The organism is Novipirellula artificiosorum (genome assembly GCF_007860135.1).
GTDB lineage: Bacteria > Planctomycetota > Planctomycetia > Pirellulales > Pirellulaceae > Novipirellula_A > Novipirellula_A artificiosorum.
Map to the genome: position 1 here is coordinate 1 of NZ_SJPV01000001.1, position 57671 is coordinate 57671.

Consider the following 57671-nt stretch of genomic DNA (forward strand, 5'->3'; position numbering starts at 1 on the left):
TCGCAGCACCAGCGCGAACCGCAAGGCAACAATCATTCGCAGCGGTTTGTCGAAAGACCAGAGCGAAATCTCGTCACCTACCCCGCAGATGTATTGGACACCACCCGAGATGCGCGGTACAACGAGCGCCGCGCGGGTAGGGGTTGGAGACCTAACCAATGTCAAGGAGGAGGGGAAGGAAGGTTTCAAATGCAAGCCTCAGGCGCGACCTCGCGCCCGGTGGCGTTCAGCGAGACGTATCTTTTGTTACTTCAACACCGTTCAAGGCGTGAGCAGCTTCTTGATGTGGTTCCAGGACTTCGTGTTCGCGACATTCGCTTTTTCGAGACCTCCGCGGCGCGCCTGCTTGATGCCGTACTTCATCACATCCAATCCATCGATCGAGTGCGCGTCGGTGCTGATCACAATAGGAATGCCATGGCGTTTTGCGGCCGCCAAGTGGACATCATTGAGGTCCAAACGGGCGGGGTTCGCATTCAATTCCATCATTTTCTTGTTTGCGACCACCGCTTTCATCACCGCCTCCATGTCAACCTCATAGGGTGGGCGCCGATTGATCAGGCGTCCGCTGGGGTGAGCGATGCAGTCCACGTGCGGGTTTTCTATGGCGCCGAGAATCCGCTCGGTGATCTGATCACGCGGTTGCTTTTGGCCATAGTGAACACTGGCCAAGACCCAGTCCGCCTCGGCCAAACATTCATCGGGTAAATCCATGCCGCCTTTTTCGAGAATATCGCATTCAATGCCTTTGAGAATCAAAAGTCGGCCCTCGTAGTCGCCGCGCATCGCGTCGATCGCATCCCATTGCTGTCGCAGTCGTTTTGGATCCAAGCCCGACGCCATGGAAACTCGCTTGCTGTGATCGGTGATGGCGATGTAGCGGAGCCCTCGCTCGATTGCCGCGTCGGCCATTTCGTGAAGCGTCGCCTTCCCATCGGTGGCACTTGTATGCATGTGCAAGTCGCCGAGGATGTCCGACAATTCGATGAGCTTGGGGAGCTCATTCTGCTGAGCCCACTGGAATTCGCCGCGATCTTCCCGCAATTCAGGTTCGATCCATCGCAGCCCAACGGCTTGATAAACACTCTGCTCGGTGTCGCCCGCAATTTGCAGCTCCTGCTCATTACGAAAGACACCATATTCGTTGATCTTCAGCCCCTGTTCTTTAGCGATGCGCCGCAGGTGGACATTATGTGCTTGGGAGCCAGTGAAGTACTGAAGCGCCGCGCCGAATTGGTTGGCTTCGACCAGTCGCATGTCCACTTGGAAGGCACCCGCAACTCGAATGGAAATCTTGGTTTCCCCTCGCGCGATCGTTTGTGAACGACCGGGGAACGCCTCGAAGTGATCCATCGCCGCACCGCGATCGTTGGCAACGGCAAGCAGATCCAAATCGCCAATCGATTCGCGACCGCGCCGATAACTGCCTGCCCATTGCATCTGGGTGATCGACTTGCACTGATCCATATGGGCGCCGATTTGGTGTGCCAGTTGATCGCCTTTGGCCCAATAGATTCGCTCCGCGGCTTGCTGGGCGATCGCAAGTCCGTCCAAGATGACCTGCTCCGTCTTTGCACCGAAGCCTTTGATCTTCCGCACGGTTCCTTCTTGGCACGCCCGTTTCAAATCGTCAAGTGATTCAATCTCGAGCATCTCCTTCAACTTGGCCGCCTTCTTGGCGCCGAGACCAGGAATGCGAGCCATCTGCACCACCACTTGTGGGACCGCCTTGCGAAGTTCATCGAGTTGTGCAAGGCGACCGGTGTCCAATAAAACCAGGGTCTTCTCCGCGAGCGTCTTGCCAATGCCAGGTAGATCCGCCAGCTTTCGATTGGAATCTTTGGCGATTTCTGCGATCGGCTCGTCGAGATCCCGAATCGCTTGAGCGCCACCTCGGTAGGCTCGAATGCGAAACGGATTCTCGCTGCGAAACTCCATCAATTCCGCCATTTCATCAAAGACATCCGCGATGGCAGCGTTTTCCACAGATTCGATCCCAAAAAAGGCTTCGCCGAAGCCGCTTTGGCTCCGCTTGTGTCGACGGAGGACCACTCATGACGAGGTCCCAAAAAAGTCGTTTTACACTAAAACACGTCCCGTTGCGATGAATCCGAAAACCATTCAGAATGGTTAAACATTCGGAGGGTAAGCGAATTGGTGAGCGGCCTCATTGGAACTGAGGTACCCCGCAAGGGGCTGCGAGTTCGAGTCTCGTGCCCTCCGCCTTGAAAGCCCCGCAAAGCATTGAAGGAGCGTCGTTTTCTTTGGTTTTTTACGGGGTTTTCTGTGCGCCGTGGCTACTCGCTTAGGGAATTGGCCGATGCTTCCGTGCGATCGCTCACAATTCGCTCGCCAGCACCGCGTCCAATGGTCCAGAACAGGGCCGGGCGAACGAAGAACTCCGCCAGCGTACTGGTCAACAAACCGCCGATGATGACTGTCGCGACGGGGTACAGGATTTCTTTTCCCGTTTCTCCGGCCGCCAGTGCCAGTGGAAACAATCCGATCCCGCTGGTCAGCGCCGTCATCAAAACGGGTGCCATCCGTTCTTGACCCGCTCGTTTGACCATTTCCTGCGTCCACGATTCCCCTTCGTGCTGGACCAGATGCAGGTAATGGTTCAACAGCAAGATCCCGTTGCGACTGGCGATCCCACAAAGCGAAATGAATCCAACCATCGCAGCGACGGTGAGGTTTTGTTCGGTGAGCACGAGTGCGGCCACGGCGCCAATGAACGCGGTCGGCAGCGCCACGAGGACCTGAACCGCAAAATTGATGCTGCCAAACAAGGTGTAGAGGACTAGGAACATTCCGAGCAAGGCGACGACCGACAAAAGAGCCAACCGACGCGAAGCCGATTGTTGACTTTCAAACTGTCCGCCGTACTCCAGGAAATAGCCCGGTTGCAGGGTCAAATCGGCTAACTCGGCTTTGATGTCGCTGACCACATCGACAACGCCACGCCCCGCAACATTCGCCTGCAAGACAATCCGTCGTTTCACCTGTTCGCGAGAAATAGAATTGGGACCGCTACTGTTGTAGATGTTGGCAACCGATTCAAGCGGAATCACACCGCCATCGGGCAGCGAGACAGCCAAACGTCTAAATTTTGCTTCGTCTTCGCGAAACGGCTCGTCCAGACGCACGACCAAATCAAAGGTGCGCTGCCCTTGTAGTACTTGGCTAACGACTTTCCCGTTCATGGCCGTTTCCACCAACTCCATCACGTCGGCTGGTCTTAGCCCGTACTGCACCAACGCGGAACGGTTCAATTCAACTCTCAATTGTGGAATGTTCGTCTGCTGTTCCACAATCACGTCGGTCAACCCATCGATGCCAATGATTCGAGACTGCATCTCCTCGGCTGTGTTTCGCAGCACATCCAGATTGTCTCCGTACAATTTGATGCCGATTTGGGCCTTGACTCCTGAGATCATATGGCTGATCAAATGTGCTAACGGCTGTTCGGTGCTGGAAATGACCCCTGGGATATCAGCCATCACTTCTCGAATTTCATCGATCGTCGCTTCGCGGTCGGCTCCTTCGGCAATCTCCAGAATCAGTTCGCTGACGTTCACGCCCACTGCATGTTCATCGAGTTCCGCGCGACCGGTTCGTCTTACGATCGATTGAACGTCATCGATTTCGAACAGCCGGCGTTGCACGGTCGCACCGATCCGATTGCTCGTTGCAAGAGATGTCCCCGGCGCGAGCATGGCGTTCACCTGAACCGCGCCCTCATTGAAGGGAGGCAGGAAGTCTCGCTCGAGTTGGCTGAGGCCGATCGCTGCAAATCCAACGATCACGGCGGCAACCCCCAGGACGGGAGTGGCAAAGGTCGTGCTGAGCTCGATTGCTGCCCCGAAGACGCTTTTTAATCCGTTCATCAATCGCCCTTCTTCGGCTTGCTCGCCACCGAGCCAGAATTCGAAGCCTTGAAGTAGCAACCAAACCACAGGCGTTAACAATGCGATCCAACCCACCGGATGATGCGGGGCCGAAAAGGGAAGACCGAGGAGATCCATCCCGCGCGGAATGATCCAAAGCACCGATAAAGAGGCAATGCCAAGAGCGAGAATGGGCAAGACGACTTGCCAGCCTCGCCGGCCGACCAGCAACAAGGACGCCAAGACAGGGGTGACCGTTAACGAAACCGCCAGTGACGCAAGCAGTGAAACAACGTAAGCCATCGCCAACGGGACGAATAACTTTCCTTCCATTCCTTCAAGAGCAAACAACGGAATAAAGACCAGCACCACGATGGCGGTTCCATAGACGATCGAGCTGCGGACTTCGATACTGGCGTCCAAGACCACCTTCAGCGTCGAGCGCGGAGCGTCGGCATTTCGGTTTTCTCTCAGTCGGCGGAAGATGTTCTCGACATCGACAATCGCATCATCCACCAACTCACCAATCGCAACGGCCAATCCGCCAAGGGTCATGGTATTGATCGACAGGCCAAACAAGGTAAAAACGCACGCCGTGGCGACGATCGACAACGGAATCGCGGTTAACGTGATGAAGGTGGTGCGAAAATTCAGTAAGAATAAGAACAGAATCACGAGAACCAATGCACCTCCATCCGCAAGTGCTTCGATCACGTTGTCGATGGCTCGATCGATAAACGATCGTTGCGAGTAGACCTGTTCGATACGAATGTCGTCGGGCAATGCAACCCGAAGATCCGCCAGTGCACGCACGACCGCTTCATCCACCGCTCGCGTGTCCGCTTCGGGTTGTTTGTTGATCGTCAAAATGACCGCGGGACCTCCTTCGACGTGGCCGTCGGCACCACGTACGTAAGCTGCCGAATCACCTCGTTTGACCTGTGGTGCATTCACAACACGAGCAATGTCGGCGAGCGTGATGGATCGGCCATCACGAATCGTGACCGTGACCTGCTGCAAGTCCTCAATGCTGGTTACCCGTCCGAGCCCGCGAACGAGCAACTCATTGGCACCCTGGTCATCCAAGTAACCCCCCGTCGCGTTCAGGTTCGATCTTGACACCGCTTGAAAGACGTCATCCATGGTCAGCCCGTAAGTGCGCATGGCATCGGGGTCGACCAACACTTGGAACTGCATTCGCCCACCGCCCATGGTGAACACCTGCGAGACACCGGGAATCGTCAGAAGACGCTGGCGAACCACCCAATCCGCAAGCGTTCGCATCTCCATCGGCGGCGTCTGTTCCCCGTCGCTCCACATGCCATACATCAAGATCTGGCCCATCACGGACGAAATCGGCGCCAACGTGGGATTGGTATCGGGCGGAAGCGTCTCGGCGGCCAATTGCAGGCGTTCGGCAACGATTTGGCGATCGTTGTAGATGTTGGTGTTCCAGTCAAATTCCACGTAGATCACCGAGATCCCAACGCCACTGGTGCTGCGCACCGCCATCACCCCATTGGCCCCGTTAAAGGCCGTCTCCAACGGAAACGTAATCAACGCCTCCACCTCCTCCGGTGCCATCCCGTGAGCCTCGGTGATGACCACCACGCGAGGCCGGTTCAAGTTCGGAAAGACATCGATTGGCAACCGCGCGGTCTGCCACGTACCGACGGCGAGCATGATGACGGCGGCAAACAGGATCAGCAGCCGATTGTGCAGCGAGAAGGTGATGATGCGGTCGAGCATGGTGGCATAGGAAAGGGGGAATGGGGACGTGGTTACTCATTTTCGCTAAGAGCGCAGCGCGTCGGATTGCAAAGGTGGTGAACGAGTGGTTCAAGACTTTGCCCTCGAAGGCTCTGCCTCAGTGATTGTGCCCAGCGTGCGGATCCATCCCACCGCCCGCCTGATTCTTCATCGCCATCTGCAATTGATGTGCGCCGGAAACGGCGACGGTTTGGCCTGGCCAAAGTTGCCCATCGTTTGCAATCGCTTGGTTCATCGAATCACCGGCCAGAACGTGGACCGGAATACGGTCAAAACGGTCTCCGTTTTCGACGAAGACAAATCGTTCCGCGCCCTCTTCGGCGACCGCGCCCTTGGGCACGACAATCACATCCTCCAAATTTTCCACCGGAACGCGTAGCACCATTCGTTGGCCAGGCTTGTATCGCCAACTGACGTAACGATGTTCGCCGACCTGCTCGGATCGCTCCACTTGATTGTCGAGTGAAACGAAAAACGGCAAGGCTCGCGACAACGGGTTGACTTCGTTGCCGATGTAGACGATCTGCAAATCATCGATCACGGTAGGATCCTCACCATCGGATTCCATCACCGCTTGCAATGGCAATTTAGCATTCGCTGCTCGGCTCAACGCCGCATTGTCTCGTTGGTAAGCATACCCTTCGATCAGAATCTCGCTGTAATCCGACAACTGAGCCAGTTTCATACCGGCTTCCACCGACTCGCCCCGACTGACATTCAATTGGGTTACCAGGAAATCGATATCAATGTGCTCGGGATGCATCGGTGGAGGCTGGACGAGCGAAGCGATACGAGCATTCGCTGACGCTCGCGGTGTCTCGCCGGGTCCATGCAACGCGTCGTGATGCAGCGAGCGATCGGCGTGCAACGTCGGCGCGTAAATCGTAATCTCGCGAATCAACTCACGCGTCTCCTCGATCTCCGCCACCTGGACTTCGGTCAACCCGTGCAACAACATCGCTTGCTTTGCCGCCCGAATGCTGGCCAGCAATTTGTCGCGTTCATATTCACGCGTGATCAACGTTTTTCCTGCAATTGCCCCTGAGGCCACGGATTGCAAACGCGTGATCTCGCGTTGCTCCACGTCCAATTGCCCCAGCGATGTCAGAAACTGTTCTTGCGTGTCCACCAAGTCTTGGTGTGTCAAACGCAAGGTAAACAAGGGGGCGTCACTTTGAATCAATTCGCCACGCGCGATGTAGATCGCGTTGACAACCCCCGTCAAAGGAGAGGTGATCGCGATGTGTGTTCGTCCCGGCCAATCGGTTACGGCAGCGGGCATCTCGATGTACTTCGAGAAATGCCCCACCGACACCGGTTGAACCTTGAGACCCAGATTAGCCCGAGCTTGGTCACTCAGCTCAATGGCATTTTCACTCGAATCACCTTGAATGGCATGGTCGTGCCCTGCATGGGGATCGGTGGACGTAGGCTCGTCGCCGTGGTCGTGCCCGGCATGATCATCATCGGGGTCGGTTGCGGCCGCGACAAGGCCGAGTCGCTGAGGCAAATCGGTGAAAGCCATGCCACCGACAACGACGGCGATCGATAACACAGCGAAGGTCAGTACGACGTTGCGTAGCCGCACCAGCAAGGTTGGTTGGTTGGACATGGTGGTTCGCTAACGGAAACAATGCGGATGAGGAGACAGGTAAGGTGCCCTCGTGGACTGTCAAGTTTAAAACTGCAAGTTGGGAGGTCGTGGACTTCGCCAGAAGTCTCCAAGACGATTTGAGTTACGGATTTCTGGCGAAATCCACTACTCTAAAATCGAGGACGGCATGGCCAACGAAAAGGGAATCGTCATGGCACCCGTGTAGCACACCAAGGGTGTCTTGCAGCGTGCAGAGCGCTACAAACAAGGACCGCCAGCGCCGCTTCCCAAGATTTTGGCTTTGTCGAGCTGCTACAACCGCCACGTGCAATAGAGTGCACACAAAGAAACGGGGGCACTGACGCCGGTGGCTTCACCCCTCCGCTGGCCTTTCGCGGAACGGCGATGTAAATCCTGTAAACAAACATCCGCCGTCAACGCGGCCGTCGGAATGACCACGGCCGCAGGCTTCGCATTCCACTGCGACCGAACCAAAAAGCAACGGTTCACTTGATTGTGGCAATCATTGGGCTGGCGATCACAAGGCCCTTGCTCGCAAACGCAGCATCGTGGGCCTAGCAGCCGAGGAGGATCAAACCCAACCTTGTCATCGGTTTCATGGACGTGACGACACGCGTCCAGCGAGGCTGTGTGACAGCAATCGCCGATCGTGGCATGCTCCGACGCCAAATGCGCATGCAATTCGTGCTCGCAGGCGAGGCAAAACACCATCCCACAGCCGAAAAACGAATGCAGCAACAATGCTGCGGCACAAAGGATTCTACACACGATCAACTAGGTTTCTCACATAGTGCGTCCGTATCTAACCGTATCATCGGCACGATCGTCAAACTGCACAAGTTAAATTTTGCGGAAAGTCGACCGAGTGCTCGGGCCATCTTTCGCTTCAGTCGCGCGTTCTGATTGGTAAGGGTGCCAGGGGCATCAAGAGGCCCGTGGAAGGTCGGAGTAGGTTTCAGGGACGAGAAACCAAAAGGCACGTCGTGCTTTTGTCAACACTGAGATTTAGGGTTAGCCGCAGGGAACATAGCCACGAGTCCTCCCTAATTCGCCCTATGCTGAGGACTCGTTGCCTCGTCCACCACCCTAAGATTGAATTGAGACGATGCGCTAGTTAGCCTGTGAATTTAGTGGAAAGCTGCACCAGAATGGTCCAGAATGGCGGTACGACAGCTTCCAGCGCAAGCCCCCTCATTTACCTCACCCTTGGAGTCTCACCCTCATGTCGGTCTATCGAAAAGGTATTTTCCCCCTCCTCTTAACTTGTTTGTGTCTCCTTTCCCACGGTTTTGCCGACGACGCAACGAAGAATGACTCGGAACAGGACGTTGAGATTACTGCGGTTTTCGAATCACTCGTGGCCGTCGAACTCTCAGCCGACAGCGAACAAGTCGACTCGCTTGTAATCAAGAAGATCGTGCCGCATGGAACTCGCATCCAACCCAAAGCGGCAGTCGTGTGGTTCGAAACCGAGGCCGTCGACGAGCGCATCCTGAAAGCGGAAACGGACCTATCCCTGGCGAAGCTGTCCCTCTCGGAGTCCGAATTCGCCTTCGAGCAATTCGGCAAGCAGCAGGACCTGGATCGCGAAGCTGCCCAGCGCACTCGACGCGAGGCGAAGCAGGATTTCGACAATTTTGTCGCCATCGATCGCCAACAACAAATTGAGTCGGCCGAGTACCAATTGAAGAACGCAAAAGCGTCTCTGGAATACGTCCAAGAGGAACTCCACCAACTGGAAAAAATGTACAAGGAAGATGAATTGACCGAAGAGTCCGAGGAGATCGTGTTGAAGCGAGCACGTCGAGCGGTTGAAAATGCCCAGTACAGCTTAAAGCTAACCGAGACGCGAACACGACGAAGTCTGGAACAAACCATCCCAAGTCTGCAAGCGAAAGAGGAAGCGAAACTTGAAAAAGCAGAACTCGATTACGCAAAAACGGTTCAAAATCTGAAGGACGCTCGGCAGCGTCGCAAAATCGAACAAGACCAGAAAAAGCGAGATTTCGAAAAACAACAAGCGGATCTGGTAGAACTTCGCGAAGAGCGTCGACGCTTTGTGATCACGTCGCCCATCGAAGGCATCGTCTATCACGGTAAACTGACTCGGGGCCGATTGAGCGATAAACCAAGCACATTGGATACGGGATCGAAGGCGACTGCAGAACAAGTGCTCGCCACCGTCGTGGATCCGAAGCGATTGCGAATCCGAGCGGAATTGACGGAAACACAGCTCGCATCGTTGAAAGCGGGGATCAAGGGAACCGCAACGCCGGTCGCATTTCCTGGCACGGAGCTAGCCGTAACGATCAAGTCAATCGAGTCGGTGCCTCTGGCAAGCAATAAGTTTGATTGCGTTCTGTCCATCGACCGTAGGAAGAACCCTGCGGAGATCGTGCCCGGTATGACTTGTAAAGTTAGCTTTCCCAAACCGATCGGCGAGAAAGAAAACAGAGACCAGCGCGAGGCAAAACAAAACGACACGAAGAAGAACCACGAAGACGCCCCTGAGCTCAACGCGCCAGCGGTAGATGAATCCGAAACCAAAGAGGCAAAGAAATGAGTGCCTTGAATGGGCTTCGACCGATCTTGCGATCCGTTCTCGCCGTCGCACTTTGCGTCGTCGTCGCCGATGCGCAGCAACCAAGGGGTTCCGGCGAATTGGCAGCAGAGCATCAGCGGATCCAGCCGCTCGATTTCCGCACGCCCCCCATATTGCCGGACGTTGTCGGCCCCGGCGGTGACGCCATTCAAGCTTCGATCGATCGAGGTGTCCAGTTTCTGTTGACCGATCAAAACCAGAATGGTTCTTGGGGATCGGCAACGAACACAAAGAATTTAAACATCTTTGCGCCCGTTCCCGGTGCTCACGATGCCTTTCGGACCGCGACGACGGCGTTGTGCTTGTCGGCATTGCTTGAAGTTGCCGATCCAAAGGATGCGCAGGTCAAGCGTGCCATCGGTCTTGGCGAGGCTTGGATGTTGCAACATTTGCCAGAACTGCGGCGAGCCGATGGGACGGCGATTTACAATGTTTGGGGACACGGCTATTCGATCCAGTCATTGGTCAGGTTACACCGCCATCATCGTGGTGAACCGAACAAACAAGAAAAGATCGAAACGCTGCTACGCGAGCAATTGGATCTGCTGCGGCGTTATGAATCGGTCGATGGCGGATGGGGCTACTACGATTTTCGCTATCAGACTCAGCGTCCAACCACCGATTCAATCAGCTTCGTCAACGGAGCCATCTTGGTCGCGATGTTCGAAGCCAAGGCGATTGGGATTGAACCGCCGAAGCGGTTGGTTGACCGTGCGATTGCGGCAACGTTGCGTCAGCAAAAGCCCGACTTCACCTACCTGTATGGCGAATACCTAAAAGACCGTCCGATGCGTGGCATCAACCGCCCCGGCGGCAGTCTTGGCCGATCGCAGTGCTGCAACTTGGCCCTTCGTCTTTGGGGCGACGATGAGATCACCGACAACGTGGTCAAACATTGGCTGTACCGATTGTACGAGCGCAATGGTTGGCTAAGCATCGGACGAAAACGCCCCGTGCCACACGAATCGTGGTTCCAAGTGGCCGGGTACTTCTACTACTTTGGCCACTACTACGCCGCGATGGGCATTGAGCAGTTACCCCCATCCGATCGCGAACCGTACCAGGCGATGTTGGCAGATCTGTTGGTGCCGCTGCAGGAAAAAAACGGTTGTTGGTGGGACTACCCTCTTTACGATTACCACCAACAATATGGCACCGCGATGGCGGTGATGACTCTAAAGCGTTGCTTGGATTAGTCTTTCAACGCAACGGAGTGTCGGTTTGGCCAGGACCTGGCCTCAATCCATGATCTCACCACGAACCGACTTTTGAAACCAGAAAACCGGAATTCAACCATGCGTTCAAAACCTTGCTGGAACCGTTCACACCGTCGCACGTTCGCGGTGGTGGTCGTCGCATGGGTGATGGCAGGGTCGTCCCCGGGCGACGCGCTAGCCGATTGGAAAGATGACATTGGCTACACCGCACTGCAAGCGGAATTGGGGGCGGCGACCCCCACGGGCGTCGGCGTGAATGTGTCGCAAGGTGAAGCTCGCGTCACCGATAACGGCCCCCCGACCACGATTCGCTACATGCCAAACACCGCAAGCGCTCAACTTTCGACCAAGACGTTTACCGATGGCAGCGGGATGAACGTGGGAGTCAATTCCCATGCCGATGGTGTCGCAAACTTGTTTATCGGAAATACAGCCAGCATTGCGCCGGGCGTGATCAACATCACCAATTACGATGCCAACGATTGGCTGGATGACAAACTGGGATCCGTCAGCAAGACGGAACCGGTGGCTCATCCGTTCAAAGTGCAGAACCATAGCTGGATCGCGAATGCGAAGACGCCCACTGACAAGACCGGAGTCGAGGATCTAGCCAAACGGGTCGATTATCTTGTCAATCGCGATGATGTGCTGATTATTGGCGGTTCGACGAATAGCGGCAGCATCCCGGACTTGCTCGCTCATTCGTACAACGCCATCAGCGTCGGACGAACCGATGGGGGGCATGGATCAGGACCGACGACGTTTTACGGCAGCGGCCGACCTCGGCCTGACATCGTTGCGCCTTCCGGCACGACCAGTGGCGCCACGCCGATGGTCTCTTCCACCGCCGCAATGCTTTATGAGACAGCTGCCGGCTCGAATGCCGATCATGTCGAAACGATGCGCGCGGTCCTGATGGCCGGTGCGACGAAAAACGAGTTTGCTTCTTGGGATCGAACCGCAACGCGGCCGATCGACGAAGTCTATGGTGCGGGAGAAGTCAACGCTTACAACAGCTACCAGATCCTCGCTGGAGGCGAAACCAATGGCACGCTGGTGGCACCCCTCACCGCCGCAGGTCTATTTGGCTACGATTTTGTCGAAGCCATCGATTTCAGCGGAACCATGCAGTACCGCTTTGACGTCGACCCAGGCTTCGTGATGGACGAATTGTCGATCTTCTTAAGCTGGAACATCCAGGTCACCAATGCCTCTGCCGTTTCCGGCGAGTTCATTCCGGATGCCGACCCGAGTTCTTCGGCCAGTTTATCCAATTTGGAGCTGACACTGCGAGATGCCTCCAATGCGATCATTGACCAGAGCATCAGCGGTGTCGATAACTTCGAACACATCTACTTGCAGGACCTGGCAGCCGGATCCTACACGCTGCAGGTGTCGCGTGATCAAGCGGTCGACTACGGACTGGCGTGGCGATCTTCGATTTCCGCTGTTCCCGAGCCAGCCAGCGTTCTACTACTAAGCTCTGGGTTTGCAGCTTGGGGCTTCCGGCGTAAAGCCGTCGCGATTCAGGTCACCGGCTGAGAACCTTCCACGATGCTCATCCCCTTCTGGACGGAGCCCGCTCTCAAAAAAAACGGCCCAAATCCTCGAGGGATTCGGGCCGCCATCGTCGAAAATCGCTACCTCGTGTGGGAGGCGAAGCGTACTGCGATCCGCTTTGTTACTTCGTCAGCTTATCCAATTCGCTTTCGAGATCATCTACGCGAATGTTATGTCGGACCATGCGACCCTTTTGGTCGACCAACATCGTGGTCGGCAAGGTCTGAACACCAAACGCTTTGGCCAAGTCGCTCGACTCAAGACCCCCGTCGTCAAACAGTTGAATCCAAGGGACAGAGTTTTGTTTCAAGAACTGCCCTGCCGACTCTCGCGTGGCATCAACATTCACACCGACCACTTGCAGTCCCGCCTTGGCATAACGAGCCTGCAACCCGCGAAGCAGCTTCATGTCTTGTTTACACGGTTCACACCACGTTGCCCAGTAATGAATCACCACGGGACGCCCACGGAGTTGGGACAACTTAAACGCCTTGCCTTCGATCGATAGGCCCTGCAATTCAATCACTTGTCCAACCGATTCGAGACGTCGTGCTGCACCTGCGGCCTTTTCGGCTGCTTCGGTACCTCGGAACGCAACCGCGACTTTCTTGTAGTAGCCGAGAGCCTCTTTTTCTTTGTCCTCAAACTCCTTGCTGAGGGCCAATTGCAACATCGCTTGCGCGGCTTCGGGCATCTGGGGGTGCTGGTCAACAAAGTCGGTCAGCGCTTCCAAGTACCATTCTTGGACCTTTGCAAAATCCGCATCCGGAGTTTGGCGAACGGCATACTCGGTCCCGATCAACAGATAATCGGCATAAGAACGCAACGGTTCGTTTTCCTCGCCCAGCGAACGAGCAATCGCCTTCAAACGAACGAGTCCATCCGGATAGGCACCGCTCTGCGTCGCAGCGCTGACCGTGTCGATCAGTTGGCGAGTCCAGGCGTCGCGTTCGCCGGGATCGTCCGTCGATTTGATCAGCCGAGCGACCAATTGGGCACGAGCTTCATGCAGCGAAGAAACGTCCTTCGGATCGCCTGCTTCGGCCAATTTTTGATCCACTTCTTCTAATTGCGTCACCAATTCTTGCGCCTGTGAACTGACTCCACTGCCGGCGGCTGCCGACGCACCGCCAATTCCACCCGGAGTGAAGAAGTTGCCAGCCGATTGGGCCACGGCGTCACCATCCGCTGCTGCGCTGGGCAAATCGACGATTTTCCACCGATCCCCCACCTTGATGATCGTGCCGACCAAGATTTGGCCATTCTTGCCTCCATCTTCGAACATCGCGACTGCATTTTCGTAGACGATGACGTCTTTGGTCGACCCATCGATACCGGCCGGCACAACGCCCGGGGTAGCAGCTGCGAATTGAACCCACTTCGCCGAGCGACTCACCGCTTGCTGACGCTTCGCAAAATCAGTGAACTCCGAAGCCGCTCGATCTGCCTTGGTCGCCAATCGCCGACTCGTCTCGGCGCCAAGCCCAAGTGATTTGAGATCGCTTTCGCTGACCAACAATCGTGCGAACCGAGCGGGATCTCTGTCCCGCATCGCAGAGACCACCTCTGCGGTCACTTCTTCCGCTGAGATCTGAACCCACCGGTCGATGCGGCCATCCTCGTTCTCGTCTTCGCCCCAACGAGTGCCTTCGGTTCCGAGCCATCGGTACTGGTCGGCCTTGGTGTTGAAATCCTTGTCCACATCGCGGTAAACCTCGACACCGAAATTGAAATAGCACCACAAATCGACCTTATTATCGCCGTTGGTGTCCGCGAATCGGCGCAACATCGTGCCATCCGCCGCATGAACCTCCCAGCCTGACCATTCCGGGTGATCGATATCGTTGACGGTGCACTTCGCGGCGGCAGCGGCATCGGGAATCTCGTACTCGACGTCCGTTTGGATAGGTTTCAAGCCCAATGCCGTTTCAGCCGAAGGAGTCGCGGCAACCGAAAGGGACGCAAAAAAGGCAAAAATAAATGTCAGCGCGGCCGTGGGCAGCACCCGAGAGTTGCGAGGAGTGAGGAGTGCCGAAGGAGGAAGGTCCAACATGCCAGTCAATTCCAATTGTGGGGATTCGGGGGGGATTGAGGACAGCGATCCAGAGGATTCGCGGCTCGTCAACATCGATCTTGCTTGATCTATCTCGACTTATGGGTTCGAGAGCAAGACCAGTATTGTGACCAAACCTGGGCGTCGGAGGGAATGTCGATTTTTTGCACCCTACCGAAAGAGAGGTTGTGCGGGTTCGCATCACCCTCCACAAGGGTGGTCGTGCAGGTTTATCGCTGTTTTAGGGGTGGGTGCGCCTGCTGAACCCCTTCATCCCCAGCCCTTCTCACCCGAAAAGAGGTCGTCCAGTTTTTTAGTTTTGACTAACACAGTGTTTCGGTATCCAACCACCCCTGCCCGCGCAGAGGTCGTGCAGTTTTTAAGTTGGGACTGCTGAAGTGTTTAGGTACCCAACCACCCCTGCCCGCGCAGCGGGAGGGGTAAATCTTGTAAGTCTTTTTCAATCAACAACTAAAAAAGCGGACGACCTCAAAAGGCGGTGCGAGCTTCCATCGCATCCCTTCCGGCGCCGTCGGCCTTTCTTTTTAACCCACCCGCCAGGGTGGTTTTCGCCCTGCGCTAGCCCTTTTGCTGCTATGCAAGGGAACTTTCGGCTTCGCCGCTCATCCAACGCTTCAGCGCGACCGTGCGGACGTTAGGGCCTTCGTGAGGCAACCACCTGGGGGGTGCAGTGGGTTTTTGAAGGCAAGATTTGCCCGCATTGTCGCTACGACCATTCTGGATTACCCGTTTGGGAAAGTGACCCGAAGCATGGCTGAATTCAATCGTTTGAAGGTGGTTGTTCCGCAACTATACTCGGCGAATGTATTTCGTGCTCCCTTTACACGTGTGGTGGTCGCGAAGTTCAGCTTGTCCGTTTTTACCCAAAATGCCCGATCGAGCGAGTTCTGTTTCGAGACGGCACGTCCCCAACTCACATCCTCCTCACTGCTGCGTTGCAAGACGGAATCTTGTCCCGCGGTATCCTTTGGAAGGTTCGGTCTATGACCTCGCGTAAGCGATTCACAACGTCGACGTCGTCAACTTCATCCTCTCGCACCCCTCGTCGTCGATCCGAAACCGGGTCGAAGTCGTCACGCAAGAAGGTGCGTCGTCAGCATCTGCTCGAAACCCTCGAAGCTCGTCAATTGTTGGCTGGGCCGCAATTGATCGGTATCCAGCCGAACGAGGGCGACCTGATCGTTGACGGTTCGGTCCGTGAAAGCGCACCCCGTGTGTTGACGTTCCGGTTCGATCAGGATCAACAGATCGACGCCAACACGCTCGACGGCATCCGCATCACTCGCAGCGGGCAAGACGACGTATTCAACACCGCCGATGACGTTCGCATCACTCCGGGTTTGGTCACGTTGGGCGACCCGAACCAAAACGAAGTGGTGGTTCGATTTGCCGAATCGTTGCCGGATGACAACTATCGCATCGAAGTGTTTGGGTACGACGATGCCGGTTTGGGAGTGACGGGAATTCGCAACATCGACGGCGAATTGCTACAACCACGGACAGCTGGCCAGCGTTCCGAAGTGGTCAACTTCGATTTGCGTCTTGGCGCGTTGGTGGAAGCGGTGGTTCCGCAGCCGGTCATCCGAAAAGCCGATGGCTCGCTCGAACAAAACCGCAATGAGATTGTCGTCTACTTCAACGAAGACGAGCTGTTTGTCGAGAACGACGACACGGGACAACCGACCGATCGCTCGGCCGAGAACCCACGTTTCTATCAATTGTTGTTCACACAAGAGACGGCGCGAACAACCGACGATTTGTTGTACCATCCCGAAAAGGTCGTTTATGACCCGGCCACGCATACGGCGCGGTTATTCTTCGCGGATGATCTCAATGATTTGCCTGGTGTCCCCACAAAAGGCGGCACATGGCGATTGCGAGTGGGGTCGGCGGTCGATGATCGAATCGACTTGATCATCCAGCCAACGCGAACCGACTTAAACTCGGCGGCTGCGGGCGACACCTTGGGAACCGCGTTCGACGTGGGCACGTTCGGGTTGGATCCCGGGCTGACCAGCTTGGTGTACTCCGAATCCATCGAGGCTCAGCCCTACGCGATTGAATTGCCCGGTGGCAACGATGACCCCGGGCATCCTGAATTCGACGAAATCGCCGGATCGCTGCAGCAGCACATCAATGATGCTTTCGGCCCCGACGTGCAAGATGGCATCACCGAGATCTCGTACAACTTCAACGATATCTTCGATACGAACAACGCCGGTGCGTCGTTCTTGAATCAAATCACCGAGCGGCAAAAGACGCGTGTTCGCGAGGCGCTCGAACTTTGGGCCGCAAAGATCGGCGTCCAGTTCCGCGAAACCGTGGACGAAGGGATCACCTTTGCCTTCGGCAATCCGGCGAATTTGCAGTTCAAGTCTGGCACGACGCTTGTTTCCCAAACCGTTCTCAGTGCGCGGCTGCGGATTGATCCGACGTTTGATCAGCCCGCCATGGTCTTCAGCAATGACGCCAACTATAGCACGGCCTATGGTGAAGATTTCTTGCGCAAAGCAGCTGCCGGCATCGGGTTGATTCTTGGACTTGAAACGACGCCGGATTTACCGGCTCAAACCCTGATGAGTCTGAATAGCGGCTACTTGAATGCCAGCATCGACTCACTCGGTGACTTGGAACCGGTGTTCCCAGGCAGCTTTGATGTGTTGCATGGCCAATACGTCCATCGACCCGACAGCATCGACGTGGACTTGTATCGATTCGAAGTCGATTTCAACGACGCCGATAAAGTCGGGACGTTGACGGCCGAAACCTTTGCCGAGCGACTGGCCGATTCGAGCATGCTCGACACGACCTTGACGCTGTTCCAGGAAGTCAAGGCTTCCTTATCCACCAACTTCGGTATCGACGGGACGCTGAACGTCCGGTTCGATTCGCTGCTGGATGGTCGGCTCAGCAATTGCGAAAAGATCCACTTCGTGCAATCGGATCGTGCGGCTGGCGACACCGCCGTGAAGGTGAACCGAATGCTCGATGCGGCTGGCAACGAGCTTCCCAATGCCGTTGAACTCGACTTGCCACGCGCTGGATCGGTCTCGGCTCAAGCGATCATTGACGCGATCAATGGCGACGCGTTTGCCAGTTCGATCCTGCGTGCGACGCTGGTTGGCGGCGATGGCGCGACCGATGTTTCGGAGAACATCCTGAACTTCTCGCCGCTCGAATTGAAGGGCGGTGGGCTCTATCAACTCACTCGCAACGACGACTACTTCAGCGAAGATTCGCGGATTTCCTATTCGCTAGGCGAAGGGATCTATTACATCGGTGTCGCGGCAAGTGGCAACGATCACTACGACCCAACGATTTCCGAAAGCGGCTATGGCGGGCTGAGCCAAGGCGAATATGAACTGAACGTCAAATTCGAACCTCAAGTCGACGAACGAGATGTGATTCGTGATTTGGACAGCGAACGCGAAGGCGTGCCGGGATCGATACTTGACGGCGACGGTGACGGAATCGCCGGCGGCAACCACAATTTCTGGTTCCAAACGCGGCCATTGGATCGCACGCTCGAATTCATCGGAAACGGGGATGCGGTGACAGCAGGTCAGACGGTTCAGATCACCAGCGCGCAGGATCTACGAGAGACCCGGACCTACGAATTTGTTCCCTTTGGCGGCGCAGCCAAAGCCGGGAACACGCCGGTGTTCTTTAATACGGGCACCGCGGGTTTTCCAACGCCGGCAAGTACCTTGGTCGCCTCGCTACAAACGGCCATCAATCAGGCCGCCGATGAGACCGGTGTCATCGCGACCGCAAACGGAACCTTGTTGGTGTTGACGGGGAATCCGAGTTTGACGCTCTCTGCGAACTCGAGCGGGATCGAGGTGTTCGGCCGCAATATTTTTGTCGACAAAACGGCGGAAGTCCGCGCCGACGGCAGCTTGGACAAGCCGTTCAACAACATTGCCAATCCCAATGTTCCCAATGCGTTTGATGTTGCCTTGCCAGGCGACATCGTCCGAATTATCGGAAACGGTGGTGTGGATCGCGACCTGTCCACGGAAGCCGATAATTACAGTTACCAGATCGGTATCCCCGATGTGGGTGGCGGAATGTACGCCGATGGTCCAGCGATGGAAGTACCCAAGGGGGTCACGACCATGATCGACGCCGGAGCAGCGTTTAAGTTGCGATCGTCCTACATCGGCGTTGGCAGCAGCACCGTCCAAGTCGATCGTAGCAATGGATCGCTGCAGGTACTCGGAACGCCTCGTTTGGTGGAACTGAGCGAGACCTCGGACGTTGTCCCGGCTGGCCGCCCAACCCCAACCTTATTGGCTCAAGAAAACGTTGGGCAAGGTGGGTACGATGACGGCAGCGTGATCTTCACAAGCTTCTTTGATCGCGCCGTTGATTCGAATGCAGCCGGCGACACTCCCGCTGCGGATAAGGGCGATTGGGGCGGGATCCGATTGCGCCGAGACATCGACCAATTCGAAGGGCGAAAGCACCTCGAAGACGAGGCGATCTTCCTGAACTCGATCAACCACGCCGAGATCCGCTACGGTGGGACGCGAGATTTGTTGATTGATTCGGTCCAACAACTCGCCAACCCGATCGATATCTACGACCTTCGTCCAGCGATCTCGTTCACCGAAATCAGCAACAGTGCAGACGCTGCGATCAGCGCCTTGCCGAATAGCTTCGCCGAATCCAACTACCAAGCCCCTCGGTATCAAGCCAGCGGCGTGTTCACGCCTGACTATGACCGGGTCGGTCCCGATATTCATCACAACCAACTGTACGACAACAGCATCAATGGGCTGTTCGTGAGGGTCGTGACCACGCCGACGGAATCGCCGAAAGCATTGACCGTTGCGGGGCATTTTGACGATACCGATATCGTCCATTACATCGCCGAGAATATCATCATTCAAGGCACACCGGGCGGCTCGCTTGAAGATGGTTTTTCACCCGACATGAGCTTGGTCAACGCAGGTCAATTGACCGGTGGCTCGCTCGACCTTGGCAGCTACAACTACGTGATGACCTTTGTCGATGCAGACGGCTTTGAGTCCTTGGCGAGCACCTCCTCCTTTACCTTCGACGTCAGCGAAGATGGGTCCTCGATCAATTTGACCGGATTGCCGCAAGTGCAAGATGGTTCCGCATACCGAACGCGACGTCTCTACCGCCAAGAAACCGCTGGCGGGCCGTTCTTCCTCGTCACGGATTTGAACGGGACAGGCTCTCGCTTCATCGACCGTGGGACCAAAACCGATGGCGTGCTCGATACGAACCATGAAGGTCGTCGCGGACGTCTCGACGCCTCACTCACCGTGGACCCCGGCACCGTCGTCAAGTTGCGCGGATCACGAATCGAAGTCGGCTTCGGTGCTCAATTGCTCGCCGAAGGAACCGAGAGCCATCCGATTATTTTCACCAGCGTGTTTGATGATCGTTATGGTGCCGGCGGAACCTTTGACTCCAATAATGACGCGGACTCCGCTGGCGGTGGCGCGGATCATACCTACGGTGATTGGGGCGGATTGTACGGCAGTCCCACTTCGACCATCAGCTTGGACTACGCCACAGTGGCACATGGCGGTGGCGTGACCTTGTTGACGGGCGGGCAAACACGCGGCTTCGCGGCTCTGGAACTGCACCAAGCCAATGGTCGAATCACCCATTCGCGATTTGAAGCCAACGAGGACGGCCAAGATGGGGCAGGCCCAGTTGGACGATTCGGCTTGCTCGGCGTTACCCCGTCGACGATCTTCGTTCGCGGAGCTCAACCGATCATCGTCGGCAATGACTTTATCGACAACCGTGGATCGATCATCGATATCGATAGCGAATCGCTTACGGCGGATCGACTCATCGATGCCGGCCGTCAAACGGGCGAAAACGAGCGTTTGGCCGTACTCGATGACAACTACGGGCCGATGGTCCGTTTCAACCGCTACGAAGACAACGCAACCGAAGACAACGCCAGCTTGCGTCAAATCAGCGGCATGGAAATCCGTGGCGGGACGTTGACCACCGAATCGGTTTGGGATGATACCGATATCGTTCACGTGCTGTTCGACTCGGTCACGGTCGAAAACTTCCATTCCTCAGGCGGGCTGCGGTTGATGAGCCGCTTGGACGAGAGTTTGGTCGTCAAAATGCTTGGTGAAGCATCACCTCACAACCCCTACCAAGGCACCGGATTGACGGCGACAGGGTCGTTGTCCGACATTTCCGACCGGATTGGCGGATCGATCCACATCCTCGGTCAACCGGGGCATCCCGTGGTATTGACCAGTTTCCTTGACGACACCGCCGGTGCGGGACTTCAGCCCAACGGGGCTCCCTTCACCGATACCAATGGTGACGGCATTCGTTCTCGCCCCGAGGAAAACGATTGGCGCAGCGTGTTCATGGACCAATTCAGCAACGACCGCAACGTCAGTGCTGTTTTGGAACTCGAATTGTCGACCGAATTGGCACCCGGGCTCAATGGCGACCTGGAAACGGCTCAACATCTCGGCGATTTGGCCTCGGGGCCTTACGCCAGCGACGATGTGCGACGACTAGGTTTTGAGGTCGAAGGCTACATCGGTGGTCGCGATGACATTGATACCTATAGCTTCATTGGAACTCCGGGAACCGAGATTTGGGTCGACGTCGATCGCACAACGTACACACTGGATACCGTGATTGAAGTGCTGGATGAAACCGGGCGCGTGCTCGCTCGAAGTGACAACAGCTTTGATGAAATCAGCGGCAACTCCGATGTCTTGGTCCTCGATTCGGCGTTAGCGCAGACCACGACCTCGTTGCAAACGGGACCGGATGCGTTCACCCAATTGGGTGCCGGTGGTCTTTACGAGGACTTCGGTTCGACCAATCCGCGAGATGCGGGGATCCATTTTGCCTTGCCAGGCAGTACGGCCGATTCGACGGCTCGTAGCCCCTATTTCATTCGCATCCGCAGCAATTCGCACAATCCCGATGAAGCCAATTGTGGTTTGACCAGTGGCGGGTATCGGTTCCAATTGCGATTGCAGGAAGAACAAGAATTTGCGGGCAGCGTCGTCCGTTATGCGGATATCCGTTATGCCAACCACGGCATCCACACGCGAGGCTTGCCGAGTTCATCGCCGCTTCTGGGTGAAGCTCAAGAAAACGAAGGCGTTAGTGATGCAATTTCCAGCAACGATTCGTTGACGACGAGCATCACGGTCCCAGGAAACCGCGCTCAATATCTTGGCAACTTGCTCAACAGCGAGAACAAGGTCTTTAGTGTCGGTGGTGCTTTGTCGAGCGCTGGCGATGTGGACTTTTATCAAATTGATGTGGATCGACTGAGCGGACTTGATTCGCAGACGACGACCGTATTTGACATTGATTATGCCGACGGTTTCAACCGACCCGACACGACGCTCTATGTCTACTACGATCCCGATGGCGAGGACGGACCTATCCAACCCACGTTGGTGCTGACGGGTGACGACAGCAGCATCTTGGACGATCAATCCAGTCCACTCACAAGCATGCCGGACGATTTGCTTTCGCGCGGTTCGGTGGCAGAAGGCGATGCGTTCATTGGTCCGATTTCGCTCTCGGGTGGATCCTACTATGTCGCGGTCGTTAACGACGGTGCCATCGCCGACGCACTGCGGAATCCAACCACGCGTCGCGAACCCCTCGAATCGGTCCTACGAATTTTCGAAGACCATGTCAGCTCAATCGGTGGCAGCACCGCCTTGCCCCCGCGCGAAGGTGCATTCATTGACCAGACGACGCTAAATCCAGGTTGGTCCGTGACGACGGTTCGAGCGACCGATCCCGGGCACGGGATCAACGAGACCTTTAATGGATCTCGGACCAGTGCCCTGTTCCCACCGAGCAATCAAGCTGAGATTGAATTCAACAACGCGTTCTTAACCGCTCAGGATTTGTCGGCAGGCGATCCCGAGTGGAGTTTGGCGAACGACGCCAATATCGGCGACGAGAACTTTGGGACGTTTAACCCCTCAACCAATACGTCCCAAGCGATCCCTCATACGAGTGTTTTTGGCACGACCGTCAATGAAATCGTAGACATCTATCGATTCGACGTCTCCCAAGACAATTCGCGGGTGATTTTGGATATCGACAACGGAGCCATTCCGACCTTCTTTGATCCAGACAATTTGCCAGCAGACTTCCCTGATTTCGATGACACCCTCAACGCGAGTGGCGTCGATTTGAAGATGCAATTGTTTGATGCAGCGTTCAATCAAGTGGGGGTAACGAGTTTCTTTTCGGAGGTGCTTGACGGCCAACTGGGTAGCTTCCCCCAATTTGTTTTTGGCAACGTGACCAGTTTCTTCACGGAAGACCCGTTCATCGAACAAGACGCATTGGCGGCAGGGACTTACTATGTCGCGGTCTCACCCGAAGCGACGACGTACGATCCTGCAACGCTCTCCTTTGACTTGGCGGTCGACCAACGTCCTGCGACGGGAACCTACACGTTACATGTCTCCGTTGAAAACCATCCCAACGATGGTGGCGATCCCAGCAACGAATCGATCCGTTTCGACCGTAGCGCCGCTGGCGGAACCTTGGAAAGCGCCGCGTTCGATCTATCAGGTTACGGACCGAGTGATCAACCGAAGTTCTACTTCAGCTACTTCTACGATCCGGGTGCTGGAGACTCGGTTGAGATTCGTGCACGAAGCAACGAAAACCCGGCCGGAGAGATCCTCGACGACGCTGCGATCAACTCAACGATCGTCGGCAATGCCTGGAACCAGGGCGTCGCTTCGCTGTCGGATTTCGCGGGCCACACGGGGGTGGTGATCGAGTTCGAATACACCACCGGCACGGGAACCGGCGAAGGCCTGTTCTTGGACGACTTCATCGTCGGTTTCGCGGAACGGGGTGAAATGATCACCGGTGCCCCCGTCGGTTCCGTTGGCATCATTGGCGCTACGGGAGCGGGCCAACCCACGGGTGAATACCAATTGGAAGTTCGTCCAGGGACCTCCTACGCAACTTCCTCTCGTTTCGGCGGTCTCACGCTCGACACGACGTTTGACACCAATGTTCGTCAGACCGAATCGGTGACGATTGTCGCACCCCATGCGGATCAAATCACCGATGGCGATACCTTTGTCTTGAGTGATGGCATCAAGCAAGTGACGCTTGAGTTTGATTTGGACGCGTCGGTAACACCGGGGAATGTACGGATTGCCTACACCGCGACGAGTTCTCAATCCCAAGTCGCGGATGCCATTCGAAGTGCGATCAACTCGCAGACCGTCCAAAGTACGCTGAAGATTCAAGCGTCGGATTCATCTGGATCGGCCACGGGCGGCTACGACGACGTCAAGGTCAGCCTGACCGGAAATGTGATTGGCGATTTCCTCGCCCTCGACGACCCCGCGGACTTGCCCGATTCGGGAATGCCCTTGGTCCCCACCGGCGAGCCGTTCCAATTGCCGGTGGTCTATAGCCAGGGCATTGGCGACGAAAACTATGAACGCTATCAGAGCCAAGTCGTTGTCGAGCACAATATCATTTCTCACGCTCGGGCAATCGGGATCTATAGCGAAGCGGGCGTCCGCGGGTTCGATCCGGAGGATCTCCAAAACAACTTCTTCTTCACCAGCGATAACCCGGTTCTCAATCCAGAGAACCTGTTCACTCGGTTCAACGGGCTTGATCCGGCTCCGATTGGAAACGCCTACCCCGGTGCGGTGCGCAACTTCCCAACGCTCAATGACGACGTGATTGGCGGTCAGATGCCAGGGATCGTGGTCCGCAACAACATTGTCGACCAAGCTGGATTTGCTGGGATCAAGGTCGAAGGTCAAATGCGACCTTACGTGATCGATTCGTCAACCTACGACCTCAACGCCGTACTGTTTGGCGATTTGATCGCGGACGGTTTGACGATGATCATTGACGCTGCCGATACGCGCGTCGTCTTCGAGTTCGAGGAATTGGCTGGCGCGCCCGTGGCCGCTGGTGGCAGCGGCGTCCAAGGTGGCAACGGCTGGGTCGATGGACATGTTCCCATCTATTACCGTCGTACGGTCGCCAACACCTACAACGGTGGCGGAGACGCCAGTACGCGTTACGAAACGATGCTGGCCATTTACGATGCAATCAATAGCAGCATTTTGGTCACCAACGGGCTGGACCCGCTGGTCAAAGCAACCTTGGCAACCTCGTTGCAGGGATCCAACGATAATTTCTTTGGTAACCTTTTCGGTAACACCAGCACGTCCGTCTATGTCGAAGGTGCGACGAACATTCTGTTCTCCTCCTTGTTTGCCAACGTCGGATTGAATCCGTTCATCGGCCAAACGGGGTTGGCAGCCGTTCACGAGGCACCGCAACCGGTAAGTAAAATCGTCAACAACACGGTCTACGGCGAAGACGGGACGCAGTCACGATTCCCGGGATCGGCGACCGCCGAACCCAATGATGTGCTCCTGCAAGCGGTGGAAACCTATGTGGGGAACGCCCACACCGGCGCGTTTGTCACGGCGGCTCAAATCGGTGATAACTCGGCGGTCACGGCCGCGGCCGATGTCGATATGTATCGCGTCTTCTTGGGCGCCGGTGATCGTTTAACCGTGGACATCGACTCGTTGGTGGAAGATGTCGATAACGACATCACGGGCGGGCCGGATACCGTGCTTCGATTGTTCGATTCACGGGGCATCGAGATTGCGTTTGTCGATTCCGCGACGGCGCCGGACTATCTCGAACTTGCCGCGACGACACCCGAATTCCTGATCGATCCGGCTACCGGAAACTTTGTGCTTGATGCGAATGGTAACCGAATCGTTGCCAATGCTGCCGATCCGTTCTTGGACTTCACCGCTCGGACCGAAGGCACCTACTACGTTGCTGTTTCGTCGGCAGGCCATGAAGATTACGATGCGCTAACAGTGGCGGACCGGGTGGATGGTACGGGCGGCAGCGGTGAATACAACATCGCGATCAAGGCCTATGCACCGCGTTCGTTTGTGCTGACCATCGACAATATCAACAATCGAGAGGGTTTTGATGCGGCGGCCTTGATTGGAACCACGTTCACCATCACGCAGATCCCAGATCGTTTGGAAACGGCGAACAACCCGACCAACGTGCAAACCTTCGAGTTTACGAATGCAGCCGGTGGTTTGAGAGTCAATGGCAACGTGAACATCCCGCTTCGCGACGGGGAACAGTACCGTGTTCCCGACATCGCCACGGCGATCGCCGACGCGATCAGCGGGGTGAACTTCGCGGACAACCAAGGACTACCGAACCCACCCCTTCCAAACCATGAATTCGGCAATGGACCCGATGATGTAACGGGCCCCATCGCTCGAGTGACAGCGCGTGCCCTGGGTGGGCAAGATGGCTACAACGGTGGTTTGCAGTTCTTCTTGGGTGGGGCAGACAACAACACGGTCTTTGGCCATAACCGCACCAACGCCCAAGTCAATTCGAGCCCCGTTGCTGGATCGTCGTCACGTGGTGACGGCGTCTCGGAGCTGTACGTGCTTGTCGAACGAGCGGCGGAAATCACCATTAGCCCGGAAGCGGCAGCGGCCGGTCTGCGGCTCGACCCCGCGGCTGGACTCAATATTGACCAACTGCTGCCCGAGACGGGTGTGCTTCTCACCGGTGGCAGCAGCGGCACGGTGCTCAACAACGTCTTCTCGAACTTGCACCAAGGCGTGGTCAACGAGATCACCAAGACCGGTGGCTTTAGCTCCGGTGCTGCGGATCAGCATCCGAAACCCGGCGCGACGATTGTGACCGGCAACACGTTCCAGCATATTGAAACAGCGAACAACGTCTTCCGTCTCCAGATGTCATCTCCGTTTGGCAATATCGGGATCACGCCGAGTCCGAGCAACGTCAATGGTGGAACCGATGACTTCAACCAAACGCTTGGCAACAATGACGCCCTGTTTGTGAATCCGACCGCTGGCAATTTCTTGCCCGCGCCCGGTGCCGCTGTGATCGATAGCGCCGTCAACGCGATCACCGACCGTCCGACCTTTGTCGATGTGAAAGAATCGGTCGGTATTTCGCAGAGCAATGTCGTTGCACCGGCACGTGATGCGTACGGTGTGCTGCGAGCGGACCATCCGCTGTATGCTCCGGCGCATGCGGTCGGCGAAACCATCTTTAAGGATCGCGGAGCTGTCGAGTTGGCAGACTTTGTGGGTCCTGTCGCGATTCTCGAAGTGCCTCGCGACAATGACGCTTTGGTGATCGATGCCGATGGCGCCACCGCGTTTGTAACGTTCGAAGACGAAGTCTACAAAGAATTCCGTATTCAACTTCGCGACAACGGCGACAAATCGGACCCATTCTTGGGTCACGGCATCGATGACAACAGCGTGGTCGTTCCCGAAGGCCCTGGCCCTCGGATGAATGGTTCCAACATCACCGTTTTCGAAAACGACAAGTTGCTCCAAGAGCGGATCGATTACACATTCCATTACGATCCGAACAAGAACATCATCGTGCTGACACCGCTTGCGGGGATCTGGAAGAACGATCGATCTTACCGAATCGCCGTCAATGGCTTGGATCGGTCGGTGCTGATCGCTCCGAGTGCGAGTCAGGTTTCCGACGGTGATCAGATCACGATCACCGATGCCAACGGTGGCAACATCGTGTTCGAATTCGAAACCGGCTACCAATTAGCGGTACCTGAAACGATTTCGTTGACGGTCCCCTTCGAGGGAACCAACGAAGGTGGGATCCGCGATGGTGCGATCTTCCAACTCAGCGATGGCAAGAACCCCACGAATGTGTTTGAGTTCAATTTGCCCGGCGATGCAAAGTTGCCTGGCAGCGTTCAGATTTTGATCCCCGCAGGGCCGACACCGGTGGAACCCGATGAGCTTGATGCGTTCCTGACCACGATTGCACAAAACACCCAAAACGCGATCGATTCGCAAGTGGCCGCTGGCAAACTTGATGTCGACACGCGGTTGGATGGCTACACGGTGATCGTGGGCGCGGAAACCGGCGCAACGGTGAACACGCGCGGCAGCGGTTTGGTTCAAGACATCCGCACGCTCGCCCTGCGGGTCCCGGCGGCGGGTGCTGGATTTGGTGGCGTCGTCGATGGCGACTCCTTCACGATCAATGATGGGACCGAAACGGTCACGTTTGAATTTGACAACGCGGGTGGATTGAATGACCCCACCAACCAAGCCATTTCGATCTCGGGGAATCCCACGGCATCGCAGTTGGCACTGTTGATCCAACAATCGATCGCCAATCGCATGCGGCTCGATCCGCTGCTTTATGGCAACACGGTTTACTTGAATTTACCGGTCGAAGGTTCGGCGATTGTGCCGACCGGTCAATTAAGTTTGGTCGGATTGAGCCGAACGCCAGCCGATGGCGATTTATTGACACTGACACCCAACGATGGTTCCGCCCCTGTGGTGGTCGAGATCAATCGCACCGACGAGCCGGATGACGTGCTCGGCGGGACAAAAGACGATGGTGTCACAACGGGTCACACCGCCATCAACATCACGCGTTTGACCACCGCCCTTGAACTTGGCCAAGCGATCGCGAACACCATCACCTCGGATCAGATTGGCACGATTGCGGGTTTGAATAAGAACGCGGTCTCGGTCGACGAAAGCGGATTGGTGTCGATCGGCGGCATGGCCGGATTGGGATTGAACACAACCGGCGTTGCACTGGAAGTCACCGGAGAACCGAGTGTTGCGGGTTCCTCTCGCATCGAAGTGTTCGGTCCGCTGCTACTGCAATTGCCGTTGGTTGGCGGTGGTGGATTCACCGACGGCAGCGTGCTGATTTTGAAAGATGATCTCGGCAACGACGTCGTCTTCGAATTCAATGTTTCCGGCACGGCCCAATCCGTCGCCGGAGCGACTCCCGTCACCTTCAATACCTTCGACACCGTTGATGTGTTGGCCGACACGCTGGTCACCGCGATCAACGCCTCAACGGCGAACATCGTCTCCTCCAACACCGGCAGCGGGCGGGTGTCGCTCGGCCGCATCAGCGAAAGCCGTGTCGTGTTGACTGGCATCCCCGGCGATCCGATCGATCCGACCGATGATGTTCCAGGTGTGCCGCAGATTTCCACACGCCGCGGCATTGTTGCGGACGGTGAAATCTTGACCATTCGCCAAGGCAATGAATCGGTTTCGTTTGAGTTTGAATCGATCAGCAACGGTGGCGGTGTTCAAGCCGGCAACGTGGCCATCCCCTTCTCACCGACCAGTTCGACCGGTGACATCGCGGTCAGCTTGGCGGCAGCGATCAACAACAACAAAGGCAACTTGCAAATCTCGGCATCCGCCGCGGTGGACGCGGCAGGCGTCGCCACGGGCGTCGTCAACATCGACGATGTTCCCGGTACCGTGATCGATTCAAGCCAAGCACCCACGTTGAACGTCCTGGGCGTTCCAGGAGGTGCTCAGCCGATCTTCATCACGCCTTCGTCGAGTGACGAGGATGTCAAGCGTGCGTTGATCACGGCGATCAACAGCGATTCGGTTGCTGCCTTCACCGATTTGCACGCGGTGGACCGTGGTGGATCGACCTTCTTTGTCGAGAACGCGTCCGACTTCAATGGTCCGATCTCGACGTACTACTTGCCAGGAGTCAAAGATGTTGACGGTAACCCGCTTGAAGCGAACCGTCAGGATGAATCGAGCCAGTTCACGATTCTGATGCCGTCGGTCGGGATGGATTATGGCGACGCAGCCGACCCGATCGGTGGAGTTGCTGGACGGTATCCAACGACACTCAACCACGACGGACCACGTCACGTTGTCGGCGGCGGTGTGATGTTGGGCACCTCGGTCGATGTCGATTCCGATGGCCGACCAAGCAATTTGGCCGATGGTGACAATGCCGCCTTGGTCGTGACCAGCACCGGCACCTTGTTCAATGTCACCATGGCCGATGGTGTTGCGACGATTGAGGTCGCTGCAGGTGTCTCACCGGGCACGCGTGATGGTGACACCATTGTCATCAATACGGGTTACTCGACGGCAACCTTGGAATTTGACATCAACGGCCGGTTTGACGAGGATCACTACGAAATCAAATCTTCGGTAACCGATACGCCAGCGATGGTTGCAGCGGCGATTGGAAGAGCGATTGCCGAAAGCCCACTTCGTCCCGCAATGGTCACCGTCGAAGGATCCACGGTCACGGTCAGCGGCAATGACGAAGATGGCGTGAGCTTTGTGAGTGACAACAACCCCGAGGGGATCTTGAATTCGGGCGTCGGCACCGTCGTGTCGGTCACCCAACCCGACGGTTCGGTCGCCCAGGAACTTCGCTATCCGGTGACCGTGACGGTTTCGGGTGGCGGGTTCGTCGATGGATGGATCGACTTTGGTGCCGATGGTGATTTTGATGACCCTGGTGATCAGATCCTGTTCAGCGAACGATTTGACGCAGCCGCTGGGCCCGTCGAAAAGACGTTCTTTGTCAAATATCCCGAGAATCCTTGGAACGTGCTTGACCCCGCGATGACGTACGCTCGGTTCCGCGTTTCGAACACCGGCGGGCTCACCCCAACCGGGATGGCATTGAGCGGCGAGGTCGAAGATTATGCCCTCCGACTGCTGCCGGGGCTGCCCCCAACGGTTTCGTCCACTCAGGCGAATCGTCAATTCGTCGGCTCTGAAGATCAAACGCTTCAAGTGCTGGACGTCAATGGCACGTTGACGCCGAGCATTACAAATGACAACGGCTTGTTGACGGACATCACCGATCCGGATAACGATGTTCCCTTAATTTATGCAGACGATGTCGGCACAAGAACTTTGGTGACCGCCGAGGGCGTTACCGCTGGCACGCTGACACTCAACAGTGACGGAACGTTCTCGTTCAATCCAGTTGCCGATTTCAGCGGCAATGCGATCTTCACGGCACGCGTCACCGATGGCGAGCTGATCAGTTCACGAACGATCACGGCAACGATCACGCTCAACCCGATCAATGATCCGCCAGTTGCGAACACGGCCGACGTGATCATTTCGCAAACGATCAACGAAGACGCTGTAACGACGCTCGACCGCGACGTGCTGATCACTCCGTTCTATTCGCCAGGTCCGGCGAATGAATCGAGCCAACCGATGATCATCCAATCGGCTGGCAGCATTCGCGGACCGTTCCTGTCGTCGCTGGGTGGGACGATCTCGATCATCGACAACGGCGTGCGGTTGGTTTATACCCCACCGGCCGATTACAACGGCACCGTTGCCGATACCTTCACCTATTCCGTTGCGGATGTACCGGGTACCGGCCAGTCGCCGCAAACGGCGGCCAAGATGGGAACGGTTTCGTTCTCGTTCCTTTCCGTCAACGACGCGCCGCGTTTGATCAACGACAGCTATGTCGGCGAGGAAGACACGGAGTTGTCGATTCCCGTCAGCAACGTGGCAGGAACCGGCGTTCTCGACAATGATGCCCCAGGCCCTGCGGACGAAGTGGCCGCCGGTCAAACGATTGGACTTGTGACCAGTGTGTTCCCACAAAACACCTTCCGTGGTGGAACCGTACGTCTGAGCAACGGTAACTTGCTTTACAACCCACCCGCTGAGTTCAGCGGTGTGGACCAATTCAGCTACACCGTTCAAGACGATGCGGGTTTAACTTCCTCGGCGACAGTGATTGTCAACGTCGGTGGTGAAAACGATGGGCCGATCTTTATCGGTATCAACGGCGATCCAAATGAAGACTCGCTTGAATTCGAAGAGGCCAAGGCCGATCCGAAGAAGATCCAGTACGATTTGTCGACTTGGTTCGAAGATCCTGAAAACGACGACATGACCTATGCGGCAACGTCGACGAACACATCGATCGTAGCAGCCAGCGTGGTGGGGGACACCTTGGTTCTGGACTTGCCACCGTATGCGTACGGAATGGCGACCTTGAACATCACGGCGACCGACGCCAACGGCGTTGCCACGGTCGAATCGATCGACGTTAACGTCGTTGACACATCGGACCCACCGCGAATCGTCGGCACGCTCGATCCGTTGACCACCGCGGAGGACGTCGACGTCGTCAGCGATCTGACCACCGTCTTTGCGGATCCCGATGGCGAACCCTTAACCTATTCGGTCACTTCGCTTGGCGGCATTTTGAACCCAACGGCGGCTCAGATCGCGGCCAGTGATTTGATCGAATCGATTGCCTTTGAGGGCAACGAAATGCGGATCCATGTCAAGCCGGATCAATCGGGCAAAGTCGATCTCGAAATCGCCGCGACCGATGGTGACTTCCGCATCAGCGACAACTTCGAGTTGACGATCACTGCGGTTGCGGACGCACCGATTGCTGCCGACGATGCCTACAACGTACCGGTCGGAGCGACGCTGCAAATTTTGAATCCCGCCAGCGGGCTGTTGCGAAATGATCGGGATGCCGATGGGGACGCGATCACGGTCGATGTCAGTTCGGTCACCCCGGCCGATTCTAACTTTACGGTCAATCCCGACGGTACGTTCGTTTACAAGGCGACGTCGGGTAGTGTCGGGTCCCAGGTGAGTTACACCTACAGCGTGGTCGACGCCACCACGAGCCGCAGCAACACCGCAACGGTGACGTTTACGCTCAATCAATCGCGTTATCAAAACCCGATCGATGATTTAGCGTCGGATGTCAACGCCGACGGCCGAATCACCGCAATTGACGCGCTGCGAGTGATCAACTTGCTCAGCAGCCCGCAAATGAGTGGTCAATCCTCGCTGTCGGTCAGTGCGATTGGCACGCCACCGCCTGACTTTGTCGACGTTAGCGGTGACGGAATGGTTTCGGCCTACGATGCACTTTTGGTGATCAACGCGTTGGAAGCCTTGCCAAGCACCCCGTCGGGCCAAGGCGAATGGGCCACCACCGAAGCGGTCAATTTGACCGCCGGATCCGCCTCCACCGTTTCGTATGCTTCGATCTCGCAAGCCAACTTGCCGGTTCGAAATGCGATTGCGGTCGAGGAGGAAACGGTACAATCGGTAGCGGAAAACGTGACCGATCCTCGTGATGCGATTCTCGGGGCGGGCTTCGAAATCGGCAACGCCTCGCTTGAAGCGGTGGCCGACGCGGTGGTTTCCGCGAACAATGAAACGGGGCCGACTGCGGATAGTTCGAGCGTGGACGCCGCATTGGCATCGTTGCTTGACGACAATTTATTGGACCTTTAAACCCTGACAACTTGATTTTCCATCCTTCATCATCCTACGGCCGAACGCCTCAAGCTGCCGGCCTAACTCAACACGATCCCTCGAGGTTCGGGCGAATATGACTCAGCGACGACTTTCTCGCAAACCGACCAAAGCATCGAAACTTACTTCGCGACGCCTGCATCATGAAACGCTCGAAAAGCGTGAATTGTTGGCGGCTGACCTTGGCGTTTCGGAAACGGCCCCTAACCTGCTTTCGATCGAGGCGAACTCGGGACGCCAATTCGATCTGCAGGACAGCAACCAGTTGCTCGAAGCGCCAGCTCAATTGAAGTTCCGTTTTGATGGCGGTCAACAGCTCGATCCGACCACGTTCGATGCGTTCCAGTTCACGCGAAGTGGTGGCGATGGATCGTTTGGCGAAGCGAACGACGTTTCGATCACGCCGGGATACATCGGATTCGAAGACGAAAACGGAACCCGGATCGTCGTCGCAAGGTTTGCAGAAACCTTGCCTGACGATTTCTACACGATCGTGATTGCTGGATGTGATGACACCAACGCGGGTACTGTCGGTTTGCGCAATACCGATGGCGAATTCTTTGCTCCCGCAGCATTGGCCGATGGCACCCAACCGCATTCGCAAGTCATCCGCTTTGAAGTCGAAGTGGGCCCCAAAGTGGTCGCGGTCGTTCCTCAACCGATCGAAGGGACGGGAGCCTCACGAACCCAAAATCGCGATCAGATCTTCGTTTACTTCAACGAAGACCCGCTGACCAACCCCAACGCGGGTGTCGTGACCAGCACCGGTTCCGCAAGCGATCCGTCTGTGGTTCGTCCGGAGTTTTACAATCTGTTCTTCACTGGCGACACGGTGGAATCGACCGATGATTCCAAATTCAATCCGATTGCAATCGAATACGATCCTGCGCTCCACCGAGCGACGTTGACCTTCGAAGCGGAATTGCAATCGTTACAACCCGTGGCCGACGCGGGAGGTTCCGGAACGTTCCGTTTGCGAATCGGTTCGTCGCAAGACTTGCCGATCACATTGGCGCCAGATTCAGCCGATCAGACTGCGGATGTTGGCGACACGTTCGCCAATGCACGTAGTCTTGGCGTGACGTTCGGTCCCCAGGACGCGAGTATCGCCATCAGTGGTGAAGTCGAAGCGACCGCCGGGAATACGATGCGTTGGCCTGGGATCGATTCACCAGGTGTCCGCGATGATCGTCGCGATGCACAGATCACGGGCCGTGCCGACACGAACGATGGTGTCAATGTTTTCTATTACAATTTTGCGACGCTCTACGGAACCGATGCAAGCAATCTGAAACTTGAAAACGCGATCACCCCAGCGCAACAGCAACGGACTCGCGAAATTCTCGATCTGTACGCTGAACATCTTGGCGTTCAGTTTATTGAAACCGAAGATCGCGGCCTGCAAATTGTCACCGGTGACTTGCGGGCACTGGTTGAAACCGCCAGCACGGGGACGGGCGTTCCGTATTTGGATTATCGCGTGAACGACGACGATCCCAGCAAGGGGGTGTTGATCCTCGACGCGAGTGAGAGCTGGTTTGATGGTTATGGGCTCAGCCCCGATGCGCGCCCAAGTTGGTTTGTGGAGGCGCTTCGCGGGGTCGGATCGCTGTTGGGGATCGGCAACACGTTCGATCAACCCGGTGGCGTTGCGAGTGGATCGAATCCAGGTTTTGTACTTCCGAACGTCAACTTGGAACCTGACTTCTTAAGCACCAGCGACATCATTGCGGGTCAAACGCTTCATCGCCCCGAGATTCGCGACGCAGACCTTTACAAGTTTCAAGTGACCCAGTCGGGTCACATCGCAGTGGAAACCTATGCGCAGCGTTTACTCGAAACCAGCATGCTGGATACCGATCTGAAACTGTGGCGATACGATTCGGTGAGTCGGAAATATGAATTGGTCGCCCGCAACGCCGATTTCTACGGCGACGATTCCTTCATTGGACTCGATGTTGAACCCGACGTGTATGTGCTAGGCATTACGGCGGCTGGCAACAACGATTACAACCCCAATATCGCCGATAGCGGTGGTGGCGGACTGTCACAAGGTCGCTACGAGATTCGCTTGTCGTTTGAGAGCACTCAATCGAGCACGATCACGGACACCAACCTTTCGAAGCTGGATGGCGATTCGGATGGCATCGCCGGTGGCGACTTCAACTTCTGGTTCCGCGTGGCTCAAGAGGTCGGCCCAGGCACCGATCCACGTGTCATTTATGTGGACAAGGCCGGCAGCAATTCTAACAGCGGTACGTTTGGTTCGCCCTATCGAACAATCGCTCACGCGCTTGACAAAGCGGACCCCAATGACATTGTCCGTATCCTTCCGGACGCCGGTGCGGACGGTCGGATTGACACCACGGCCGACAACCGCGCCTATGAAATTGGCAAGACCAGTGGCGGTGTCACCCTTTCCGATGGTGCCACCTTCGAGATTCCTCGCGGTGTTTCCGTGATGGTGGACGCCGGGACCATGGTCAAGCTTCTCAATGCAAAGATCAGCGTCGGTAGCGAAACGATCGACGAAGACCGATCGCTTGCGTCGCTGCAAGTACTTGGAACCCCAATGCTTGTCGATGGCGATGGTGCAACCATCGATGGTAGCGTCGATTTCACCAGCCATAACGAAGAAATGCGTGATGGAATTGGGTTTGCAATCGATACGAACATTTTGCCAACGACACCGACGCCAGGGAATTGGGGCGGTATTGAATTTCGCAACGACTTTGATTACTCCGAAGGCCGACCCGTTTGGGAAACCGAAGGGATCTTCCTCGATTACGTTTCGCATGCGGATATTCGCTTTGGCGGCGGCAGCGTGACGGCGACTCAACCGATTGTGAATCCCTTGCAGATGCTTGAGAGTCGGCCAACGCTGATTTACAACTTCATTAGCGAAAGTCGGGATGCTGCGATCAGCGCCGACCCCAACAGTTTCCTGGAAACCAACTTCAACGCGCCGATCTTTCAACAAGCGGCGACCTTTACCTCGGACTACGATCGGGTCGGCCCGTTTGTCCGGGGCAATGTCTTGGTCGACAATTCCATTAACGGCTTGTTCGTACGCGTGAAAACACCAGCGGTTGGCCAACTTGAGCCGATGACCGTGAGCGGCCGTTTCGATGACTTGGACATCACGCACGTGCTCAGCCAAGTGTTGGTTTTGCAGGGCCAACCGGGTGGTCCACAATTGCTTCAAGACCGCCCTGATGTTCTGAGTGCGACGGTCAATTCGGCGAATGGTACGGCGTCGGGGACGCTGACGCCGGCGTCCACGGTGGATTACCGAGTGACGTTTGTAACGAGGGACGGGTACGAATCCCTAGCCAGTGAGCCGACTCGAAGTGTGGTCGTTGGCACGAGCGGCACCGTCATGCTCGCCACGTTGCCGGCCGCACCGGCCGAATATGCCGGACGGCGACTGTATCGCATCAATGCGTCGGGCCAGTATGAGTTTGTAAGCCAGCTCGACCGTGCGACTCCGACCTTTACGGATAACGGAACGACGCGTGGAGGCTTGATTTCCGATGCGGCTTTGGCTACCGCGACGGGTGAGCGATTGATGCCACGCTTTGACGCCCGCTTGAAGCTTGATCCAGGCACGGTCATGAAAATCGACAGTGCGCGAATTGAAGCCACCTTCGGTGCGGACTTCTATGCGGAAGGTACCGAAGCGAACCCGATCGTTTTGACCAGTCGTCAAGATGACCGATTTGGTGCGGGTGGAACGTTTGATACCAACAATGACGGTGCCTTCTCGGATGCCGGCGCCGTTCGGCCAATCGCGGGTGATTGGAGCGGTTTGGTATTCCGCCAAGGCAGCAGTGCATCGATCGATCATGCCGTCCTTTCCCATGCAGGGGGTTCGAGCAACATCTCGGGAGGATTCGCAACGTTCAATCCGGTTGAGATTTTGCAGGCCGACGTGCGGATTGCGAATTCGACATTCTCTAACAATGCAAACGGTTACGACGGAACCGACTCGATTCGCGACGGCGTTGGTTTCAACGGCCCTTCCACGATCTTTGTTCGTGGTGCCCAACCAACGATTGTCAATAATAAAATTATCGATAATGCGGGCGCCGCGATTAGCGTCAACCCCGACGCACTGAACTACCTTGCAGTCAAGGACCAGGGTCGCGGAACCTCTGCGATTGATTTGTTTGTCAGTGACGGTGACAACCAAGGACTTTTGGTATCGGGAAACCAACTAGACAACAATGCCATCAACGGAATGCTAATCCGCAGCGAAATCCTGACGACCGAAAGCGTTTGGGATGACACCGACATTGTTCACGTTGTGGAGAATACCGTTCAAGCATCGCCGCATCATTACCGTAGTGGGTTACGTCTCAAGAGTGATCCCAACCAGAGTTTGGTGGTCAAGATGCAAGCCGGCGGAAGCCTAGTAACCAGTACTGTTCGCACCGATATCGATGACGCCATTGGCGGGACGATCCAAATTCTGGGACAAGCTGGATTCCCTGTGATTCTGACCTCGATCCAGGATTGCAGCGTCGGCGCAGGGTTCACCCCTGATGGGTTGCCACAGAATGACACGATTGAATCAGGCGTCTGTATTGCGGACGTCACTGCCAATCCTGCCTCGGCGGGCGATTGGTATGGCATCGTTCTCAGTGCAGATACGAACGATCGCAATGTTGCCTTTGTTCCGGAGTCGGAAAGATCGGTTGCAAGTCAAGCGGCCGTCAATGCAATCCCTGGAAACGCGCAAAAGCTTGGTTCGCTGGCTCAGAATGAAGTGTCTGCGGATGAGAACCGCCGACTTGGATTCAATATTCGCGGATCGCTTAGCCAAAACGGCGACATCGATGTTTATCACTTCACCGCCAACGGTGGCACCGAAGTTTACTTTGATATCGACGACACCGATTTTGGGCTCGATACCGTCGTCGAACTGATCGATATCAACGGGAACATTCTGGCGCTCAGCAACAGCTCGAACGACGAATCGGTCACGCCAAGTGATTTGGTCAACAACATTGCCAGTGGCAGCGTTTTGCCATTGTTCAAGACGGGCAAGACGGTTGTCGAGAACCCCAATGCGCTCGATGGCGGTATGCGAGTCATCCTGCCAGGTAATAGCCAAAGCGTCAACGAGTATTACGTTCGAGTGCGCAGCAGCAACTTGCGTCCGGGTGACTCACCCAGCCGTTTGCGTGATGTGTCGCTTGTCGGCGCGGGGCTTTCCTTTGGTCAATATCAGCTTTCCATCAGATTGCGTGAAACCGACGAGATCGCCGGCAGCACGGTTCGATTGGCCGATATCCGTTACGCCACCAATGCACTTGATCTTCCTGCCGCACCCCTGCACTCGCCTCTGGCAGGCGAGCATGCGGAAGAATTGACGAGTGCGGGTGTCGACGTCAATGATGGCGGGACTGCGTTCAACGGCACCGAAGGCAGTGGCCAATTTGCGAACGCCGACGCGGATCCGGTTGGCAATCTGGATCTATCGGATCGCGGTGTTTTGCGTGTCAGCGGATACCTTGGCAATCAAATCCCATCGACCAATCTGAATTTCTCGCAGCTCGAAGAGATGGACTTGGACGTCTACCGCGTGGACATCACCCACGGCCGACAAGAGCCCAATATCATCGGTGAAAACCGTTTCGTTTCCACCGTGTTTGATCTTGATTACGCTGACCAAGTCGGTGGTGCCAATACGTCGTTGGCGGTCTTTGACTCTGCCGGTCGCTTGATCCTTCATGGTCGCGATTCGAATGTGGCGGACGACCAAGGTCGCCCGACACTTGGCAACGATATGACCAATCTCGATGGTGGATCAGCGGGTACCCTGGATGCCTACATCGGTCCCGTTGAGTTGCAAGTGGGCACATACTATGTCGTGGTCAGTAGTGCTCAGATGATTCCCGAGTCGCTCAACCAGTTGTTCCAAGCCGATCCGGCGGATACCAATGTTCGAATTTTGCCCGTCGATTCGGTACGCAACATCGCCGAAGAAGGCTTCGAAGATGTTAGCCTTGGTGTCAATACTTCGACGCCCTTTACGCCCGTTCAATCGATCAATTCTCGTGCAGATCTGCCGACGATCACACCCTTGTTTGATGAAACCTCGATCGTCCCCTATCAGCTTGAAGACGTTCGGATGTTCTTCACGCTTGACCAAGGTTTGTCAGGTACCAATCAATCGACATTGATATCGATCGATCCGTTCACGGGACAACTGGAACGGACGATCGGTCAATTTGCTCAGCCCGTGGGCGATTTGGCTATGCGTCGTGACGGCGAACTGTTCGCCTACAGCCTTGGTCCTGCGACGGGCCAACAGAACAACGGCAATACGGGCAACTTCCTGAACATTAGCTCGGCGGATGCATCTGCGTCCGGTGGTGACGACGGGTTGACGTTCCGGCGCGCCAATCAAGCGGGAACGGGAACCGAGAACGATGACAATGCGCAACTGTTGATCAACGCGATTGCATTCGTACCTCAATCCGGAAACGCGGGTGCGAGTACGGGAAATAACCCCAGTATCCCTGATGGCGAACGCGCCTATGTCGTGGGAACTCGCGATAACTTTGGTCGCGGCGAAATCTATGACGATTTGCGGCGCAATATCGTTTACAGCGTTGTGGCCAATAGTGGTGCCGCGACCAATCAGGGAAGCACCAACGGGCAACTTGATCGAGACTTTGGCTCGGGACCCTATTCCGAGACCATGGGCGCCGCATCCAATAAGCAAGAATTTGGGATGGTGGACGTGGGTCAGTTCGAGGATTCCCCACCGGATGTCGATGGAAATCTCGTCGACGCGGGTGACATCACGGGATTGGCGATGGATCCGGTTTTGGGCGCCTCGCAAATGTATGCGGTGACCGATGGCGGCTATGTCTTGTCCTTCAGTCCGTTTGATACGCGAGCGGTGGATATCGATCCGGCCGACCCTGGAACCTACTTTCGAGTCATCAACTCGACCAATCACGGTGCAATCACACCGCATCCGGATGACTTCAATTCGTTGTTCGGCGGCGGGGTTCGGTTTGCGAGTTTGACACTGGGTCCCCGTTTGACCGGTCGCGAAGGAACGTTTGGAAACGGCCCGTATGCTCAGGTGCTATTTGGTGTCACCGAAAACGGCTGGATCTACACGATGCAAATCAATGAGACGAGTGGTCGCATCGAGCCCGCGCATGTTTTGGTCAATGGTAATTATGCCATCCCAACGGTTGACCAATTTGGTTCCCAGTTGAGTGTGAGACCCACCGGAGTCGCGTTCAGTATCCGCGAAGAAAACCTCTGGCATCAAACCAGTGATCTCAGCACCCCGTTCAGCGTGGGCGGTTCTAATTCGACCAACAACCTCCATGGCACCTACGAGCCACACAACGAGACTCGGATACGAACCAGCAGTGGTAGCAGTCTGTACTTCGGTAACGAGATCAGTGGAAACGCCGATGAGAACACGCTCGACGGTGGCAATGGCACGCTCAATCCGGGCGGGGCACATGGCTCGGTCGTTAGTAAACCGATCAGCTTGGAAGGTTACAGCGCCGCGGACAAGCCGACGATGTACTTCACCTATTTCTTGGAAGTGGAAGCGGACGATGACTACACGCTGAATCGACAGCAAGTCGATGCATTTCGTGTCTTTGCCGCGGGTGACGACGGTCAGTGGCAAATGGTGAGTACCAGCGATAGTTTCCGTAGTTTTGTTAACTACGACGAATACGACTATTTCGGCAGCAATGGGCAAATCCCGGTTCAAGAGGCTTATGACAACACCGGTGTTTGGCGTCAAGCTCGCGTTGACCTGTCACCGCTTGCAGGGAACAAGAATGTTCAGCTTCGCTTTGACTTCTCGACTGCCGGCGGGATGCAGTCGCAATTTGTGACGTCCGGCTATTTGACGGAAATCCAAGCGGTTGCGGGAACGGATGTTGTCGATGGAACGACGTTCGCAATGTACGACAGCTCGAGCTTTGATTTCACAACGTTTGAATTCGTTCGCGGTGCCTCGGTCAATATCCCCAGTCCGAGCACCATTTTCAGTGGCCAACAAATGGCGTTTGAGCGACCAACGGGCGCGACGGTCACGATCATTTTGACCTCCGGCACGGCGACGTTGCCGAATGAGGTGGAATTCACTCCAGGGGTCACCTCCTCGGCATTGCTGGCCACACGAATCGCTACGACTCTCGGGACGCTTGCGCCGGAACTTCAAGCGAGCGCCGTCCAGGGCCGTTTGATCGTTCCCGAAGCCGAATCCTTCTCGCTCACGCCTGAGCGTTTCGCTGCCGCTGACGTTCTGATTCCTGACAACGGTGCCGGCTTGGCGAATGTGGTTGCCCTCGACGGGCAATCCCTTAGCGTTGGTAATTCGATTGGCGAAACCACCACGGTGTCCTTCAATCAAACCCAGGAAGTCTCGTTTGGCAACCTGACGGAATTGGTAACGGTCACATCGGACTTCACCGGGTTCGCGGATGGCGTTCGAATCGTGTTTGCCGACGAGATCAATGATCTCTTTGCCGCCGACGTTCCGGCTCGTGCGACGTACGATTTCTTCCAGCGCACCATCACCGTCACGTACAACTCGAACCCTGATCCGCTTCTGTTCCCAACACCGACCAACAACGACTACAGTGCCGTCGTCGCCGCACTGGATGCATTGCCATTCTTCTCGGCGACACTCACTGCCGGTACCGGCACGGTCCCCTTCGCAGCGCCGTTCAGCGCCCCTGTCTTTTCGACCAACGAAGTCTTCATCGATCCGGCGGCGAGCGCCGACGCACTCACTCAGGCGATCGCGGACAAGCTCAACGCCCTCGATCCGTCGCTGCAAGCGGTGGCGCAAGGCACGCGTTTGGTCATCCCCGCCGCGAGTAGCGTCTCGTCAACGACACCTGCGATCACCGTGACCTCCTTCAATGGCGGTACGACGGCGTCACAGTACCTGCCTAACGGTAACGTTCCTGTCTTCTATGCCAATTCGATGGTCGTTGAAGAGGTGCGTGATTCGATCCGCGAGTCGTTGACCGAAGGGATCGGAGCGATCGATCCTGTGACGGGAGTTTCCAGCGCCTCGCTGCTAACCTATCCCGATTATGGAACTACTCGGATTCGGGTGTTCAATCAGCAATTGTGGTTCAATCAATCGGCCATCGGTTTTAGTACCTATTTGCCGGGTGATGAGTTTGGCGCGTTTGGAAGTTCTTCGATTTCCACCAATCAAGTCAACACGCGTCCCGGTTCCAACAACGCGATCACAGGCGTTTACATTGACGACATCGTGGTCGGTTTCGCCGAGCGGGGTGAAGTGGTGCTGAACGCTCCGGCCAACCAGAACTTTGACGTGTTGCCAGAAACGCGAACGTTTACCTACACCGACACGCAGCAACCGGAGTATCCCAACGAAATTCTGACGGGTGGTTACACGCTTGAAGTCCGCAAGGGTGCCGAGTACGGAGCAGCCAACGACTACGACCCCATTCGCTTGTACACGAATGAGCAGTATGGTCTGGGACGATCGTTTGATACGAACGACCGATTGGACGAAGAGGGGGTGACGTTGATTGCGCCCTCCGGAGCCGATTTGGTCGATGGTGATTCCTTCGTCATCGGCAATGGTTTAACGACATTGACCTTTGAGTTTGATAGCGATGGCAGCGTCGCCGCCGGGAACGTTCGCGTTCCTTTCACGCCGCTGATGGTGGGTGCGTCCTTCGATGAGCGTTACGACGAAGCAAACGTCGTGGCGAGCGCGATTCGCGATGCGATCAATAGCGCCCAAGCATTCAACATCCTGGGCCTGAAGGCTGCCGGACGCGATAGCACGGAAATCGGCACAATGACCGACAATCGCATCGAGCTTTTCGGCGAGTCAATTCAAGTCAATCCATCGACGGGTCGTTTTTTGAAAGTCGATTTGGTTGCTGAGGAAACGTTCTACGGACGTGAATCCGCTCGAACCCTGCCCATGGTGGACCACGACAATCAAACGGTTAGCGACGCGATCTACTATGACACCTTTGCTCGAGCGACCGTCACCGACTACGTCAACGGCATGACCGACACGCTGGTCGCCGTCGGCAAGATTGGCGATCATGTTGGCACGGGAGACGCCAATTCGGTCCTCATTGATTCTCCGTCGAATGACGTTGACATTGTCAAGATTTTCTTGAATGCCGGCGACATCATTGATGTGGATTTGGACACGATTGGATGGAACCTTGGAACGGAATTTGATGACCCCAGGGTCGAAGTCTATCGGGAATCCGGTGGCGTGATTTCGCTCGCTGCGGCAAGTGCAACTCAAAGCAGCGCACCTGGCGAATCCAGTGCGGGTGCGTTCATCAATGACTTCACCGCGACTCAGACGGGCTACTACTATGTTCGCGTTGCGCCCCGATCGTCGTTCTTCTTCTTTGATGGCAGTTACGGTGAATACCAATTGACCGTTCGGCCTGGCGCCGCGATCACGCGTGATGTCATGATGGTCGACTACCACATGGACAATGGCGACCAGAATGCTTTCCGTGATCAAGGTCAATTGATCATCGAATCGAACTTCATCCGTGACTTTGGTGGGACCGGCATTCGAGCGACGTTCCGCACGGACATTGGTCCGGACAATGACGCTAATTTTGGGTATCCTGTTCCCATCGATCGTCGTCCCGGTTCGGCAGCTCGGTTGCGCAACGACAACACAGAGCGTTTGCTGCCCGGCACGGTCATCGCGAATAACGTGATCATCGCAGACGGAGGAACCGGCATCGTGTTCAGCGGTGAAGTTGCCGCCAGCGGCGATTCCCCGGCGCCGGTTCCATTTGGCCGCATTGTCAATAACACCGTGGTCGGAAACGGTTCAGGGGTCGGGATCGATGTGAGCCAAAACGCGAGCCCAACCGTGTTGAACAATATCGTTACCGATTTTGCGACTGGACTGCAGATCGCAGGAAACAGTGCCAGCACGATCAGTGGCAGCAACGCCTACCGATCCAATGGCACGCACTCCACCGCGGGGCTGGATTCGAGCGACATCATCATTCCGTCTAACGTTGAGTTGTTCCAGGATTCTTCCGTAGACAATTACATCCCAGCGGATGGCTCCGATGTCATCGACAGCTCGCTTTCTTCGTTAACCGATCGAAGCAATTTCTATCAAACGGTCAAACAGCCGGTTGGCGTTTCGCTTTCGCCGATCATTGCTCCCAGCTTCGACGCCTATGGCATTCCGCGTGTTGACTTGTCGGACCAAGGGACGTCGGGCGGTGTAGGGTCAAACGTGTTTATTGATCGTGGAGCGATTGACCGAGCAGACTTCTTGCGACCTAAAGCATCCCAGGTATCACCGCTCGACTACATTGCAGGTCAAGGTGCGGTGATCGAAGGGGGTGAAATCGATCCCGAGGAATCCTATCTTCGGCTGTCGTCGGGTACTGTCGACTACTTCGAAATTCAATTGTTCGACCCCAACGGTAGCGGCCCCGATCCACGCACGATTACCAAGGACAACGTGAGTTTGACGGAAAACGGTGTCCGCTTGCTGCCGGATGTGGATTACACGTTCGGTTACAGTGCGAACAGCCGGCTGGTTCGCTTGACCCCGCTCGCTGGAGCCTTCCGCACCGATGCGGTCTACGAAATCACGCTGAATAACAAGTCGCGAATTTCCGTGGACTTGCCGAATGGTGGCAAAATCGTCGACGGTGATCAGGTGATCGTGGATGATTTGGCGGGTAACCGAGCTGTCTTTGAGTTCGAAAGCGGCTACGTCGTGTCGGTGCCACAAAATAGCACCATCACGGTGCTGGAGACCAATGCGAGATTCACGGACCGGCAAACGTTCGACATCGTGTCACCGACCGGTGAACAACGTCGTTTCGAAATCAATACGGCCAACTCGGTCAATAGCAACAATGTCGAAGTCCGATTGATCGGCGCCGGGACAATCGAACAAGTCCGCGATGCGATCTGGGCAGCACTCAACGGCCCCGATCGTTCGAATCCATCGATCACGGTTGCCAGTTATTTAGGACTGACACCTGCCAAGGTGGGTGAGAATCAATTGCAACTCGGAACGGTCGATGGTCATTCGATCACGGGTGTTGTCGATGGAATGGAATTCACTGGCTCGACGGATTCGATTGCCAGTGGCGACTCCTTCACCTATCGCCACAACAGCAATACGGTGACATTCACGTTCACCACCAATGCGGTGGATACGTCGGTCCCGGCCAATGCGAATCAAATCCCGTTCCACTTGACGGATGCGCCTTTTGAAATCGCAGAAAAGATCGTTGCTGCGATCGATCGTTTCCCACAGCTGAACCTGGGGTCGGCCCAAGCGACGGGTGATCAAGTGCTGTTGGGAGGCGTGGAGGCTGACAGTTTGACTCCTGGGCCACTGACCATCGTAGGCGTGCCGGGTGTCACCGGTTCCTTGGAACTGAACGTACCTGACACGGCCAATGGAATCGCTTTGGTGAATTCAACGTTTGTGGTTGACGTCGATGGTTTTGCGGTGACGTTCCGATACACCGACGACCCTGCTGCAACCAGCGTGACCGAAGAATTGATCCTGTTGAATGCCAGCATGTCGACGAGCCAAATCGCCACCCTGACGGCCAGTCGCATCGGCCCGTCCTACAGTGGCGTGTTGACTCCATCGGCAAGCGGCAGCGTGGTTCGATTGGGTGAACAAGCCGCGATCGTTCCAAGTGGCCAGACGCCTTCGGCCGCCTCGTTGGCCGTCACCGCGAACGCCACCGGTATCGTTTTGGAGACGCGTGGCGTCAGCGGAGGAGCGATCCCAGTTGAGTTCATTCCCACATCGCAGTTTTCCGAGGCAGCTGCGGGATCGATTTTTCAAACGGCGATCGCGGCATCGCGATTGGAAGTCTCATCGTTCTCGCCAGGTGGCGGCACGGTTTGGATCGAAGACGCCATCACGGCTGACGTCACCATTGCCGACGTCGCCGACGGGGTACTCGTCCCTGCGATCACCGATTTGGCTGGCAATACCGTGCAAGAAACGCGTCCAAACAACGAGACGCGATTCACGATCATCATGCCGGAAGTGCTGTTCGATTTCGGTGACGCCGCGGATTCCTACGGAACGCTGTTTGCCAGTGGGGGGCCACGCCACACCGTCAGCGGCAATCGTACGCCGCGACTCGGTAACTTCCTTGACACCGAAGACGATGGCCGGCCGACGGTCAATGCCGACGGTGACGACCAACCCTTAACACTCTCGGCAGTCGGATCGACGATGTTTGACGTCGACGCGGGAATGAACAACCAGTTGTTGGTCACGGTGAATTCGACACCTCCGGTTGGCGGTGAGATTCTGCAAGTCACGGTGGGATCGACGGTGACGCGATTCGAATTGATCGAACCGACGTCGAATCCATTGGTGGGGAACGTTCCGGTGGTGATCAACCTTGATGACGCTCCTTCGGAAATCGCATCGAAGTTGCTGGTTGCCATGCAGGGTCGACTCGAAGAAACAGGCGACGCGCTATTGGTCGGGATCGATCCCAACGATAATGCGACGATCGACTTGACGGCGATCGACGACGAAGACGGGGTGCCGATCGGTACCTACAGCGTCGGTGGTATTGGCGTGAAGGTCTTTACGACGGTCGACGCCGATCCCGATAATGTCGCTGCGGATCAGATCATGGGCTTCTTGAATCCTCTGGATCCAGCTGGCAGCAATGTCAACATCGTCGTCACGGGCACCGGTTTGATCGATGGCTGGATCGACTACGACCGCGATGGCATCTTCCAGGACGACGAGCAAGTGTTCACAAGCGTTGCAGCCATCGATGGAACCAACCGCTTGACCATCCCTAGCCGCATTGGTGATTCCGACATTGTCATTGGCGATACATTTGATACCGCCATGCGGGTCCGAATCAGCAACGCTGGAAACCTCGGCCCCGACGGCGTCGCGATTGGCGGTGAAGTCGAAGACTACATCATCTCGGTGTTGCCCCGTAATGCCGCCGTTCCGGCTGACGATGCTTACACGACCGTCGAAGACACACCGTTGGTCATCGATGGCACCGGAACCCAAGACGACTTGTTTGTCAACGATGAGGGTGTCGATGCTCAATTGATTCCGATTCGGTACTTCATCATCGATTCGCCGCAACACGGAACCTTAATTCAGACCAATCCGAACGAAGGCTACTTCACCTACACACCGGACAAGGACTTCAACGGCCAAGACAGCTTCACCTACCGATTCAACGCTCAAGAAACGGGTGATTCGGTATCGACCTTGGCGACCGTGACGATCGATGTCAGCCCTGTGAACGATTCACCGGAACTCGAAATTTCGGCAACCGACTTCGATTTGCTCGAAGACGCCACCGCCACGACGATCAGTGGCTTTGTCAGCAAGGCAACGACCGGTCCCGATACCGCGACCGATGAATTGGCAAACCAGATTTTGAACCTAACGATTGCACCGGTTTCGATCGTACCGACGTCGCTCATGACTCAGTCGCCAACACTTGATGTCGATGGCAATTTGACGGTTTTCCCAGCGGCTGATGAATTTGGCACGGCCATCTATGTCCTGCGGGGCACCGATGCCGCCGCAACAGGCAACCCCGCGTTGGTCGATCCGATCACCGTATCGCGAACCTTCACGGTTCACGTGCGACCGGTGAATGATCCGCCCACGGTCAATCCTGATTTGGCCAACACCAGCGACGAAGTCGTGCCCGTTGGACCGAACCCGATCGTCGACGAAGCCTACGAAATTAATGGCGTGGGTGAGATCACCTACACGCTACGTGAAGACAACACGCAAGCACTCGGCGATACCTCGCAGCCTTACTTTATCCCCATCAACGCGGCGCCGGCTGCGTCGGGATATGCGAGAGTCGGACTGTTGGATGTGTTCTTGCCAGGTCCCCCGACGGAAATCCTTGATTTGCCGGGTGGCTTGCAAACGATTGAATTGGTTGACTTCCCGGCCAACCAAACCACCGCTCTCGGTGGCACGTTGACCAGCGTTGTCGAGAATGGTGTCGTCGTAGGTATCAACTACGTTCCTCCGCTGAACTACAACCGTGACATTGGTGGCGAGGATTCATTTACCTATACCGTACGCGACAACGGCCAGAGTTGGGATTCCGATCTTGGGGACTTCGTGGAGGATCCGAAAGAGGCAACCAACACCGTTTATTTGAAATTGAACCCGGTCAATGACCGACCTGAGTTCCAATTGAATCAAAGCACGTTTGAAGTCAAGGAAGACTCGGGCTTAGTGACGCGCAACAACTTTGCGTTTAACATCAATGCGGGTCCCCCACAAACCGCCTTCGATGAAACCAGTCTGACGAGCGGTCAACAGGTCGAGTTTACCGTCACCTCGGTCGGACTATCTCCCCAAGAAGCGGCCACCTTCTTTACCCAATTCCCAGCGATTTCGCCCAACGGCACGCTGACGTTCCGACCCGCACCAAATGCGTTCGGATCGTTCGAGTTTGAGGTGGTGTTGAGCGATTTGGGTCCTGGAAATGCGACGCGAGGCGACTTGATTTCGTCGCTTCCGCAAACCATCGCCATCGATGTGTTGCCGACGAATGATCCGCCAACGATCAACCCCAATGTCGACCCGCTTGAATTCGACATGTTCGAAGATGCGTCGATCGACATTCCTGTGACAGGAAATGGCACGACCAGTGGGTTGTTGGACGTGTTCTTGGTCGGCCCCGGCAACGAGGTCTCCGACGTTGTTCCAGGCGGCAATCAAACCCTGTCGCTCGGCACACCGCTTCCCGTGACATCGGCAGCAGGTGGAAAATTGACACCCATCACCGATTCGAACGGAAACGTGACGGGACTGCGTTACCTGCCGCCCGCAAACTATGCCGGCAACGATTCGTTCATCTATACCGTGATCGATGATGGTGTGTCGGTTGAGGTTGGCACCGGTGGGCAGGTGAGCAATGACCCTCGCGTCGCCGCCAACACGGTTGCCTTGACGATCATGCCGGTCAATGATCAACCGATTTTCAGCGGTGGCGGAAACGTCACGTCGGACGAAGACCAGAACACGGGCCTTGGCCGAGGTGTGGTCGAAGTCGCCAATTGGGCCACCAACGTGCAAGCTGGACCCAGCGGTGCGGTGGACGAGATCAACGGCCAAGGTTCGATCGCTCCACAAAAGCCTGAATTCATCATCACGCAAATCGGTGGTGACGCAGATTTGTTCTCGGTCGCACCCCTTGCCACGATCGAGAATTCCTCGGCAACGTTGACCTACGTTTCGGCACCGGATGCGAACGGTGTGGCAACCTTTACGGCAACCTTGGTTGATGACGGACCGGCGGATGCGACGATCGGTGACGACGCCATTGGCGAAACGAAGACCTTTGTCGTCACGGTTCGGTCGGTCAACGACGTGCCAACCTTCTCACCCGGCAATGATGTGATCGTCAGCGAAGACAGTGGCCCCTACAGCGCCGAATGGGCGACGATGATTTCACCGGGACCCGCGGATGAGCAACTGCAAACGCTCGTCTTCAATGTCAACATGCCGGAGGGCAGCGAGGCCTTATTTGCGTCGCTACCGGTGATCAACGAAGAGGGCGTGCTGCGATTCACTCCGGCGACCAACGCAGTGGGCACCGTTGACTTGCAGGTCTCGGCAACCGATGTGCTCGGAGCCACCTCCCCATCGTCGCTGCTGCGGATCACGATCACCGAAGTGAACGATGCACCGCGACCGGTCAACGACACGCTCGATCCGTCGGATGAGGATACCGTTTTGAACATCGCCGCCAGCGAATTGTTGGCGAATGATGTGGATCCCGACTTGATCACCAACCCCAATGAACAATTGACATTGGTGATGCCCAGTGACTCGTTCTCGATCAGCGGAGCTCGCGTCAGCTATGACGCTGCGACGCAAACCATCCAGTACGATCCGACCGTCTCGTCGACCTTGCAAGCACTTGCCCCCGGTGAGAGCCTTACCGATTCGTTCTCCTATTCGGTGCGTGATGCGGCCGGCGTCACCAGTGGACCCGTCGTCGTCAGTGTGGAGGTCAACGGCGTGAACGACGCGCCGATTTTGGTCGCAGATAACCCCACCTTAGTGCCGGGATCCACCACAACGATCGCGCCACTGGTGAATGACACTGACATTGACGGAACCATCGACCCGACGACGTTGCGGATTGAATTGCAACCTGCATTCGGTTCGGTTTCCATTGATCCGGCGGGCGTGATCACGTACACGCCGTTTGCCAGCTTCAGCCAACAAGATACCTTCTCGTACAGCGTTGCTGACAACCTCGGATTGCGAAGTGCACCCGCATTGATCGTCGTCGATGCCAATGCGGCACCGATTGCTCGCGGAGATACGGGAGGGACATTCTTGGACGAAGCGGTCGTGATCAACGTCGCGGCCAACGACAGCGATCCAGATGGAACCTTGGACTTGACCAGCATTCGTATTCTCAGTGGCCCAAGTCGTGGCGAAGCCGTGCCGCTCGCCGATGGAACGGTTCGCTACATTCCTGCGACGGGATTTGTCGGAACCGACTCGTTCACCTACGCCATCTCGGACATGCAGGGACGTGAAAGTGCCCCTGCAACCGTGAACTTGCGAGTGGTTGCCAGCGAGCTGCAGAATCCGAAACAGTTTTCGGATGTGAATGCCGACGGAGCCGTTTCGGCCCTCGACGCACTGTTGATCATCAACCTATTGAGCGAGTTGGATGGAACCAGCAGTATCCCGGTCGAGCCCGATGATCGTGGACCGAACTTCTACGATGTCAATGGCGACCGATCGATTTCGGCGAGTGATGCGTTGCAAGTGATCAACGTCTTGACCGCCCGTGATACGATTCCCAACACAGGATCGGGCGAAGGGGAAGCGGTCGGTGAGATTGCCTCTGCATTCTCAAGCGACGTGATTCGCATGACGACGACCCAAACGGTGGTCAGCATCGCTGAACCCCAATCGGCCTTCGCCTTGGCACCTCGCCCCGACAAGCTCGCATCAACGAATGCAGACGAAAGCAACGACTTGATGTCCGAATCGAGCGATTGGCTCGGTGACGAGGATGTCATCGATATGATCGCCGGGACTCGCCAAAGCGATGAGGGAATGGACCCAAATCTGGCAGCATTGGACGATGCACTGACAAGTTTTCACTAACGAAAACCGTGGTCTCGGATCGTCCTCATTCCTTCCCGCACCCGGGGAAGCGTGAGGACATCGGAACCACCACGGTGTACAATCAGATATTTTACGAGCCCCCCTTATTTTTCATTCCTTTCCAAAGTACAGGGTGTATCACGATGATCTGCCATCGATCGAGCGCAGTAGGTCGGGTTCCAGTGATTGGCCCTTCCCGCTGTAACCGCTGATTCTCTCCCTCAACGACTCACCGCAACTATTTGTTTCCCGGAATTCTATCCATGACTCTTCGACGCATTCGATCTTTGTTTGGTTCCCAATCCGAACGACGACGTGGTCGCAAAGGCCGCAGCCATCGGCTCCACTCGCGCCAAATGCTGGCTCAGCAATTAGAAGCTCGTCAACTCTTGGCCGGCCCCGATTTGATCGCAATCCGTCCCGATTCCGGCGCCCTGCTACAGAACAACGATACCTTGAATATCGCGCCGCGTGAGTTCAATTTATTGTTCCAAGGCGGTGCCAATCTGGATGAGTCGACGATTGGTAACAATTCGGTCCGATTGGTGCGCAGCGGCGGTGATGGAACGTTTGGCGAAGCAAACGATGTCGCGGTTGCACTCGGTTACGTCGGATTAGCCGAACCCGGCAGCACCGACGCGGACGACTTGCAGCATATCGTTTTCCGGCCTTCAAGCTCCGCGTCGTTCAACACGACGGACCCAAGCTCCGCGTTCCCCGATGACACCTATCGTATCGAGATCGTGGGCGCTGGCGCAGCGCCGTTGACGAACCTCGCCGGTGAAGCGTTCAACGATGGCAACGATTTCCAAACCACCTTCCGGCTCGATCGCGGTGCCCAAGTGGTCTCGGTCGTTCCGCAACCGGTCAGCCGAAACACGCAGCGAGTTCAGTTCGGTGGTGGTGTCAGCGGCGGTACGTACACGCTTTCGTTCAAGGGCGAAACGACGATCCCGATCGCATTCCCTGGTACCAATACAGAGATCCAATCCGCGCTTGAGGCACTCGATGGCATCCAAAGCGGTGACATCTTGGTCGGCGGCACTCGGGAAGTCACGTTCCAAGGCCAATACGCCGGTGAGCAAGTTCCCTTGATGAGCGTTGGCAACGCGTCGTTGTTTGGCGGTGTGGGGAGCGTCGTGCGGTCGACCAAGCTCGCAGAAGCCTCCAACCAAATCGTTGTCTATTTTGACGATCAAGCGATCGATGGGGCCGAGGTGATCGATCCCAAATTTTATCGTTTGATCAATACGGCCGGATCGGCCGATCCAAGCGACGACATGACGACGCTGCCACAGAGCGTGACGTATGATCGAAGCGAAAATAGTGTGGTCTTGACCTTCGCGGCAGCGATCCCCGAAGGCAACTACCGCTTGGACATCGGCGACAGTGGCGGGGATAACTCGACGCTTTCGGGCGCAGTCAAAGTGGGGCTCCTGTCCGATTCGAATTCGTTTAGCCAAAACGGTTTCATTGGTGATGTTGGCGGAGCCAGTAACAACACAGCGGATCTTGATCTGTACGAAGTGCAAATCAATGTCCCGGCTGCACCTCCGGCACCCACGACCGCCTTGGATGTGACGGTGCAACCTCATGGAATGCTGAAAGGCCTTGTTCGAATCCTCGATGCCGGTGGTGCCGAATTGGCATCCGCCACCGCAGCGGCGGGGGACGAAGTGCTGCTTGCTGGAATTCCGATCGCCACCAGCGGCACGTTCTATATCGAAGTCAGCAGTGAGGACGGTGTTTCGACCGGTTCCTACAGCATCAATGCATCGGTGACGGGCAGCTCGATCTCGACGAGTGATGTCAACACGACGGTTGATGACGCCACCGACTTGGGCAGCCTCGGTGCCGCCGGGATCACGATCAGCAGCTCGATCGTGCGGCAGTCCATCCCGTTGCCGCCACGTCCCGGTAGCGAGGATGATCCAGGGCATCGCCAAATCCAGCGTGAAGCTCATATCTCGGCGACGGGCACCACGCCGACGGTGCCGCAAGCAACCCGTGTCCGGAGGTACTACTTCCCCGATACGCTTGGTTCCGATACCTCCGGCGGTAGTTACGCCAACTTGATCACCGAAACCGAAAAGCAGATTGTACGCGATATTTTCGAGATCTACGCACAACAATCGGGCTATGAGTTCGTTGAATCGCCTGCCACGAGTCCGTTCAGCGACCAATTGATGGTTGGCAAAGGGGACCTTCGTTCGCTTGATCCGACGATCGGTCCCAATAGCGGTGTTGCAGGGCTCGGTGGCAGCGGTGCGGTGGTTCTCAATGGTGCCATCTACGATCAAGCCACCCGTTTCTATGGCGACGGTTTTTCAGCGGTCATGTTCCACGAGCTCGGGCACGCGCTCGGATTGGGTCACGCCTATGATGTTCCCGCCACCATGGGCGCTACCTTGCCCAACGACGTTTGGCCGGGCGACAACGATATCGTTCACTTGCAGCGGATCGTACCGCCCAACAGTACCGATATCGACATGTATCAGTTCACGCTGAGTCAAACGGGCCGATTCAGCGCCGAGACGTTTGCGGAACGATTGCCCACGCCCAGTTTGCTCAACACAGCGTTAACGTTGTATCGGCAGATCGCTGGTGGCGATATTGAAAAGGTGGCTCAGAACGACCAATACTTTGGCGCCGATTCGTTGATCGATCTGACCCTTGAACCCGGCACCTATTTCATTGGCGTCACCAGTACAGGGAACACACAATACGATCCACGCGTCGCGGATTCCGGATATGGTGGAACGACCGACGGTGCCTATCAATTGAAGTTAGCGTTTGATGCCGACCGCGATGGTGCACTTCGTGATGTCAGTGGCACCGCAATTGACGGCGACAACGATGGCACACCGGGGGGCGTCTATTCATTCTGGTTCCAAGCCAGCGATCCGAGCGCGACCTTGTATGTCGACAAAGTGGCCGACACGATCGCCAACGTGCCACAAGGCAACGGGGCGATCGACAATCCGTTTGATGAGATTGATTCGGCACTGTTAGCGGCCGGCAATCGCATCGTTGTTCCAAATGATGTCGACCCAGCGACCTTAAGCGGTCAATCGTTCACGATCGATGACGGTGTCAATATTGTCACCTTTGAGTTTGATGGCTCAGGCCCTTATGACATCGCGCTGGACCCGGCGGACGATGCGGCTGCGATCACGGGCAAGATCAAAACGGCCATCGACAATGCCCGTTCGGCAGGAGGATTGCGCGCGACCGTCACGTCGACCGTGACGGGCAAGGTGATGCAGCTTGCCAATATCGACAACTTGGATGTCAGTGGTGCGCCAACGTTTGTCGCCGCACCGAATTTGGTGAAGATCGTTGGCAATGGGGGTGCGGACCAAAATATCAACACACTCTCGGACAATCGACCCTACCTTGTGGGTCTGAATACCGCCGGAAATCCGTTGGTGGATGGTGCCGAGTTCCTGGTTCCTCAAGGCGTCAACGTGATGCTGCACGCCGGCACCCTGTTCAAGATGCGAAAGGCCAATTTTGATGCCGGCTCGTCCTCTGCGAATATCAGCCGAGCGAATTCATCGATTCAAGTTCTTGGCACACCCAATAACGCCGTCTTCTTGCGTTCGTACCACGATGATTCGGTCGGTGGCAATTCCGACGGCGTGGGTCCCGGTTCTGGCGCAGGGGACTTTGGGGGGATCGTGTTCCGCGACGACTCGGATCTGGAAGATCGTGGGATCTTCTTGAACTATGTCAATCACGTCAATATCAAGAATGGCGGCGGCAAGGTCTTTGTCGATGCGAATGAATCGGTCTTTTCACCGATTCATCTGGTCGACGCTCGCCCGACGATTTCTTTCAATCGATTGACCGACAATGACGATGCAGCGATCTCTGCCAGCCCCGACTCCTTTGATGATTCCTTGGGCCGGATCGGCCCCGATGTCGTTGGCAACTCGCTGTCCGACAACACGATCAACGGGCTGTTCATTCGAGTGGAAACGCCGGTGGGCGGCAGCATCGATACGTTGACGGTTTCGGGCCGTTTCGACGATACGGACATCACTCACATTCTGAGCGAAAACCTGATCATTTCCGGTGCGTCCGGAGGCCCCGTGCTGGAAACCACATCCGGGCCGCTTGTCGCTCGCGCAGCGGGGCGTTTGGTTGTAGATCCAGGCATCGTGATGAAGATGAACCGAGCGGTGATTCAAATTCAACGCGGTTCGGGATCCCTGATCGCCGAAGGAACCGTTGACCGGCCGGTCGTCTTCACCTCGTTTAAAGATGACCGCTACGGTGGCAGCGGTTCCTTCGACGCCGATGGCACGACGATCGATCCTCAGCGTGGAGATTGGAGCGGGTTGCACTTTGGCGAAGCGACTTCCGGTAGCCTGGATCATGCGATCATTGCTTACGGGGGAGGAACTTCCAACACCAGTGGTGCTCCGTTCAACGCGATCGAAGTCCATCAAGCAGATTTCCGCATCACCAACAGCTTGTTGCAATACAATGCGTCTGGCAATGCGTCCGGTTCACGTGGTGGTCTTGGGGCCAATGCCTCCTCGGTGATCTACGTGCGTGGGGCTCAGCCGATCATTGTCAATAATGAAATTGTTGATAACTCGGCGCCCGCAATCAGCATCAATGCGAATTCACTACGCTTTGAAAACCTGCGTGACTCGGGTCGATCGACCGGAGCGGTGGAATCGTTTGATCAGTTTGCGGACAACGCCGGGCCAATGGTCCGTTTGAACCAGCTTGACAACAACGCCATCAACGGGATGAGCGTTCGTGGCGAAGTGTTGACGACTCAAAGCGTTTGGGACGACACCGACATGGTGCATGTGCTACGCAATTTGATCACCGTCGACAACTTGCATCATTACGGCGGACTGACGCTGCAAAGCAGCAACTCGGAAAGCCTGGTGGTCAAACTGAGCGGCGGAAACGCTGGCTTCACAGCGACGGGCACACCACAAGAGATCCAAGATCGTGTCGGTGGGACGATCCATGTGCTTGGAACCGTGGGGCACCCGGTCATCCTGACCGACTTGGCCGATGACTTGGTCGGTGCTGGCTTCACGCCGACCGGCGAAGTGATGAAGAACACAAACAATACGAACAACCCATCGAGCGGAAACTCTGGTGCTTGGCGTGGTTTTTTGTTTGACGAATACAGCAATGACCGAAACGTTGCCGTGGTTCGCGAACTTGAAAACACGATCACCAATCGCAATGACGTGAATGCAAATCCAACCGTTTCGCAGTTGCTCGGAACGTTGGCCGCGAACGAAAAGAGTGGTGATGAGAATAGCCGATTGGGCTTCGAAGTTTCTGGCTTCATCAGCCCGAACGACTCAAACGATGTCGATGTCTACAGTTTTCGTGGTACGGCCGGAACCGAAGTTTGGCTGGACATTGACCGAACCGATCCAACGCTCGATGCAGTGATCGAAGTCGTCAACGCAGCCGGTACCGTGTTGGCACGATCGATGCGGTCCGGGGATGTGGGCGGGGTCGGCGACCTGAACGCCAATTCGTTGACCAAGAACTCGCTCTTGGGCGGGGACCATTACACGCAAAATTTCCGTGACCCCGGACTTCGCTACGTCCTGCCCGGCGTTACCGGGACACCCGGAACCTACTTTGTTCGAATTCGCAGCAACCCCGCGTCCGCGGGTGATGCAACGGTGATCGCAGGCGAAAGCCGAGGGGCCTATCGCTTGCAAGTCCGTCTGCGTCAGATTAACGAATTTCCTGGTTCAACGGTTCAGTTCGCCGATATTCGCTTTGCACAAACCGGGATTGATGTGCAAGGGCTTCCTGCTCACAGTCCATTGATTGGCGAGGCCGGCGAATTGCCTGGTCAGGGGGCAACGTTCGCTGAGTCACAACCGTTGACCAACTTGCTACAAAGCGATCTTGCCGCACTGAGTATTTCGGGCGTTTTGTCGGATGCCAACGATGTCGATTGGTATGAATTCGACGTCGCGCAAACGGGCGTCCAAGTCATCGGCGGTGTGAACGATGATCCCGGAACCGTGGCGGTGGTCTTCGATTTGGATTATTCCGATAACGCCGTGCGTGGTGACACGACCGTTGCCGTGTACGACAACAATCAAAACTTGATCTATGTGGGTCGAGAATCCAACATTATCGATGATCAACCGAGCAACCCAACCGATCCGAACAGTGCCGTGACCGATCTCGGGCGTGGATCCCTTGGCAAGAAAGACGCCTACATTGGGCCGGTTCATTTGCCGTCGGGCGGCACCTACTACGTTGCGGTCATGAGTGACCGGCAATTGCCAACCGCGATGATGGGCGCGTTCGTCGCCGATCTTGCCGATGATGCCAACGCATTGGTCCGGCTTGAGCCCGTCAATTCCGTGACCCGTATCGTCGAAGATCACATTGGCTTCACGGGCTATAACTCGAATGACTATTCGATCGTTCTTCCTGAATTCGGACCCATTCTGGATATCCGCACCACCGTGGCGCTCGAGACGCACGTCCGGGCGCTGGATCTCTCTGACGTTGTGTTGTACGCAGCCACCGATGTTGCCGGAACGGACAACGGCGACAACCTCTACACCGCCGAGACCTA

At 56.1% G+C, this 57671-nt stretch carries 11 protein-coding genes and 1 tRNA gene (1 of these 12 running past the window's edge); 7 read left to right on the forward strand and 5 right to left on the reverse strand.

Features of this window, described 5'->3' with window-relative positions:
- Positions 1-261: 261 nt before the first annotated feature.
- Positions 262-1986, reverse strand: coding sequence for a DNA polymerase/3'-5' exonuclease PolX (polX, locus tag Poly41_RS00005; protein WP_146523895.1), 1725 nt, complete (start codon positions 1984-1986; stop codon positions 262-264).
- A 154-nt stretch (positions 1987-2140) separates the two neighbouring features.
- Here polX and Poly41_RS00010 point away from each other — a divergent pair.
- Positions 2141-2223: transfer RNA gene (locus tag Poly41_RS00010), tRNA-Ser, on the forward strand.
- 74 nt (positions 2224-2297) lie between these two features.
- On the opposite strand, the gene Poly41_RS00015 is transcribed toward Poly41_RS00010, so the two are convergent.
- The 3 genes from Poly41_RS00015 to Poly41_RS00025 form a co-directional block, all read right to left on the reverse strand.
- Positions 2298-5636 carry an efflux RND transporter permease subunit gene (locus Poly41_RS00015; RefSeq protein ID WP_146523896.1) on the reverse strand — a complete coding sequence of 1113 codons (3339 nt, stop codon included), beginning with the start codon at positions 5634-5636 and terminating at the stop codon, positions 2298-2300.
- A 118-nt stretch (positions 5637-5754) separates the two neighbouring features.
- A complete protein-coding gene (locus tag Poly41_RS00020) occupies positions 5755-7269 on the reverse strand; it encodes an efflux RND transporter periplasmic adaptor subunit (protein ID WP_146523897.1) in 1515 nt (504 codons plus the stop codon).
- 294 nt (positions 7270-7563) lie between these two features.
- Positions 7564-8040, reverse strand: a complete 477-nt coding sequence (locus tag Poly41_RS00025) for a hypothetical protein (RefSeq protein WP_146523898.1) — start codon at positions 8038-8040, stop codon at positions 7564-7566.
- Between the two features lie 454 nt (positions 8041-8494).
- Between Poly41_RS00025 and Poly41_RS00030 the strand changes: the two genes are divergently transcribed.
- From Poly41_RS00030 to Poly41_RS00040, 3 genes are all read left to right on the forward strand, one after another.
- A complete protein-coding gene (locus tag Poly41_RS00030) occupies positions 8495-9835 on the forward strand; it encodes an HlyD family efflux transporter periplasmic adaptor subunit (RefSeq protein ID WP_146523899.1) in 1341 nt (446 codons plus the stop codon).
- The gene (locus Poly41_RS00035) at positions 9832-11070 is read left to right on the forward strand and encodes a prenyltransferase/squalene oxidase repeat-containing protein (RefSeq protein WP_231615287.1); all 1239 of its coding nucleotides are present in this window, start codon (positions 9832-9834) and stop codon (positions 11068-11070) included. Before Poly41_RS00030 ends, Poly41_RS00035 begins: the two co-directional genes overlap by 4 nt.
- 99 nt (positions 11071-11169) lie before the next feature.
- A complete protein-coding gene (locus Poly41_RS00040) occupies positions 11170-12633 on the forward strand; it encodes a PEP-CTERM sorting domain-containing protein (RefSeq protein ID WP_146523900.1) in 1464 nt (487 codons plus the stop codon).
- 139 nt (positions 12634-12772) lie between these two features.
- On the opposite strand, the gene Poly41_RS00045 is transcribed toward Poly41_RS00040, so the two are convergent.
- Positions 12773-14704 carry a TlpA disulfide reductase family protein gene (locus tag Poly41_RS00045; protein ID WP_146523901.1) on the reverse strand — a complete coding sequence of 644 codons (1932 nt, stop codon included), beginning with the start codon at positions 14702-14704 and terminating at the stop codon, positions 12773-12775.
- 1106 nt (positions 14705-15810) lie between these two features.
- Here Poly41_RS00045 and Poly41_RS00050 point away from each other — a divergent pair.
- The 3 genes from Poly41_RS00050 to Poly41_RS00060 all read left to right on the forward strand — a co-directional run.
- Entirely contained in the window at positions 15811-32883 is a 17073-nt protein-coding gene (locus Poly41_RS00050) for a tandem-95 repeat protein (RefSeq protein WP_231615288.1), read from the forward strand.
- Between the two features lie 97 nt (positions 32884-32980).
- On the forward strand, positions 32981-51082 hold the full coding sequence (locus Poly41_RS00055) for a tandem-95 repeat protein (protein ID WP_146523903.1): 18102 nt from the start codon (positions 32981-32983) through the stop codon (positions 51080-51082).
- A 263-nt stretch (positions 51083-51345) separates the two neighbouring features.
- Positions 51346-57671, forward strand: partial view of a tandem-95 repeat protein gene (locus Poly41_RS00060; protein WP_146523904.1) — the 5' end (the start) only. 15343 nt of this gene lie beyond the right edge of the window; 6326 of the gene's 21669 nt are visible here — the first part of the coding sequence; its start codon is at positions 51346-51348; the stop codon falls past the right edge of the window.

Bases quoted from the DNA above. Each gene is read 5' to 3' on its own strand.
- Poly41_RS00015 (WP_146523896.1), bottom strand. From the start codon at position 5,636: ATGCTCGACCGCATCATCACCTTCTCGCTGCACAATCGGCTGCTGATC.
- Poly41_RS00020 (WP_146523897.1), bottom strand. From the start codon at position 7,269: ATGTCCAACCAACCAACCTTGCTGGTGCGGCTACGCAACGTCGTACTG.
- Poly41_RS00030 (WP_146523899.1), top strand. From the start codon at position 8,495: ATGTCGGTCTATCGAAAAGGTATTTTCCCCCTCCTCTTAACTTGTTTG.
- Poly41_RS00035 (WP_231615287.1), top strand. From the start codon at position 9,832: ATGAGTGCCTTGAATGGGCTTCGACCGATCTTGCGATCCGTTCTCGCC.
- Poly41_RS00040 (WP_146523900.1), top strand. From the start codon at position 11,170: ATGCGTTCAAAACCTTGCTGGAACCGTTCACACCGTCGCACGTTCGCG.
- Poly41_RS00045 (WP_146523901.1), bottom strand. From the start codon at position 14,704: ATGTTGGACCTTCCTCCTTCGGCACTCCTCACTCCTCGCAACTCTCGG.
- Poly41_RS00055 (WP_146523903.1), top strand. From the start codon at position 32,981: ATGACTCAGCGACGACTTTCTCGCAAACCGACCAAAGCATCGAAACTT.